The 57,671-nt window shown below is 72.9% G+C and carries 41 protein-coding genes, 2 tRNA genes and 4 pseudogenes (1 of these 47 running past the window's edge); 12 read left to right on the forward strand and 35 right to left on the reverse strand.

Annotated features, from left to right (window positions below; genetic code table 11):
- Together C3486_RS19940 and C3486_RS19945 are read left to right on the forward strand one after the other, a co-directional pair.
- The coding region (locus C3486_RS19940) for an ATP-binding protein (RefSeq protein WP_146075019.1) at nucleotides 1–2,481 on the forward strand (2,481 nt) is incomplete at its 5' end.
- Between the two features lie 26 nt (nucleotides 2,482–2,507).
- Nucleotides 2,508–3,095: a two-component system response regulator gene (locus C3486_RS19945; protein WP_103834100.1), complete on the forward strand. Its 588-nt coding sequence runs from the start codon at nucleotides 2,508–2,510 to the stop codon at nucleotides 3,093–3,095.
- Nucleotides 3,096–3,159: 64 nt separating this feature from the next.
- On the opposite strand, the gene C3486_RS19950 is transcribed toward C3486_RS19945, so the two are convergent.
- Nucleotides 3,160–5,049: a long-chain fatty acid--CoA ligase gene (locus C3486_RS19950; RefSeq protein WP_103834131.1), complete on the reverse strand. Its 1,890-nt coding sequence runs from the start codon at nucleotides 5,047–5,049 to the stop codon at nucleotides 3,160–3,162.
- Nucleotides 5,050–5,470: 421 nt separating this feature from the next.
- Nucleotides 5,471–7,339: a translation elongation factor 4 gene (lepA, locus tag C3486_RS19955; protein ID WP_103834132.1), complete on the reverse strand. Its 1,869-nt coding sequence runs from the start codon at nucleotides 7,337–7,339 to the stop codon at nucleotides 5,471–5,473.
- 470 nt (nucleotides 7,340–7,809) lie between these two features.
- Here lepA and rpsT point away from each other — a divergent pair, with 470 nt between their 5' ends.
- Together rpsT and C3486_RS19965 are read left to right on the forward strand one after the other, a co-directional pair.
- Nucleotides 7,810–8,076: a 30S ribosomal protein S20 gene (gene rpsT / locus C3486_RS19960; RefSeq protein ID WP_103834101.1), complete on the forward strand. Its 267-nt coding sequence runs from the start codon at nucleotides 7,810–7,812 to the stop codon at nucleotides 8,074–8,076.
- 438 nt (nucleotides 8,077–8,514) lie between these two features.
- On the forward strand, nucleotides 8,515–9,459 hold the full coding sequence (locus C3486_RS19965; RefSeq protein ID WP_103834102.1) for a hypothetical protein: 945 nt from the start codon (nucleotides 8,515–8,517) through the stop codon (nucleotides 9,457–9,459).
- A gap of 405 nt (nucleotides 9,460–9,864) precedes the next feature.
- Here C3486_RS19965 and holA read toward each other — a convergent pair whose 3' ends face one another.
- Nucleotides 9,865–10,851, reverse strand: coding sequence for a DNA polymerase III subunit delta (gene holA / locus C3486_RS19970; RefSeq protein ID WP_103834103.1), 987 nt, complete (start codon nucleotides 10,849–10,851; stop codon nucleotides 9,865–9,867).
- A gap of 93 nt (nucleotides 10,852–10,944) precedes the next feature.
- Between holA and C3486_RS19975 the strand changes: the two genes are divergently transcribed.
- The gene (locus tag C3486_RS19975) at nucleotides 10,945–11,196 is read left to right on the forward strand and encodes a hypothetical protein (protein WP_103834104.1); all 252 of its coding nucleotides are present in this window, start codon (nucleotides 10,945–10,947) and stop codon (nucleotides 11,194–11,196) included.
- A 198-nt stretch (nucleotides 11,197–11,394) separates the two neighbouring features.
- Here C3486_RS19975 and C3486_RS19980 read toward each other — a convergent pair whose 3' ends face one another.
- Both C3486_RS19980 and C3486_RS19985 read right to left on the reverse strand, forming a co-directional pair.
- On the reverse strand, nucleotides 11,395–12,186 hold the full coding sequence (locus C3486_RS19980; RefSeq protein ID WP_181138616.1) for an arylamine N-acetyltransferase: 792 nt from the start codon (nucleotides 12,184–12,186) through the stop codon (nucleotides 11,395–11,397).
- 137 nt (nucleotides 12,187–12,323) lie between these two features.
- On the reverse strand, nucleotides 12,324–12,809 hold the full coding sequence (locus C3486_RS19985; protein WP_103834106.1) for an Rrf2 family transcriptional regulator: 486 nt from the start codon (nucleotides 12,807–12,809) through the stop codon (nucleotides 12,324–12,326).
- 299 nt (nucleotides 12,810–13,108) lie between these two features.
- On the opposite strand from C3486_RS19985, the gene C3486_RS19990 reads away from it, so the two are divergent.
- Nucleotides 13,109–14,626: a PstS family phosphate ABC transporter substrate-binding protein gene (locus C3486_RS19990; protein ID WP_103834107.1), complete on the forward strand. Its 1,518-nt coding sequence runs from the start codon at nucleotides 13,109–13,111 to the stop codon at nucleotides 14,624–14,626.
- Here the strand turns inward: C3486_RS19990 and C3486_RS19995 are convergent.
- From C3486_RS19995 to C3486_RS20025, 7 genes and pseudogenes are all read right to left on the reverse strand, one after another.
- Nucleotides 14,556–17,100, reverse strand: a pseudogene (locus tag C3486_RS19995) (ComEC/Rec2 family competence protein). The gene C3486_RS19990 and the pseudogene C3486_RS19995 sit on opposite strands and share 71 nt — an antisense overlap.
- Nucleotides 17,101–17,630: 530 nt before the next feature.
- On the reverse strand, nucleotides 17,631–17,954 hold the full coding sequence (locus C3486_RS38085) for a helix-hairpin-helix domain-containing protein (RefSeq protein WP_258052881.1): 324 nt from the start codon (nucleotides 17,952–17,954) through the stop codon (nucleotides 17,631–17,633).
- 103 nt (nucleotides 17,955–18,057) lie between these two features.
- Nucleotides 18,058–18,561, reverse strand: a pseudogene (locus C3486_RS38575) (SLBB domain-containing protein); the annotation flags it as partial.
- Nucleotides 18,562–18,780: 219 nt separating this feature from the next.
- A complete protein-coding gene (locus C3486_RS20010) occupies nucleotides 18,781–19,626 on the reverse strand; it encodes a DegV family protein (RefSeq protein ID WP_103834110.1) in 846 nt (281 codons plus the stop codon).
- 110 nt (nucleotides 19,627–19,736) lie between these two features.
- A complete protein-coding gene (locus C3486_RS20015) occupies nucleotides 19,737–20,522 on the reverse strand; it encodes a hypothetical protein (protein ID WP_103834111.1) in 786 nt (261 codons plus the stop codon).
- Between the two features lie 152 nt (nucleotides 20,523–20,674).
- Nucleotides 20,675–23,554, reverse strand: a complete 2,880-nt coding sequence (gene leuS / locus C3486_RS20020) for a leucine--tRNA ligase (RefSeq protein WP_103834112.1) — start codon at nucleotides 23,552–23,554, stop codon at nucleotides 20,675–20,677.
- Nucleotides 23,555–23,856: 302 nt separating this feature from the next.
- On the reverse strand, nucleotides 23,857–25,809 hold the full coding sequence (locus C3486_RS20025) for a protease pro-enzyme activation domain-containing protein (protein WP_103834113.1): 1,953 nt from the start codon (nucleotides 25,807–25,809) through the stop codon (nucleotides 23,857–23,859).
- 458 nt (nucleotides 25,810–26,267) lie between these two features.
- Here C3486_RS20025 and C3486_RS37340 point away from each other — a divergent pair, with 458 nt between their 5' ends.
- Both C3486_RS37340 and C3486_RS20035 read left to right on the forward strand, forming a co-directional pair.
- Nucleotides 26,268–27,419 (forward strand): hypothetical protein, encoded by a 1,152-nt coding sequence (locus tag C3486_RS37340; RefSeq protein ID WP_181138612.1) that lies wholly within the window; start codon nucleotides 26,268–26,270, stop codon nucleotides 27,417–27,419.
- Nucleotides 27,416–28,987: an NADH-ubiquinone oxidoreductase-F iron-sulfur binding region domain-containing protein gene (locus tag C3486_RS20035; protein WP_258052882.1), complete on the forward strand. Its 1,572-nt coding sequence runs from the start codon at nucleotides 27,416–27,418 to the stop codon at nucleotides 28,985–28,987. The genes C3486_RS37340 and C3486_RS20035 overlap by 4 nt, the downstream gene beginning before the upstream one ends.
- 135 nt (nucleotides 28,988–29,122) lie before the next feature.
- Here the strand turns inward: C3486_RS20035 and C3486_RS20040 are convergent.
- A tRNA-Ala gene (locus C3486_RS20040) sits at nucleotides 29,123–29,195 on the reverse strand.
- Nucleotides 29,196–29,416: 221 nt separating this feature from the next.
- On the opposite strand from C3486_RS20040, the gene C3486_RS20045 reads away from it, so the two are divergent.
- Nucleotides 29,417–30,871, forward strand: a complete 1,455-nt coding sequence (locus C3486_RS20045) for a glycosyltransferase 87 family protein (RefSeq protein ID WP_374936899.1) — start codon at nucleotides 29,417–29,419, stop codon at nucleotides 30,869–30,871.
- Here C3486_RS20045 and phsA read toward each other — a convergent pair.
- The 10 genes and pseudogenes from phsA to C3486_RS37350 form a co-directional block, all read right to left on the reverse strand.
- Nucleotides 30,837–32,570 (reverse strand): annotated as a pseudogene (gene phsA / locus C3486_RS20050) (O-aminophenol oxidase PhsA); the annotation flags it as partial. The gene C3486_RS20045 and the pseudogene phsA overlap by 35 nt on opposite strands.
- Nucleotides 32,571–32,954: 384 nt before the next feature.
- The gene (locus tag C3486_RS20055) at nucleotides 32,955–33,188 is read right to left on the reverse strand and encodes a hypothetical protein (protein WP_103834115.1); all 234 of its coding nucleotides are present in this window, start codon (nucleotides 33,186–33,188) and stop codon (nucleotides 32,955–32,957) included.
- 3 nt (nucleotides 33,189–33,191) lie between these two features.
- The gene (locus tag C3486_RS20060) at nucleotides 33,192–33,350 is read right to left on the reverse strand and encodes a hypothetical protein (protein ID WP_103834116.1); all 159 of its coding nucleotides are present in this window, start codon (nucleotides 33,348–33,350) and stop codon (nucleotides 33,192–33,194) included.
- Between the two features lie 257 nt (nucleotides 33,351–33,607).
- A tRNA-Ala gene (locus C3486_RS20065) sits at nucleotides 33,608–33,680 on the reverse strand.
- Between the two features lie 146 nt (nucleotides 33,681–33,826).
- Entirely contained in the window at nucleotides 33,827–34,480 is a 654-nt protein-coding gene (locus tag C3486_RS20070; RefSeq protein WP_103834134.1) for a histidine phosphatase family protein, read from the reverse strand.
- A complete protein-coding gene (rsfS, locus tag C3486_RS20075; protein WP_103834117.1) occupies nucleotides 34,477–34,911 on the reverse strand; it encodes a ribosome silencing factor in 435 nt (144 codons plus the stop codon). The genes C3486_RS20070 and rsfS overlap by 4 nt, the downstream gene beginning before the upstream one ends.
- Nucleotides 34,912–35,135: 224 nt before the next feature.
- On the reverse strand, nucleotides 35,136–36,959 hold the full coding sequence (locus C3486_RS20080; protein WP_103834118.1) for an LCP family protein: 1,824 nt from the start codon (nucleotides 36,957–36,959) through the stop codon (nucleotides 35,136–35,138).
- A gap of 38 nt (nucleotides 36,960–36,997) precedes the next feature.
- A complete protein-coding gene (gene nadD, locus C3486_RS20085; protein WP_103834119.1) occupies nucleotides 36,998–37,636 on the reverse strand; it encodes a nicotinate-nucleotide adenylyltransferase in 639 nt (212 codons plus the stop codon).
- A gap of 50 nt (nucleotides 37,637–37,686) precedes the next feature.
- Complete coding sequence (locus C3486_RS37345; protein WP_181138613.1) at nucleotides 37,687–37,851, reverse strand: hypothetical protein; 165 nt, start codon at nucleotides 37,849–37,851, stop codon at nucleotides 37,687–37,689.
- Between the two features lie 267 nt (nucleotides 37,852–38,118).
- Nucleotides 38,119–38,268 (reverse strand): hypothetical protein, encoded by a 150-nt coding sequence (locus tag C3486_RS37350; RefSeq protein WP_181138614.1) that lies wholly within the window; start codon nucleotides 38,266–38,268, stop codon nucleotides 38,119–38,121.
- Nucleotides 38,269–38,526: 258 nt separating this feature from the next.
- On the opposite strand from C3486_RS37350, the gene C3486_RS20090 reads away from it, so the two are divergent.
- Complete coding sequence (locus C3486_RS20090; RefSeq protein WP_103834120.1) at nucleotides 38,527–39,609, forward strand: M48 family metallopeptidase; 1,083 nt, start codon at nucleotides 38,527–38,529, stop codon at nucleotides 39,607–39,609.
- A 37-nt stretch (nucleotides 39,610–39,646) separates the two neighbouring features.
- Here C3486_RS20090 and C3486_RS20095 read toward each other — a convergent pair whose 3' ends face one another.
- The 5 genes from C3486_RS20095 to proB form a co-directional block, all read right to left on the reverse strand.
- The gene (locus C3486_RS20095; protein ID WP_103834121.1) at nucleotides 39,647–40,834 is read right to left on the reverse strand and encodes a hypothetical protein; all 1,188 of its coding nucleotides are present in this window, start codon (nucleotides 40,832–40,834) and stop codon (nucleotides 39,647–39,649) included.
- A gap of 107 nt (nucleotides 40,835–40,941) precedes the next feature.
- On the reverse strand, nucleotides 40,942–41,619 hold the full coding sequence (locus C3486_RS20100; protein WP_103834122.1) for a hypothetical protein: 678 nt from the start codon (nucleotides 41,617–41,619) through the stop codon (nucleotides 40,942–40,944).
- 187 nt (nucleotides 41,620–41,806) lie between these two features.
- On the reverse strand, nucleotides 41,807–43,084 hold the full coding sequence (locus C3486_RS20105; RefSeq protein WP_103834123.1) for a glutamate-5-semialdehyde dehydrogenase: 1,278 nt from the start codon (nucleotides 43,082–43,084) through the stop codon (nucleotides 41,807–41,809).
- Between the two features lie 201 nt (nucleotides 43,085–43,285).
- Nucleotides 43,286–43,795 (reverse strand): hypothetical protein, encoded by a 510-nt coding sequence (locus C3486_RS20110; RefSeq protein ID WP_103834124.1) that lies wholly within the window; start codon nucleotides 43,793–43,795, stop codon nucleotides 43,286–43,288.
- A 244-nt stretch (nucleotides 43,796–44,039) separates the two neighbouring features.
- A complete protein-coding gene (proB, locus tag C3486_RS20115) occupies nucleotides 44,040–45,137 on the reverse strand; it encodes a glutamate 5-kinase (protein ID WP_103834125.1) in 1,098 nt (365 codons plus the stop codon).
- A 451-nt stretch (nucleotides 45,138–45,588) separates the two neighbouring features.
- On the opposite strand from proB, the gene C3486_RS20120 reads away from it, so the two are divergent.
- Nucleotides 45,589–47,778 carry a hypothetical protein gene (locus C3486_RS20120; protein WP_258052883.1) on the forward strand — a complete coding sequence of 730 codons (2,190 nt, stop codon included), beginning with the start codon at nucleotides 45,589–45,591 and terminating at the stop codon, nucleotides 47,776–47,778.
- Between the two features lie 70 nt (nucleotides 47,779–47,848).
- On the opposite strand, the gene C3486_RS20125 is transcribed toward C3486_RS20120, so the two are convergent.
- The 3 genes from C3486_RS20125 to C3486_RS20135 form a co-directional block, all read right to left on the reverse strand.
- A complete protein-coding gene (locus C3486_RS20125; protein WP_103834126.1) occupies nucleotides 47,849–52,138 on the reverse strand; it encodes a trypsin-like peptidase domain-containing protein in 4,290 nt (1,429 codons plus the stop codon).
- Between the two features lie 64 nt (nucleotides 52,139–52,202).
- The gene (locus C3486_RS20130) at nucleotides 52,203–52,463 is read right to left on the reverse strand and encodes a DUF397 domain-containing protein (RefSeq protein WP_103834127.1); all 261 of its coding nucleotides are present in this window, start codon (nucleotides 52,461–52,463) and stop codon (nucleotides 52,203–52,205) included.
- Nucleotides 52,423–53,271 (reverse strand): helix-turn-helix transcriptional regulator, encoded by an 849-nt coding sequence (locus C3486_RS20135; RefSeq protein ID WP_103834128.1) that lies wholly within the window; start codon nucleotides 53,269–53,271, stop codon nucleotides 52,423–52,425. Before C3486_RS20135 ends, C3486_RS20130 begins: the two co-directional genes overlap by 41 nt.
- Nucleotides 53,272–53,360: 89 nt before the next feature.
- Between C3486_RS20135 and C3486_RS20140 the strand changes: the two genes are divergently transcribed.
- Complete coding sequence (locus C3486_RS20140; RefSeq protein ID WP_258052884.1) at nucleotides 53,361–53,813, forward strand: ATP-binding protein; 453 nt, start codon at nucleotides 53,361–53,363, stop codon at nucleotides 53,811–53,813.
- A gap of 29 nt (nucleotides 53,814–53,842) precedes the next feature.
- Here the strand turns inward: C3486_RS20140 and obgE are convergent, their stop codons facing one another.
- The 4 genes and pseudogenes from obgE to C3486_RS20160 all read right to left on the reverse strand — a co-directional run.
- A complete protein-coding gene (gene obgE, locus C3486_RS20145; RefSeq protein ID WP_103834129.1) occupies nucleotides 53,843–55,282 on the reverse strand; it encodes a GTPase ObgE in 1,440 nt (479 codons plus the stop codon).
- A 211-nt stretch (nucleotides 55,283–55,493) separates the two neighbouring features.
- A complete protein-coding gene (gene rpmA, locus C3486_RS20150; RefSeq protein ID WP_052866878.1) occupies nucleotides 55,494–55,748 on the reverse strand; it encodes a 50S ribosomal protein L27 in 255 nt (84 codons plus the stop codon).
- Nucleotides 55,749–55,762: 14 nt separating this feature from the next.
- Nucleotides 55,763–56,083, reverse strand: coding sequence for a 50S ribosomal protein L21 (rplU, locus tag C3486_RS20155; protein ID WP_030249628.1), 321 nt, complete (start codon nucleotides 56,081–56,083; stop codon nucleotides 55,763–55,765).
- A gap of 258 nt (nucleotides 56,084–56,341) precedes the next feature.
- Nucleotides 56,342–57,671, reverse strand: a pseudogene (locus C3486_RS20160) (ribonuclease E/G); its annotated part runs 1,700 nt beyond the window's last position; the annotation flags it as partial.

A 57,671-nucleotide genomic window follows, 5' to 3' on the forward strand; every position in this document is an offset into this window, starting at 1 on the left:
TTCATGGCGTCGAACCTGACCACGCAGGTGCGCAACATCGCCCTCGTGGCGACCGCCGTCGCGCAGGGCGACCTGTCGCAGAAGATCGACGTGGACGCGCGCGGCGAGATCCTGGAGCTGAAGACCACGCTCAACACCATGGTCGACACGCTGTCCTCGTTCGCCTCCGAGGTGACCCGGGTGGCCCGCGAGGTCGGCAGCGAGGGCCAGCTGGGCGGCCAGGCCCGGGTCGAGGGCGTCTACGGCACCTGGAAGTCCCTGACGACCAGCGTGAACGAGCTGGCGTCCAACCTCACCACGCAGGTCCGCGCGATCGCCGAGGTGACCAGCGCGGTGGCCTCCGGCGACATGACGCGCAACGTCACGGTCGAGGCCAGGGGCGAGGTCGCCAAGCTGAAGAACAACATCAACATGATGGTCTCCAACCTCCGCGAGACCACCCGCGCCAAGGACTGGCTGGACGCCAACCTCGCCCGGCTGGCGGGCCTGATGCAGGGCCACCGCGACCTGGTGGAGGTCGCCGACCTGATCCTGCGCGAGCTGACGCCGCTGGTGAACGCGCAGTACGGCGCGTTCTTCCTGGCCAGCGCCGAGACCGACGAGCTGCGCCTGGACTTCATCGCGGGGTACGGCTCAGCGCACGACGCCAGCATCGACACCCCCGGCTCGCACGGCCACGGGCTGGTGCGCCAGGCGGCCATCGAGAAGAAGCGCATCCTGGTGGAGGACGTGCCGTCCGACTACATCAAGGTCGACTCGGGGCTCGGCGAGGCAGCGCCGACCACCGTCGTGATCATCCCCGTGCTCTTCGAGGACCAGACCCTCGGCGTGATCGAGCTGGCGTCCTTCTCCCGCTTCTCCGACGTCCACCTCGCCTTCTTCGACCAGTTCGTGAACACCATCGGCGTCGCCATCAACACCATCGTCGCCAACTCCCGTACCGAGTCGCTGCTGAGCGAGTCCCAGCGGCTGGCCCGCCAGCTCCAGGAGCGCACCGGCGAGCTGCAGCGCCGCCAGGCCGAGCTGCAGCGCTCCAACGCCGCGCTGGAGGAGAAGGCCGCGCTGCTGGCCAGCTCCTCGCGGTACAAGACGGAGTTCCTGGCGAACATGTCGCACGAGCTGCGCAATCCGCTGAACTCCCTGCTGATCCTCGCCCAGATGCTGATCGACAACGAGCACGGCCACCTCAGCCGGCACGAGGTGGAGAGCGCGGCGATGATCCACCGCTCCGGCTCCGAACTGCTCCAGTTGATCAACGACATCCTCGACCTGTCCAAGATCGAAGCCGGCCGGATGGACGTCTTTCCGTCCCGGGTCCCGATCAACAAGCTGCTCAGCTACGTCCATGACACCTTCCGCCCGCTCACCCTCGACCGCGGCCTGGCCTTCGAGGTGTCGGTGACCGACGCGGTGCCCAAGGAGCTGTACAGCGACGAGAAGCGGATCAAGCAGGTACTGCGGAACCTCCTCTCCAACGCCCTGAAGTTCACCTCCAAGGGCAAGATCGACCTGTCGGTGGACCAGGCGGGCGACGAGACCGTCACCTTCACCGTCACCGACACCGGCATCGGCATCGCGCCGGAGAAGCTGCCGGTCATCTTCGAGGCGTTCCAGCAGGCGGACGGCACGACCAACCGGAAGTACGGCGGTACCGGCCTCGGCCTCTCCATCAGCAGGGAGATCGCGGGCCTGCTGGGCGGCGCGCTCACGGCGGAGAGCGAGCCCGGTGTCGGCTCCACCTTCGTCTTCCGCATCCCCGTCAGGTGCCGCGGCACCGCGGACGCGCTGGACCAGCCGTCCGCCGCGCCTGCGGTGCCCGGGGTGCCCGCCGGCGGGCCCGAGGGAGCGGCCGCCGGTACGCCGCCGGAGCCGCCCCGGCCGCTGGTGCCCGTGCCGGCCGGGGCCTCGGACGACGTGTCCTGGCCCGCCGTGTCCAACGTGGAGCAGTGGGCCAAGGGCGCCACGGGCGAGCTGCTCTCCGGTGCCCAGGCGCTGGTCGTCGACGACGACATCCGCAACGCCTTCGCGCTGACGAACGTCCTCAGCCGGGTCGGCATGCGGGTGGTCTACGCCGAACACGGCCGCGAGGCCATCGAGATGCTCGGCAAGAACCCCGGCATCGACTTCGTCCTGATGGACATCATGATGCCGGAGATGGACGGGTACGAGACGATCCGCGCCATCCGGCGCACCCCGCGGTACGCCGATCTCCCGGTCGTCGTCCTCACGGCCAAGGCCATGCCGGGCGACCGCGAGAAGTCCCTGGAGACAGGCGCCAACGACTATCTCCCCAAGCCCCTGGACGTGGACCGGCTGCTGAACGTCGCGGTCGACCTGCTGTCCAAGTACCGCTCGTCCGCGCCGGCCCCGGAGGGCGCTGCCGTGCCGTCCCCGGACGGTGACGCACCGGCCGCCGAGGGCGGCGGGGCGGGACCGGCGGAGGCGGCCGACGCCGACGGGGGCGAAGACCGCAGTCCGTAGGAGTACACCAGTTACGAAGGCCAGTCATGACCCACGTCACCAGCATCCACAGCGACGATCGGGCGGGGATCCTCCTCGTCGATGACATGGAAGAGAACCTCGCCGCTCTGGAAGCCGTGCTGCGCTCACTCGGTGAACCGCTCGTCCGCGCGCGGTCCGGCGAGGAGGCGATGAAAGCGCTGCTCCGGCAGGAGTTCGCGGTGGTCCTGCTGGACATCCTGATGCCCGGGATGGACGGCTTCGAGACCGCGAGCAACATCAAGCGGCTCGACCAGGCCCGGCACATCCCGATCATCTTCCTGACCGGGACGGACTCCGACTCGGGCTACGCCTTCCGCGGCTACTCCACAGGGGCCGCGGACTACCTCACGAAGCCCTTCGACCCCTGGGTACTGCGTGCCAAGGTGAAGGTCTTCCTGGAGCTGCACCAGAAGAACCGGCAGCTGCGCCGGCTCCGCCAGCGGGACCGGGACCGCATCGAAGAGCTGGCGGACCGGATCGCGGCCATGGAGGAGACCCTGGCGGGCAGCGATCACCTCGAAGCGGGCGAGCTGCGCGCGCGGATGGCCGAGCTGGAGGAGACGATGCGGGCGTTGCGCCACGGCCATCCGTGACGGAACGCCCGCCTCGGCGTGCCGGGACGCCGCACTCGCCGCGGCGGTCCCGGCACGACCGGTGTCAGGACTCGCGGGTCCCCGCGTACATGTCGTCCAGCAGGTCCTTGAAGGTCCGCTCGACGACCGGGCGCTTGACCTTGAGGCTGGGCGTGACCTCGCCGTGCTCGATGTCCAGGTCACGCGGCAGGATGCGGAACTTGCGGATCTGCTGCCAGCGCTGCAGCCCCTCGTTGACCCGCTCGACGTAGCCGTCGATCAGCTCGCGGACCTGCTCGGTGGCGACCACGGCGGCGTAGTCCTTGCCCGCCAGGCCGTGCTCCTTGGCCCAGTTCAGGATGGTCGGCTCGTCCAGGGCGATCAGCGCGGTGCAGAAGTTCCGGTTGGCGCCGTGCACGAGGACGTTGGAGACGAACGGACAGACCGCCTTGAACTGGCCCTCGACCTCGGCGGGCGCGATGTACTTGCCGCCGGAGGTCTTGATCAGGTCCTTCTTGCGGTCGGTGATCCGCAGGTAGCCGTCGGCGGACAGCTCGCCGATGTCACCGGTGTGGAACCAGCCGTCCGACTCCAGCACCTCGGCCGTCTTCTCCGGCAGCCCGTGGTAGCCCTGCATGATGCCGGGGCCGCGCAGCAGGATCTCGCCGTCCTCGGCGATGCGTACCTCGGTGCCGGGCAGCGGCTTGCCGACCGTGCCGGTGCGGTAGGCCTCGCCGGGGTTCACGAAGCTGGCCGCGCTGGACTCGGTCAGGCCGTAGCCCTCCAGAATGTGGATGCCGGCGCCGGCGAAGAAGTAGCCGATCTCGGGGGCGAGCGCCGCCGAGCCGGAGACCGCGGCGCGCAGCCGTCCGCCGAACGCCTCGCGCAGCTTGGCGTACACCAGCTTGTCGGCGATCTGGTGCTTGGCGGCGAGCGCGAAGGGCACCGAGGCCTTGCCGGTCCGGCGGAAGTTGTCCTGCGAGACCTTGGCGTACTCGCGGGCGACCTCGGCCGCCCACTGGAAGATCTTGTACTTCGCCGCGCCGCCCTCGCGGGCCTTGGCGGCGACGCCGTTGTAGACCTTCTCGAAGATCCGCGGCACGGCCGCCATGTACGTCGGCCGCACGACCGGCAGATTCTCGATGATCTTGTCGACCCGGCCGTCCACCGCGATGACGTGGCCCTGGGCGATCTGGCCCGCGGTGAGCACCTTGCCGAACACGTGCGCCAGCGGCAGCCACAGGTACTGCACGTCGTCCTCGTTCACCAGGCCGGTCGCCTGGATCGCGCGGGCCATGTACGCCCAGCAGTCGTGCGGCAGCCGTACGCCCTTGGGGCGCCCTGTGGTGCCGGAGGTGTAGATCAGCGTGGCGAGCTGGTCGGCGCGGAGTGCCGCGACCCGCTCCTTCACACAGCTGGGGTTCTTCTCCAGGTGGGCGGCGCCGCGCTTCTCCAGCTCGGCGAGCGAGAGCACCCAGCCGTCGGGGTCGCCCTCGGCCGGTACGGCGTCCGCCTCCTGGATGACGATGACGTGCGCGAGGTCCGGCAGGTCGGCGCGGCGCTCACGGGCCTTGGCCAGCTGCGCGGCGTCCTCGGCGATCAGCACCCGGCTGCCGGAGTCGGCGAGGATGTACGCCGTCTCGTCCGCGTTGGTGCTGGGGTACACGGTCGTGGTGGCCGCGCCCGAGCACAGCACGCCGAGGTCGGTGAGGATCCACTCCACGCGGGTGCTGGAGGCCAGCGCCACCCGCTCCTCGGGGGCCACGCCCAGCTCGATGAGGCCGGCGGCGGTGGCGTACACGCGCTGCGCGGCCTCCGCCCAGGTGAGCGACTTCCAGTCGTCCGGCCCCTGGCCCGAGGCCGGGGGTACGGGATACCGGTATGCCTCGCCCTCGGGGGTTGCCGCGACCCGCTCAAGGAAGAGCGTCGCCACGGAAGGTGGCCGGTTTTCGATCAACGACTGGCTGTCCGTCACGTCTTCCTCCGGGGCCCGCTTCATTGCTGGTGACTCGCGAGTAACCTTCGAGCAGGGTTCAGACTAGAGCGCGTGGCGTCCCCATGTAAGGGCCTGCCGCACACTCATTCACCTTGTGACCGATCGGTGTGCGCGGGGCTGCGCAGGGTGTCCGGACGATGTCCGCGCGAGGTCCTCCAGAGCCGTCTTCCCCCGCTCCCCGGCGCCCGAACCGGCCACCCGCCATCCGAGGGTGAGCGGTTGGCCACAGTCGGTGTGCGGCACGGCTCGCACTCCCACCCGAAACGGACGAGCGTTCGACCGGTGCCGCATCGCAGGCCGGCGGCCGTACGCAAAGCGACGGGCGCCCGTCCCGGCGGGGAACGGACGCCCGGTATCGCTCAGCGGTGCGCCGCCTGCGGGCGGCGATCACCGTGCGGTGTCACTTCTTGCCCTTGGAGTCACCGTCGGAGTCCGAGGACAGGACCGCGATGAAGGCCTCTTGCGGAACCTCCACACTTCCCACCATCTTCATCCGCTTCTTGCCTTCCTTCTGCTTCTCCAGCAGCTTCCGCTTACGCGAGATGTCACCGCCGTAGCACTTGGCGAGGACGTCCTTGCGGATGGCGCGGATGGTCTCGCGGGCGATGACCCGGCTGCCGATGGCGGCCTGCACCGGCACCTCGAACGCCTGCCGCGGGATCAGCTCGCGCAGCTTGGACACCAGCCGGACGCCGTACGCGTACGCCTTGTCCTTGTGGCAGATCGCGGAGAAGGCGTCGACCTGGTCGCCGTGGAGCAGAATGTCGACCTTGACGAGGTTGGCCACCTGCTCGCCGGTGGGCTCGTAGTCCAGCGACGCGTAACCGCGGGTCTTGGACTTGAGCTGGTCGAAGAAGTCGAAGACGACCTCGGCGAGCGGCAGGGTGTAGCGGATCTCCACCCGGTCCTCGGAGAGGTAGTCCATGCCGAGGAGGTTGCCGCGGCGGTTCTGGCACAGCTCCATGACCGCGCCGATGAACTCGCTCGGGGTCAGGATCGTGGCCCGCACGACCGGCTCCCGCACCTCGGCGATCTTGCCCTCGGGGAACTCCGAGGGGTTGGTCACCTCGTGCTCGGTGCCGTCCTCCATCGTCACGCCGTAGATCACGTTCGGCGCGGTCGCGATCAGGTCCAGCCCGAACTCGCGCTCCAGCCGCTCCCGGATGACCTCCAGGTGCAGCAGGCCGAGGAAGCCGACGCGGAAACCGAAGCCCAGCGCGGCCGAGGTCTCCGGCTCGTACACCAGCGCCGCGTCGTTCAGCTGCAGCTTGTCCAGCGCCTCGCGGAGCTCCGGGTAGTCCGAGCCGTCCAGCGGGTACAGGCCCGAGAAGACCATCGGCTTGGGGTCCTTGTAGCCGCCGAGCGGCTCCGTGGCCCCCTTGCTGAGCTGGGTGATCGTGTCACCCACCTTGGACTGCCGGACGTCCTTCACACCCGTGATCAGGTAGCCGACCTCGCCGACGGACAGGCCGTCGGCGGCCTGCATCTCCGGCGAGTTCGTCCCGATCTCCAGCAGCTCGTGCGCGGCGCCGGTGGACATCATCTTGATGCGCTCGCGCTTGCTGAGCGTGCCGTCGACGACCTTCACGTACGTGACGACACCGCGGTACGCGTCGTACACCGAGTCGAAGATCATCGCGCGGGCCGGCGCGTCCTTCACGCCCACCGGCGCGGGCACGTCCCGCACGACCTTGTCTAGCAGTTCGTCCACGCCCACGCCGGTCTTCGCGGAGACCTTGAGGACGTCCTCGGGCTCGCAGCCGACCAGGTTCGCGAGCTCCGCCGCGAACTTCTCCGGCTGCGCGGCCGGCAGGTCGATCTTGTTCAGCACCGGGATGATCTGGAGGTCGTGCTCCATCGCCAGGTACAGGTTGGCGAGCGTCTGCGCCTCGATGCCCTGGGCGGCGTCGACCAGGAGGATGCACCCCTCGCACGCGGCGAGCGAGCGCGAGACCTCGTACGTGAAGTCGACGTGCCCCGGGGTGTCGATCATGTTGAGGATGTGGGTCTGCCCGTTCTCCTCATCGGTACGGGCCCAGGGCAGCCGGACCGCCTGGGACTTGATCGTGATGCCCCGCTCACGCTCGATGTCCATGCGGTCGAGGTACTGCGCACGCATCTGCCTCTGCTCCACGACTCCCGTCAGCTGGAGCATCCGGTCGGCAAGCGTCGACTTGCCGTGGTCGATGTGCGCGATGATGCAAAAGTTACGGATGAGAGCCGGGTCGGTACGGCTCGGCTCCGGCACGTTCGTAGGGGTCGCGGGCACGCAGAGGTCCATTCAGAGAACGCGGGTCGGACGGATCGGATCAGGGAACAGGGCGTAACAGGCGGTGCGGGTCTCGGGGCCGCGGCCGCGGTCACCGTCGCGGTGACCGCCGGGGTGGGCGGCTCTCGGGCATTTCGTCCTCCCTATCGTCCCATGAGCCGCGTCCCCAAACTCTTCGGGAGGCGCGGGAGCACGGGGGCGTGGCCCCGGGCCACCGGGGCGGAGGGCTCGGGGCGCCGGGGCGCTGGGGCCGGAGCGGCGTCGGCGGCTTCCCGGCGGGGGCTCCTGGCGGAGGCTCCCGGCCGGGGCTCCCGACGGGGCCTCCGGCCGGTTTGGGCGGCCGTTACCCCTGCTGGTAGCCTGGTCCATCGTGTTTCGTGCCCTCTCATGTACGCGACACGCAGAAAGCCCGGACCGGGCGGGGTGATGCCCGTCCTCCCGGAATCCAACGAACCTGAAAAGGCTCTTTCGTGGCGAACATCAAGTCCCAGATGAAGCGGATCAAGACCAACGAGAAGGCTCGTCAGCGCAACAAGGCTGTCAAGTCGACTCTGAAGACCGCGATCCGTCGCACCCGTGAGGCCGTGGAGGCCGGTGACCTGCAGAAGGCCACCGTCGCCCAGGCCGAGGCCGCCAAGAAGCTCGACAAGGCCGTCAGCAAGGGCGTCATCCACAAGAACGCCGCCGCCAACAAGAAGTCGGCGCTGGCGAAGAAGGTCGCGACCCTCAAGGGCTGACCTTCCAGTGCTTCACGGGACCTCCCAGGAGGTCTTCCGGCCACCGTTCCGGGCTTCGGCCCGTACGGCAGCCACGCTTCACCGCCGGTGAGGGCCCAGCGGCCCCTCTCTCCGCTCCTCCCCGGCCCCCGCGCCGCACGCGGCCTGCGTTCGCCACGCGGGTGCGGCGCACCAGCTCGAAACCGGGAACCCCGTTTCCGCCCTTCCCCAGGGCGGGAGCGGGGTTCTTGGCGTTGGTGCGGGGCGAGGTGGGGTGGGGTGGGGTGCGGCTTGGCGGTGAGCGCCTGGGGGCGGGCCTCGGTGCTGTCGGGTTTGGCGTCGGCGGACTTGGCGTGGGGTGCTTGGCGTGGGCGGGGTGATGCCGGGGCCGATGGGGCGAAAGGTCGGGGCCATGGCCGGGGCAGCGGTGGCTGATTCGGGTCGGATACCCTGCCGCTCATGTCCAACTCGGGGGAACAGCCCAATCCGTATGCCCAGCAGCCGCCCCAGCCTCCTCAGGGAGCGGCGCCGCAGGGGCCACCGCCACCGCCCCAGATGCCGCAGCAGAACCAGGGGCCGCAGCCGCCGAGCCCCTACGGCCAGGTGCCGCAGCAGAACCCGTACGCCCAGCAGCCGGCCGGCTATGGCTACCCGGCGGCGCACGGCGTACCGACCATGCCGGGCGGCGTCCCCGCCGGCGCACCCGGGGGCTACGGCGGCGGCCCGGCCCCGACCGGCGGCGGCAAGGGCCTGCCCGCCTGGCTGTGGGCCGTCGGCGGCGCCGTGGTCGCCTCGGCCGTCTGGGCCGGCGTGCTCTTCGCGACCGGCGGCTCCAGCGACGCGGCAAGCCCTGACCTGGGCGGTTACCGCTACCAGGCGGACCTCTGCGGGTCGACGTCCTGGACGCCGTTCGAGGACGCACGCTACAAGATGGAGGACAGCAGCACCTCCGCCAGCGCCGGCGAGAACCCCGCGAGCAGCGGCCACCAAGACCCCGCGCTGGACTCGATGTGGTGCAACGCGGACCTGGTCCCGGACGACGCGGGCGACGACGACTACTCCTCCACGTTCGTCTACACCAAGGCGTTCCTGCACAAGAAGACCGACCCGGCCCCCGAGTTCGCGGCGCAGTACCGGTCGTACGAGGAGCAGGAGTCGTCCACCAAGTACAAGGTCACGCCCGTCCAGGGCATCGGCGACGAGGCGTACCTGGTGACCCGCGAGGAGTCCGCCGACAGCAAGAGCCGGTACGTGGTGCTCGGCGTGCGGGACGGCTGGATGACGTACGAGACCTCCTGGTCCAGCTTCTCCAGCAGCGACAACTCCGGCGCCCCCAGCTCCGACGAGGTGGCCGACATGCTCCGCACGAGCGCAACCCAGACCCTCAAGAAACTGCAGGGCTGAGGGGACGGGTCGGGCCGAACGGGCCCGCCGCACAGCGGGGGGCCGCCGCACAGCGGGGGCCCGCCGCAGCGGGGGCGCGGCGGCGCGGGCGGACCGGGCTGTGCGGCGGCGCGGGCGGTGCGGGCAGCGCGGTGGCGCGGGCAGCGCGGTGGCACGGGCGGCCCGGCGGCGCGGGCAGCGCGGTGGCACGGGCGGCCCGGCGGCCCGGGGCAGCGCGGCAGCACAGGCGGCCCGGGCAGCGCGGTGGCGCGGGCGGACCGGCCGCGCGGCGGCACGGGTGACGCGGCAGCGTGTGGTGGCGCGGGCGGCGCGGACTGACCGCCCGGCAGCCGGCAGGGCCGAGGCCCGTCGCAGGCCGGCCGGAGCTGCGGCCGTACTCGGAGAACCGGCCCGTCAGGGCCAGGGTCAGCGGCGGGAGCGGGCCGCTCGGGCGATCGTGACGACGGCCTTCTCCAGGGCGTACTCCGGATCGTCACCGCCGCCCTTGACGCCCGCGTCGGCCTCGGCGACGGCTCGCAGCGCGGTGGCCACCCCGTCCGCCGACCAGCCCCGCATCTGCTGCCGCACCCGGTCGATCTTCCACGGCGGCATGCCCAGCTCCCGGGCGAGGTCCCCGGGCCGGGCGCCGCGCGGCGCCGAGGCCAGCTTTCCGATCGCGCGCACGCCCTGCGCCAGCGCGCTGGTGATCATGACGGGCGCGACGCCGGTCGAGACCGCCCACCGCAGCGCCTCCAGCGCCTCGGCCGCGCGCCCCTCGACCGCCCGGTCGGCCACCGTGAAGCTGGACGCCTCGGCCCGGCCGGTGTAGTACCGCGCGACCACCGCGTCGTCGATCGTGCCCTCGACGTCCGCCGCCAGCTGCGAACAGGCCGAGGCCAGCTCCCGCAGGTCACTGCCGATCGCGTCCACCAGCGCCTGGCACGCCTCCGGCGTCGCCGACCGCCCCGCCGTACGGAACTCCCCCCGCACGAACGCCAGCCGGTCAGCGGGCTTGGTCATCTTCGGGCACGCGACCTCGCGCGCCCCGGCCTTGCGTGCCGCGTCCAGCAGCCCCTTGCCCTTGGCGCCGCCCGCGTGCAGCAGCACCAGCGTGATCTCCTCGGCCGGCGTGCCGAGGTACGCCTTGACGTCCTTGACCGTGTCCGCCGACAGGTCCTGCGCCTGGCGCACGACCACGACCTTGCGCTCGGCGAAGAGCGACGGGCTGGTCAGCTCGGCCAGCGTGCCGGGCTGCAACTGGTCGGGGGTGAGGTCACGGACGTCGGTGTCCGCGTCGGCGGCCCGCGCCGCCGCCACCACCTGCTGCACCGCACGGTCGAGCAGCAGCTCTTCCTGCCCCACGGCGATCGTGACGGGGGCGAGCGGGTCGTCGTTTGCTGTCTTCCTGGCCATCGCGGTCCAGCATCCCACGCGCCACCGACACTGCGGCCCGGACCGTACCCACCACCCCGGCCGGCGCGCTCCTCGCTGTCGGAGAATGGTGGGGTGAGCGATGTGCGACATGTACTGGTGCTGCCCGACCGGGACGCCGCGGAGGAAGTGGCCGAGGTACTGACCGAGGAGTACGGCGTGGCCCAGGAGCCGCAGCTCGTACGGGACGCCCTGGCCGGCGAGGACGACGCGGAAGACGCGCAGTGGCTGGTCGTCCTGGAGGACCCCGACTCCACCTGCGACCCGACCGCCCTGGACACCCTGGCCGCCGCATACGAAGGCTGGCTGGAACCCGAGCGCCCCTGACGCCCCGGCGTCGCCCATCGGGCCGCCCGACACCGGTCGGGCTGCTCGAAGCCAGTCGGGACGCCCGGCGGCGGTCCGGACGCCCGACGCCTACCGGAAGGCTCGCCGGTGACGGGGGCGGCGCCGCTGGCTACGAGGCCCCTGCCCTCCGGGGCGCCGCCAGCCCGCGCCCATCCTGCGGTCAGCCCGCGTCGGCGGTCAGCCCCGCGTCGGCGGCGTCGGCGCAAGCGGGGCTTGGGTGAGGGGCATGCCGAAGTGGGTGCGGTAAGCGGTGAGCAGCTCGGCCTCGGGGATTTCGCGTTCCGTGCGGTCGCCGTCGGGCGCGGTGGTCACCAGCGTGCGGCCCGAGAGTGTGATCCGGCCGCCGTCGTCGGTCAGCCGTGAGCAGACCAGTGACTGCGTGAAGTGCGACTTCGGCGAGGTCCGCTGCCACCAGCAGCCGGCCTCGAAGTCGGCGAGCGCCCGCGGCCGCGTTTCCAGGCGGTACTGCGGCGCCCCGTCCCGCAGTACGTCGAGATCCCCCTCGCCCGTCGTCACCACACGGAACACCCCGCCCGGATCGGCCTGCTCCGCATCCGTGTCCAGCCGCAGCGGAAAGTGGCTGTGCCGCCCGAACCCGACGTCGGCCAGCAGCGGCCCCTCGGCCGTACGGACCCGCACCGCCGCGTGGTCGTACGGGATGCCCAGCCGCCCGTCCTCGCCGTACACCCGCCCGGACAGCAGCTCCGCCTCGTACCCCAGCGCGGTCAGCAGCATCGCGAACGCGCCGTTCAGTTCGTAGCAGAAGCCGCCGCGGCGGTCCCGTACGAGCTTGTCCAGCAGGGCCTGCTCGGTCAGGACGATCTCCTCGCCGAGGTGGATGGAGAGGTTCTCGAACGGGACCGTGCGCAGGTGCTGAACGTGCAGCCGCCGCAGGGCCTCGGCATCGGCCGCGCCGGGCCGCTCCGCCCCGATCCGCCGCAGGTAGGCGTCGACGGCCGCGCCGTCCAGCCCGCCCCGGGCGTTCTCCCGGCCCGTCACGTCGTCCCGAGCCGGCACGCCCTCCCGGCCCGTCACGTCGTCCCGGCCCGGCACAGCATCCCTGGCCGGCACGGCGTCCCGGCCCGTCCCGTCCGCTCCCGTCTCCATCAGCTCCCCGTCCTTTCCGTCGCGAACCAGCGGCGCGTGCGGTCCGCCGCCGTGGCCGGGGCCGCCGCGAGGATGTCGGCGAGGGTCTGTGCGGCCAGCTCACGGCGCCAGGCGAGCTCCGCGCGGCGCATGGCCGTGGCGATCCCGCACGGCCGCCGCAGGTCGCGCCCCGACAGCTCAGCGCCCGCGCCCTGCTGCCGGATCTCCATGCACCGGAACGCCTCTTCCGGCCCCTCGATCGCCGTCACCACGTCCATGAGCGTGATCGCCTCCGGCGGCCGGGCCAGCCGGAAGCCGCCCCGCGCCCCCGGCGTCGAGCTGAGGATTCCGGCCCGTACGAGCGCCTGCAGGCGCTTGTTCAGATACGCGGCCGGCAGGTCGAAGGAAGCGGCCAGCTTCGCCGTGGACACGGGCCGGTCCTCGCCGAGCCAGGCCAGCGTCACACAGCAGTGCAGCCCCCACTCGACGCCCTCACTCATCCTCATATCTGGAGTTTACAGGTCCGGGTTCCAGGAGGTCCGGGCTCGGCCCCGACAGCCCTGATGGCCCCGGCGGCGGCCCGACGGCTCGGGCTGCCCGACGGCTCCGGCGGCCCGGTAGCTCGGTGGCTCGGTGGCTCGGTGGCTCGGGGCCCGACGGCCTCGGCGGCCCCGGCGGCCCCGGGCTGAACCTCTGGTGAAGGCTTGCCAAAGCGTGCTCTGCCGCCGCGGCGCCTCCCTACATTGCGGGCATCACACCAGACGCCCCTCTTCTCCCCCTTCTCCCCTGCGAGGTCGCCGTGGCCATGCCGGACACCGAGACCATCCTGGCCGTGGCCGGACTCGTGGCCACCGCCCTGGTCTGGGCCGTGGAACGCTTCCTGCCCGGACGCAAGCGCATCGGCTACCGCGTCCAGATGGACACCCCGATCGGGATGAACCCGCAGGACGCCCACAGCCTGGTACAGCTCAGACTCCTGAGACAGGACCAGGAGATCACCGACGCCACGCTGGCGCTGCTGCGGATCGAGAACGACGGCAGCAAGGACATCGTGCGGCAGGACTACCAGGAGCCGCTGACGGTGGAGTTCACCGGCCGCACCGTCATCGGCGTCGAGGTACCGGACGCCAACCCGCCCGACCTGATCGGCATGCTGACCCGGCCCCGCGCCGGCCTCCGGTTCAGCGGCAACCGGCTGCACATACCCAACGTCCCGCTCAACACCCGCAACCACTTCAAGCTGCTGGTGCTGCTCTCCGGGACGGGCGAGGACACCACGGACGGCGGCCGGCGCCGGGCCGGCGGCGAGGTGACCGTCGGCGGCTTCCTCAGCGGCGGCCGGATCCGCCGCAACACCCAGCGCTGGGGCCCGCGCAAGCCGAGCCTCGCCCTCGGCGGCCTCTTCATCGTGCTGGTCGGCCTGTTGGGCGGGCTGCTGCTCAGCACTCCGGCGGTGCCCGCGCGCGCCGAGTGCGCCACCGGGCGGCTCACCGTCGACGGCTCCACCGCGTTCGCTCCCCCGATGCAGGAGATCGCCCGCCAGTACCAGGCGCGCTGCCCCGGCGCCCGGATCGAGGTCGCCAGGAGCGGCAGCCTCTCCGGCCTGGCCAACCTGAACCGCGCGGGGCGCGCGGCCCGCTCCGACAGCCCCTCCTTCCTCGCCATGTCCGACGTGCCGGCGCCCTCGATCTACGGGCGGCTGCAGGGCGAACGGGTGGGCGTCATCCTGCTGAGCCTGGTCGTCAACGAGCGCACCGGCGTCGACAACCTCACCCTCGACCAGGTGCGGAAGATCTACGACGGCACCTACACCAACTGGAAGGACGTGGGCGGCAACGACCTCGCCATCCATGTCGTCGGCCGCGACGCGAGCTCCGGCACCCGGCGGGCCTTCGAGACGACCGTGCTGCACCGCTCCGAGCCGGGCGTGGTGTCGTCGTACGACTGCACCGACAAGGACCGTGACGAGCGGGCCCGCGTGACGCGCTGCGAGGTGAACAGCACGACGGCACTGCTCGACACGGTGGACCGGGTGGCGGGCGCGATCGGTTACGCGGAGACGTACGCGGCGGCCAAGCGACCGCACGTCGTCGCCATCCGGCTGGACGGGCACGAGCCCGACATCGAGTGGGGACAGCAGCATGAATACCCCTTCTGGACCGTGGAGTTCCTCTACACCTACGGGCATCCGGCGGACGGCTCGCTCGCGGCGAAGTTCCTGACGTACCTGAACTCCGACACCGCGAAGAACGTCATGCGGATGTACAAGCACGTGCCCTGCGCCGACGACCGGAGCCTGTCGGCCTCCGTATGCCGTCCCTGACGCCCGACCGCCTGCGCGCCGGTCGCCGGTAAGCCGGACGTCGGGGAGTCGGCCGTCGGGAGGTCGCACGCCGGGAAGTCGACCGTCGGGAAGTCGACCGTCGGGAAGTCGGTCGTCGGGGCGCCGGTCGGCGGCGTCTGCCGTTGCTGGTCACGGCCGCGAGGCCGGTGCCCGTGCCGCCCGTCACGGCGATCGCGCCGTCAGTGTCCGTACGCAGCACCCTCGCCCCTTGTGTGCGCAGCGCGGCAATCGTGCTGGGGGCCGGGTGACCGTACAGGTTGTGCGCGCCCACGCTGATCACGGCGAGCCGGGGCGCCAACGCGGCCATGAGCGCCGGGTCCTGGTAGGCGGAGCCGTGGTGCGCCACCTTCAGCACATCGATCGCGTGCAGCTCCGGGTGCGCGGCCAGCAGCTCCTGCTGGGCGGGTGGTTCGAGGTCCCCGAGGAGCAGGATGGTCAGCCCGGCGGTGCGTACGAGGAGGGTGACGCTGGCGTTGTTGGGTCCTTCGGGCATGTAGCCGGTGGCCGGCAGCCCGGACGGCCCGGCAGGGCGCTGGGCGGCAGAGTCGTTCGGAGCAGCGGCATTCGGAGCAGCGGCTTTCGGAGCTGGGGCCGAGGTCGGAGCCGGGACCGGGACCGGAGAGGGAGCAGGGGGCGGGGGCCAGAGGACCTGCCAGGAGACGTCTCCCGTCCGGCGTCGCTCCCCCGGTACCGCCCGGACCACCGGCACGCCGTACGCGGCCGCCGCCTTCCGTACGAACGCCGCCCGGTCCGGCGGGTCCTCGCGAGTGGTGGTCTCCAGCGCGCCGACGCTGCGGCCGCGGAGCGCACCGGTCAGGCCGTCCACATGATCGGCGTGGAAGTGGGTGAGGACGAGGAGCGGGATCCGGCGTACGTCCAGCTCCTGCAGGCAGCGGTCCATGGCGCGCGGGTCGGGCCCGGTGTCCACGACCAGCGCACTGCCCGGGCCGGTGGCGAGTACGAGGCCGTCCCCCTGGCCCACGTCGCACACGGCCAGCCGCCACCCGGGCGGCGGCCAGCCGGTGACGATGCGGGTCAGCGGCACGGGGCGGACGACGAGCACGACGAGCAGCAAGGCACAGGCGATGCACAGCGACCGGCGCCGCAGCAGGGCCGGCGCGACGGGCACCAGGGCGGCGATGACCGCGGCCAGCAGGAGGCCCCCGGTCCAGCCGCCGGGCCAGTCGAACTCGGCACCCGGCAGCGCGGCTCCCGTGCGGGCGATGAGCGCCACCCACTCTGCGGGCCAGCCCGCGCACCAGGCGAGCGCGGTGGCGAGGGGCGGGAGGAGCGGGGCGGTGGCCAGTGCGGCGAAGCCGAGGACGGTCGCGGGGGCGACGGCCGGTTCGGCGAGCAGGTTGCAGGGCACCGCGATCAGCCCGACACGGGCCGCGAGCACCGCGACGACCGGCGCGCACACGGCCTGCGCCGCGGTGGCCGCGGCGATCACCTCGGCGAGCCGGGGCGGGACGCGGCGGCGCTGCAGCGCGGTGCTCCAGCGCGGCGCGAGGGTGAGCAGCGCGCCGGTGGCCAGTACGGAGAGCAGGAAGCCGTAACTGCGGGCCAGCCACGGGTCGTAGAGGACGAGCAGCAGGACGGCGGCGGCGAGCGCGGGGAGCAGCGTGCGACGGCGGCCGGAACCGATGGCCAGCAGGGTGATCAGGCCGCACGCGGCGGCGCGCAGCACGCTCGGGTCAGGGCGGCACACCACCACGAAGGCCAGCGCGACCGCTCCGCCGATCACCGCCGTGGTCCGCAGCGACAGGCCGAGCCGGGGCGCGATGCCGCGGCGTTCGGCGCGTACGGCGAGGTGGGGCGGGCCGATGAGCAGGGCCAGCACGATGGTGAGGTTGCTGCCGGACACGGCGAGCAGGTGCGTCAGGTCGGTGGCCCGGAAGGCGTCGTCCAGCTCCGGCGTCACCCGGGAGGTGTCGCCCACGACGAGCCCGGGGAGCAGGGCGCGGGCATCGGGCCGCAGGTCAGCGGACGCCTCGCGCAGCCCCGCCCGGAGCGAGCCCGCGAGCCGCTGGAGGGGCGTGGGACCGCCGATACGCAGGGGCGGTGGCGCATCGGCCGCGACGCGCAGCACGGCGGCCGTGCGGTCGCTGGGCGGCAGCGGCGGCGCGAACCGTGCTTCAACCCGGGATGCGCGTCGAGGGGAGGAGGGAGCGCCAGGGACCACCGGCCGCGCTGCCCCGCTGCGCCGACCGCCCCTGCTGGTCCGGCCCGCCCTGCTGGTCGCGTCGGCCGCGCTGCGGGACGACGACCAGTACCGGGGTGCGGGTGGCGGTCACCGCCCCGTCCGGAGTGGTGACGCGTCGTACCTCGGCGGCGAACACCACGGGTGCCGGCATTCGTTGGGCGTCGCTCGCGCGCTGCCGGGCGGGGTGCGGGTCCTCGGTCACCTCCAGCTCGACGGTGGCGTGCGCGTACTGCTGGGCGAGCCGGGGCACCGGGCCGCGCCGCAGATCGGCTCCCTGGAGTGCCGCCGAGGCCGCGCCGGCCACCGCGCACAGCAGCACCGCGACCAGGGCGACCAGTGCCCCCGCGCGACGGCGTACGGCTCGGAGGAGCACGAGTCCGGCCACGGCCAGGGCGACGGCGCTCAACACGACGAGGGTGCGGACGGAGGCGTCGAGGCTCAGCGCGGCGGCTCCCCAGGCGGCGAGCGCGGGCGCGACCAGCCGCAGATCGGCAGGGCCTACGGACTCTTCGCCGGGCGTAGCCGCCCCCGGCGTCACCGGCTGCGGGGCAGGCCGCTCCGCCGCTCGTCGGCCGGTCCCTCCCGGCTCCATGTCGGTCGCGCCCGGCAAAGCACCCTCGCCCGGCCAGGCACCCTCGGCCTGGCAAACACCCTCATCCGGCCAGACCCTCCCGTCCGGCCGGGCGCTTCCCCCCGGCCACGCGTAGCCGTCGGGCCGGGTGCCCTCGTCCGGTGGTGGGTCCGCAGGGCCGTACGTGGAGGCCGGACCGCTCGGCGTGGTCATGGCTGCACCAGGGGGCGCAGGTCGGCGAAGCGGCGGTCGCCGATGCCGTTGACCTCCTGCAGCTGGTCGACGGAGGTGAAGCCGCCGTGCTGGGTGCGGAAGTCGATGATGTGCTGCGCGAGTACGGGGCCGACGCCGGGCAGGGTGTCGAGCTGTGCGGCCGTCGCGGAGTTCAGGCTGATCGGACCGGCCGCTGCGGCACCGGCCCCGGACGAGGCGCCCGCCGCCCCCGAAGCACCCGCGGCGACGGCTGATCCCGCGGCCCCCCGATGCCCCCGCAGCGCCCGCGGCCGCCGCAGCACCCGTACCGGCCCCGGCACCGGCCTGACCGTCCGCTCCCGCCAGTGCGGCGGCCGGACCTCCGACGACGATCTGCTCGCCGTCCACCAGGAGCCGGGCACGGTTCAGCGTGCGGGTGTCCGCCCCGGAGAGCACCCCGCCCGCGGCACGCAGGGCGTCGGCGACACGGGCGCCTTGGGGCAGGCGGTGGACGCCGGGACGGCGCACCTTGCCCACGATGTCCACCACGACGCGGCGGGCCGGTGCGGCGGACGGGGCGCCCGCCATGCTCATCGTGCCGCTCGGAACGGGCGCCGTGGCGTGCCGGGCGACCGGTGCCCGTACGGCCTGGGGTCGGGCGCTCCAGAAGTGGTGGACGGCGAAGGCCACGGCGATCAGGAGGACGACGGCGAGCGCACCGAGCGCCTTCGGGTCCGTACCGCAGCGGAGCTGGAGCCACAGCGGGAGGCGTTCCTGCAGAGCGATCCGCCAGCGCGACGGCACGGGCACCGCGCGCTCCGGCGCCGCCGGAGGGAAACGACCGGACGACGGCGGTGGATCGGGCGGCCGGCCCGGCGGACGGTCCGGCCAGTCGGAGTCGGGGAAGGAGGCGGAAACACGGGCGGAGGTGCGAGGACTCGACGTCATGCCGATGACGCTAGAGAGATTTCACGCACCGCGTCGATCATGGTCAATATCCGTGGACAACCCGGGTGTTGTGGATAACTCGGCCACCCCGATGAGCGACATCGCCCCAACGCTCCCCGGCTCCCCGGCTCTTCGGCGCCCCCTCTCCCCTGCTCCTCGGCGCCCCCGCTCCCCGCCCCCTTCGGCTACCCGCCTCGTCCGGCGCCCCGCCGCGCGCCCTCACCGCGGCGACAGCACAACCCCCAGCAACCCCGGCCCCGTGTGCGCGCCGATCACTCCGCCCACCTCGCTGACGTGCAGGTCGGCCAGGCCCGGTACGCGGTCGCGGAGGCGGTCGGCGAGGGCGTCGGCGCGCTCCGTAGCCGCGAGATGGTGAACCGCGACATCGACCGGATCCGTACCCGCCCGGTCGGCCACGATCTCCTCCAGGCGCGCGATGGCCCGGGAGGCGGTACGTACCTTCTCCAGCAGTTCGATGCGCCCGTCGGCGAGTTGCAGCAGGGGCTTGACCGCGAGCGCGGAGCCCAGCAGGGCCTGGGCGGCGCCGATGCGGCCGCCGCGGCGCAGGTACTCCAGGGTGTCGACGTAGAAGTACGCGGAGGTGCCCTCGGCGCGCTTCTCGGCCGCGGCGACCGCCTCGTCGACGTCCCCGCCGGCCTGCGCGACCTCCGCTGCCGCGAGGGCGCAGAAGCCCAGTGCCATGGCGACCATGCCGGTGTCCACGACGCGCACCGGGACCGGCGCTTCCCTGGCCGCCAGGACCGCCGCGTCGTACGTGCCGGAGAACTCCGAGGAGAGGTGGAGCGAGACGATGCCGCTCGCGCCTGAGGCGGCGGCCCGGCGGTAGGTCTCGGCGAACGTCTCGGGGGTCGGCCGGGAGGTGGTGACGTACTTGCGCTTCTGGAGTGCCTGGGCGACCGACCTGGCCGAGATCTCCGTTCCCTCTTCCAGGGCCTCGTCGCCGAGGACGACGGTCAGCGGCACCGCGGTGATGCCGTGGCGCTCCAGCGCTGCCCGCGGGAGGTAGGCCGTTGAATCGGTGACGATCGCGACATGGCGGGACATGAGTGGGAGGTTATCCGGGGATCCCGGTGCCCGACAGTGCGGGCCCTCTTCCAAGATCCTCTCCGATTCCGGAGCGATGTGCCACAGCCAATCTTGGCGGCGGTGGCGGGTCAGCCGGAGTTCTCCGGACGGGCGGTCTTCTGCCAGGAGTACGAGGGCTGGGTGCGCGGGTCCCGGGCGTCGAGGGCACGCGGGCCCTCCTCGTGCCGGTCCGTGTGCGTGCCGGGCGCCTCCGGCTCGGGCCACGCGGCGAGCGGGTCCGGCACCGTACCCGGTCCGGGCGCGGTCTCCCGCCCGTCCCGCGCCGCAGATCCGTCCCGCGCCGCAGATCCGTCCCGAGTCCCGTCCGCCGCGGGGGCCCAGTGCCGCAGTGCGCCGGCCTCCATGTCGATCTGGCCTGCGAGCACCGACAGGTCCTCGTCGGCGAACCTGCGGGCGCGGTCCTGGGCCGCCCAGCGCAGCGAGTCGGCGGCGTGCGTGCACCGCTCGACGCGTTCGCGCAGCTCAGGGAGGCATTCAGTGATCCGCGCGCGGTCCGGCTCGCGCTCCAGGCGCTTCAGCTCGGCGTCCAGCTCGTGGCCGTGGGCGCTGAGCCGGCCGAAGAGGTCCAGCGCTTCGCCGAGCGCCCGGTCCTCGGCGGAGGCCGCGCGCAGCGCCTCCTGGGTGGCACGCATCGACGTACGCAGGGAGTGCCGCAGCTCGGCGAGCTGTCCGGCCGGGCCGGACTGGGTGTACCGGCGGGCGCGCAGGGTGGTGTCCTCGACCGCGCGGCGGGCCTGGCTGACCGTGCGGTCGACGCCGCGCGCGGCCGCGGAGACGACCTTGACCGTCACGAAGACGCCTGCCGCGACGAACAGCACGAAGAGCAGGGCGAGGATCAGGAGCGCGGTGGTCATGGGCTTCCCTCACGTGGGCTCGGCCGGCGGACGGCTTCCTTCTCCCACGGTAAACGGGCCCGGCAGGTCAACGGTTCCCCAAAAACCCCGAACCTGCCCCTAGTGGTCTTCCCCGGTGCGCGCCCGCCGGGCGGGCGCGCACCGGGACCGGATCAGGCCGGAACGATGTTGACCAGCTTCGGCGCCCGGACGATGACCTTGCGGATGCCGGCCCCGCCCAGTGCCGTCACGACCGCCGGCTCGGCCAGCGCGGCCGCCTCCAGGTCCGCGTCCGAGATGGACGGCGAGACCTCCAGGCGGGCCTTGACCTTGCCCTTGATCTGCACGACGCAGGTCACGGTCTCGTCGACGACGTACGCCGGGTCGGCCTCCGGGAAGTCCTCGTGGACCACGGAGCCGGTGTGGCCCAGCTTGTGCCACAGCTCCTCACCGATGTGCGGCGCCAGCGGCGCGACCAGCAGGACCAGCCGCTCGGCGACGGAGCGCGGGACGCTGCCGCCGGCCTTGGTCAGGTGGTTGTTCAGCTCCGTGATCTTGGCGATCGCGGTGTTGAAGCGCAGCCCGGCCATGTCCTGGCGGACGCCGTCGATGGCCTTGTGCAGGGCACGCAGGGTGTCCTCGTCCGGCTCGGCGTCCACGACGGTGACCTCGCCGGTGGCCTCGTCCACGATGTTGCGCCACAGGCGCTGCAGCAGGCGGTACTGGCCGACGACGGCGCGGGTGTCCCAGGGGCGCGAGACGTCCAGCGGGCCCATCGCCATCTCGTACAGCCGCAGCGTGTCCGCGCCGTACTCCTGGCAGATCTCGTCGGGCGTGACGGCGTTCTTCAGGGACTTGCCCATCTTGCCCAGGACGCGGCTGACCTTCTCGCCGTGGTAGTAGTACCCGCCGTCGCGCTCCTCGACCTCGGCAGCCGGGACGGCGATGCCGCGCTTGTCCCGGTAGACGAAGGCCTGGATCATGCCCTGGTTGTACAGCTTGTGGAACGGCTCGGCCGAGGAGATGTGCCCCAGGTCGTGCAGCACCTTGGACCAGAAGCGCGCGTACAGCAGGTGCAGCACGGCGTGCTCGGCGCCGCCCACGTACAGGTCGACGCCGCCGTGCGGCTGCCCCTCACGCGGGCCCATCCAGTACTGCTCGATCTCCGGGTCGACCAGCCGCTGGACGTTGTCCGGGTCCAGGTAGCGCAGCTCGTACCAGCAGGAACCGGCCCAGTTCGGCATGGTGTTGGTCTCGCGGCGGAAGCGCCGCACGCCCTTGCCGTCACCCAGGTCCAGCTCGACGTTGACCCAGTCCTCGTTCCGGGACAGCGGGGTCTCCGGGGAGGTGTCGGCGTCGTCCGGGTCGAAGGTGCGCGGGGAGTAGTCCTCGACCTCGGGCAGCTCCAGCGGCAGCATCGACTCGGGCAGCGCGTGCGCCACGCCGTCCTCGTCGTACACGATCGGGAAGGGCTCGCCCCAGTAGCGCTGCCGGCTGAACAGCCAGTCGCGCAGCCGGAAGTTCACGGTGCCCTCGCCGATGCCCTGCGCGGCCAGCCACTCGGTGATCTTCGCCTTGGCGTCGGTGACCGACAGGCCGTCCAGCGAGACGGCCTCGGACGACGAGTTGACGATCTTCGCGTCGTACGAGGAGAACGCGTCGTCCCAGGTCGACGGGTCGGTGCCGCGGTCGTCCGAGGGCTCGACCACGCAGCGCATGGGCAGCTCGAAGGCGCGCGCGAAGGCGAAGTCGCGGCTGTCGTGCGCCGGGACCGCCATGATCGCGCCGGTGCCGTAGCCCATCAGGACGTAGTCGGCGATGAAGACCGGGACCCGCTCGCCGCTGACCGGGTTGGTCGCGTACGCGCCGGTGAAGACGCCGGTCTTGTCCTTGGCCTCGGCCTGGCGCTCGACGTCGGACTTGGCCGCTGCCTGCTTGCGATAGGCGGCGACGGCCTCGGCCGGGGTCGCGTAACCGCCGGTCCACACGTCGTGCGTGCCCTCGGGCCAGGCGTCCGGGACGATCGAGTCCGGCCCGGAGACCAGCTCGTGCTCGGGGGCCAGCACCATGTAGGTCGCGCCGAACAGGGTGTCCTGGCGGGTGGTGAAGACGGTGATGCGCTGGTCCCCTACGGGGAAGTCGACGCGCGCGCCCTCGGAGCGGCCGATCCAGTTGCGCTGCTGCAGCTTGATCGCCTCGGGCCAGTCCAGCCCGTCCAGGTCCTCCAGCAGGCGGTCGGCGTAGGCCGTGATGCGCATGTTCCACTGGCGCAGCTTGGCCTTGAAGACGGGGAAGTTCCCGCGCTCGGAGCGGCCCTCGGCGGTGACCTCCTCGTTGGCCAGCACGGTGCCCAGGCCGGGGCACCAGTTGACCGGCGCGTCCGAGGCGTACGCCAGGCGGTACTCGCCCAGGACGTTGGCGCGCTCCAGGGCGCTCAGGTCGGCCCACGCGCGGCCGTCGGGCGTCTCACGCTCCCCGGACTCGAACTGGGCCACCAGCTCGTCGATCGGGCGGGCCTTGCGAGCCTCGGTGTCGTACCAGGAGTTGAAGATCTGCAGGAAGATCCACTGGGTCCACTTGTAGTACGCCGGGTCGATCGTCTCGATCGAGCGGCGCTGGTCGTGGCCCAGGCCCAGGCGGCGCAGCTGCGCCTTCATGTTGACGATGTTGGCCTCGGTGGAGACCCGCGGGTGGGTGCCCGTCTGGACCGCGTACTGCTCGGCGGGCAGGCCGAAGGCGTCGAAGCCCAGGGTGTGCAGGACGTTGTGGCCCGTCATGCGCTGGAAGCGGGCGTAGACGTCCGTGGCGATGTAGCCCAGGGGGTGGCCGACGTGCAGGCCCGCACCCGAGGGGTACGGGAACATGTCCATGATGAACTTCTTCGGCCGCTCCGCCAGTTTCGGGTCGCCGGCCAGGTCACCGCTGGGGTTCGGCGCCTCGTAGGTGCCGTGCTCGTCCCAGAAGTCCTGCCAGCGTGCCTCGATGTCCGCGGCCAGCGCGGCCGTATAGCGGTGCGGGGCCGCCGCCTCGGCGGCCGTGGTCGTCTCGCTCATCGTCCTCAAAGCTCCATCGATCGTCTCTGCCTGCGGAAACGCACCCCTTGCGGGCACCTCCTTGCCGGCCGGCGCCGGAAACAAAAAGGCCCCTCGCACAGGAGGGGACGCCGCGCCGATTCCGACCCGGACCTCGCAGTCTCCGGTCCGGTCGGTACTGATCAGCGCGGCCCGCTAAGCAGAAGGCGTACGGCACGCATGGCGTCAGGGTACCGCAGCGCACCAGGGGCCCGCGCCGAGGATTCCCCCGGGCGGGCCCCGTCCCACATGCCGGACCGGACAGCGGCCCGGCACACGGGGGCCTAGCGCCGGTAGGAGCTCACGTAGCCCGTGCCCGGCGTGCCCACGCCCGTGACGTCGTCGTAGCCGACGACGGCGTGCAGCGAGCTGTCCTTGCCGAGGCTGCGCAGCGAGGTGGTCGTCCCCCCACTGGCGTCCATGCCGTTCACGTAGTCCACCCGGACCACCGCGAGGTCCCGGCCCGCGCCCAGCGGGCGGTCGGTGACGTCGTGGTACGCGGAGGTGCCGTACCGCTGGTAGATCGCGGGGTTGGCGAAGCCGATGGCGATGCCGTGCCGCGCCTCCTGGGCCAGCGCCTGGACGCCCGCGATCACGGGTGCCGCCAGCGAGGTGCCGCCGATGCGGTACTCGTCGTACGTGAGCGAGCCGTCGGGGAGCGACTGGGTCTGGCCCACGAGGAAGCCGGTGTTCGGGTCGGCGACGGCAGCGATGTCCGGGACGGCGCGCATCGGGGCGCCGCCGTTCGCCTTCGAAATCTTGTTCGGCACGACGCCGCGCTGATAGAAGGGCTGCGCGACGGTCCTGCTGGTGCCGCCGCCGGCTCCGGAGGTGAAGGCGCCGGGGAAGTCCTGCCAGCTGCCGCCGTCGGCCGCCAGATCGGCCTTCAGAGTGCCCCAGCCGGTCTCCCAGAGGTACTTGTCGCCCTTGCCGACGGCCAGCGCGGTGCCGCCCACGGCGGTCACCCACGCGGAGTTCGCCGGGGTGTCGACCTGCTTGGTGCCGGTGTGGGCGACCTCGTCGCCGTTGTCGCCGGAGGAGAAGTAGAAGCCGATGCCCTCGACGGCGCCCAGCTGGAAGATCTGGTCGTACGCGGCGGCCACGTCGGGCGTCTCGTTGGCCTCGATGTCGCCCCAGCTGTTCGAGACGATGTCGGCGAGCCGGCCGTCGACGATCTTCCCCAGGGAGTCCAGGAGGTCGTCGTCCATGCAGGACGCGCCGCCCACGTAGACGATGTCGGACTCCGGCGCGACCGCGTGCACGGCCTCGACGTCGAGGGTCTCCTCCCCGTACCAGCCGGCCGCGTCGCACTCCTTGATGTGCGAGTACTTCTTGGGCAGCACCTGGGAGAGCCGGCCCTTCGTGTAGCCCGCGTCGCCGTTCCGGTCGGCGTACTTGCGCGCGTCGGCGGCGATGGTCGGCGAGGCGTACGCGTCGGTGATCGCCACCGTGACGCCCTTGCCGGTGCGCGCGCCCGCCCCGTAGGCGGCGCGCAGCTGCTTGCCCGTGTAGCCCTTCACGGCGTACGGCTGCTTCGCCCCGTAGGCAGAGGGCAGGCTCTTGTCCGTCCTGGAGCCGTAGTAGCTGGAGAACGGACCGGAGTTGCGGAATATCTGGCTGGGCGGCGGCAGCTGCGCGTGGTGCCGCGCCATGTGCGGCGCGTTGTCCAGGCCGGTGACCGTGAGGACCGCGCCGTGCAGCGACTCGGGGGCCGAGGCGGTGCGGGAGGGGGCGTGGTAGGTGTGCCCGCCCTTGCGGTAGTTGTGCAGGTCCGTGGCGAAGGCCCGTTCGGCCGCCGCGGCGGTGCCGGTCACGGATATGGAGCGGCGGTCGGTCCCGGTGACCTTCAGGCCGGCGCCCGTCAGCCAGTGGGTGACGGCCGACACCTGCTCGTGGGTGGCGCCGAAACGTGCCTGCGCGCGGTCGGCGCTGAGGTACTTCCCGTACGAGGCCGAGGACGGGTCCGAGACGGCCCTGGCGTAGGCCGCGAGGCCCTCGGCGTCCCGGCCGGCCAGGAAGACCCGGGCGGTGACCCGGTCGGTCCGCGCGGTGCTGCCGCGGTCGGCCTGCTGTGTGGCCCACTGCGGCTTCGTGCCGCGCAGCGCGTCCCGGCCGTCGTGCCCGGCGGCGCCGGCGGCGGGTGTGCCCAGCGCCAGGGCGCCGGCGGCCAGCGGCAGCGTCACGGCCACGGCCAGCCCGGCACGTCTCCGGCGCGCTCTGGAGCGGCTTGCTCTCATGAAACCCCCTGCGATGCGACGCGTCGCGTGCGGTGCACGCGGTCTCCGCGATGGCGTGCGGTGCTCGCGGTGGCGGCCACACGCACGCGCTGCGTCACTCTTTCGATGATCTGTTCACGTCAGGGACATGGAATGCCCAAGAAGCATCCAAGGACGGGCAAGAAATGACCACGAAATGACCATCAACTGGCCTGCTCAAGCACGGGCGTTCAGTCGGAGCAGGGAGCGGCCGAGTGGGTGTGCGGGGCGCGAACGGACCGACGTTAGCAGCGGGTCGCGCCGTGCGGGCGGGATACGCCAAGCCGCCCGCCCGTACGTGCGACGGCCCCTAGCTTGCGGGCATGCCACTCTTACCGGGCCCGACGGCGCGCCGGGCGGCCCGCGCCCGCCGTCCCCGCCTCCCCCACCCCCCGCGCCTCCCCCAGCGCCTGCGGAGGCCCCGTCCCGCGCTCACGAGCGTGTCCGGCGCCCTGCTGATCCTCCTGTTCCTCGCCGCCGCTCCCGCCTTCCGCACGTTCTTCGACTTCACCGCAGGCGTGCTCACCCTCGTCTCCCTCACGGCCGCCGTGGTCTGGGGCCTGCTCTCGACCGGCCGTACCGTCCTGGAACCGCGTACGAGGCTCCTCGCACAGGGTGTCCACCGGGCGCTCGCCACCGCCTCGCTCGGCTTCCTGGTGCTGCACATCACCGTCAAGGTGGCCGAGGCGCACGCCCTCTTCCTGGACGCCCTCGTGCCCTTCGCCTCCGTGGTGCTCACCGGGCCGGTCGCGCCCGGCACCGCCCCGCTCATCGGGTTCGGGACGCTCGCCGGACTGCTGATGGTGCTGGCGGCCGCGACGGGCGCGCTGCGCAGCGCCTTCGCCGGGCGCGGGCGGGTCTCCGGGCGCTGGCGGGCCCTGCACACCAGCGCGTACGCCGCGTGGTGCCTGGCCCTCGTGCACGGCCTCAAGTCCGGCCGCGCGCCCGCCGGCTGGGTCACCGCGGGGTACGCGCTGTGCCTCGCCGCGGTCATGGGCGCCCTGTTGACCCGCTTCCTCTTCACCCCGTGCGCCCGGTTCCCGTACCTCACGCTGCGGCGGGACCTGCCCTTCTCCCTGCCGCTGCCGCTGCGCGCACGGAAGCCGGGCCGGCGGCGGACCGGACGCAGGGCGGCGGCGCGTACGAGTACGGGTACGCGCGCCGCCCCCGAGGCGCGCACCGACGCCCCTCCCTGGGAGACCACGACCGGTCCCCCCATGAACGCCGCGCAGGACGCTCCCTCCTTGGACGCCGCGCAGGTCGTCCCCTCTGGGGGCGCCGCACACGACGCTCCTTCGTGGGACCTGGCCGACGCGCCCACCCAGACGCTGCCGTACGTCACCGCTCCGTACGCCGCGCCCGGCGACGCCTTCATGGCGGGCGACGGCGCGGCCCCCGAAGGCGGCTTCGCGCCGGACGGGGCACCCACGGAGCACCTGTCCCACGCGGGACTCGGGGCCGCGCCGCACGCGTCCGAGTCGCCGCACGCGTCCGAGTGGGCCGGCCCGCCCACCCTCGTGCAGCCGACGGTCCCCGGGGGCCGCCCCGAAGGCGCGCCGCTTCCCCCTGTGCCGAACGGCTGGGCCCCGTGACCGTCGCCGTGCCGGACCCGTATGCGGGCGGGGGGCCGCTGCCCGATGTGCCCGGCGTCCGGGTGCTCGGGCTGCCCCGGCTGTGCGCTGGGTTCGACGAGGCGGAGCGGCTGGACCGCAAGCGCCACCTGCTCCTGCACGGCTCGCTGCCCGCGCTCACCGGGGACCAGCTGGCCGCCGTGGCCGACGCCGTGGCGCTGCGCGGCAAGGGCGGCGCGGGGTTCCCGTTCGCGCGCAAGCTCACCGCGGTCGCCGAGGCGGCGGCCCGCCGCGGGGTCCGCCCGGTCGTCGTGGTCAACGGCTGCGAGGGCGAGCCCGCCTGCCGCAAGGACACCGTGCTGCTGTGCCGCGCGCCGCACCTCGTGCTGGACGGCGCGCTGCTGGCCGCCTCCGCGCTCGGCGCCCGTCTGGTGGTCGTCGGCGTGACGAAGGCCACGGCCGACAACTCCGTACGGGAGGCGCTCGCGGAGCGCGGCCTGGGAGGCAGGCGGCGCGGGCGGGCGCTGCGCGCGCAGGTCGTGCGCTCCCCCGAGCGGCTGGTGTCCGGCGAGGCGTCCGCGTTGATCAGGGCCGCCGAGGGCGGGCCGCCGGTGCCGCCCGGACGGCGGGCGCGGGCGGCCGAGTCCGGGCTCGGCGGCGCCCCGACACTGCTGTCCAACGCCGAGACCTTCGCCCAACTCGCCGTCGCGGCCCGCCTCGGTCCCGGCCGCTACGCCGACACCGGCCTCCCCGGCGAGCCGGGCACGATCCTGCTGACGGTCTCCGGCGCGGTCCCCGCCGCGACGGTCGTCGAGGCCCCGAGCGGCGTGCCGCTGCCCTACGTCCTGCAGTCCTGCGGCGCCGACCCGGCACCGCCCGGCGTACTGATCGGCGGGTACCACGGCGCCTGGCTGGACCCCGCCACGGCGTACGGGACGCCGCTCTCGCGTGAGGCGCTGGCGGCCCGCGGCGGGGCGCTGGGCGCGGGGGCCGTGCTGCCGCTGTCCGCGCGGACGTGCCCGCTCGGCGAGGCACTGCGGATCGCGCGCTGGCTGGCCGCGGAGTCGGCGGGGCAGTGCGGGCCGTGCCGGCTGGGCCTGCCGTCGCTGGCCGGGGTGCTCGCGGACGCGCTGGGCGGGGGCGGGCAGCCGGCCCTGGAGGCGGTCCGGGAGGCGGCGCGCGGCGTGCGGGGGCGGGGCGCCTGCAAACACCCCGACGGCTCGGCGCGGTTCGTGCTGTCGGCGCTCGCCGCCTTCCCCGACGACCTGGCAGCGCACGTCCTCGGTGACGGCTGCGGGCGGCCCACCGCCGAGCTGCTGCCGCTGCCGCCCGAGGACGCCCCGCAGACGGCCGACGGCGGGACGGCGGAGCCCGGGGCCGTGGAGATCCCAGCGGAGCGGCTGGCGGTGGACTGGACGCTGTGCGAGGGGCACGGGCTGTGCGCGGGGCTGCTGCCCGAGGCCGTGGGGCTGGACCGGGACGGCTATCCCGTGCTTTCGGACGACGTACTCCCAGGAGCGCTGCGGGCCCGCGCCCAGCGCGCCGTGCGCCGCTGCCCGGCCCTCGCGCTCCGGCTGGAGAAACCCTGAGCCGGTCCCGGCCGGGGCTCCGGCCCTGGCGTCGTCACGGTGGTCCGCCGCCGTGGTCCACCGACGGCCGGCGGCACATCCGGGCACACACGACAGAGCGGGCCGTCCTTCTCGGACGGCCCGCTCTGATCACTGTGGAGCTAAGGAGAATTGAACTCCTGACCTCCTGCATGCCATGCAGGCGCTCTACCAACTGAGCTATAGCCCCGTGTTCTGTTGTGGTCTTCGCGGGGTTTCCCTCGCGGCGACATCGACTACATTACACGGCTGCCCCGGGCCTTTGCCAAATCGCTTTCCCGAACCCCTCGCCGGCGGCTCCCCGGCGCACCCCGAACGGGACGAAGCGGACGCCCGCGCTCCCTCCGGCACGGGGACCGGCAGGGGTACTGTCGACAATCCGTGCTCGAAAGAAAACCGGGGGCCTGGAACGTGACCGCGCCGAAGCTCGACCAGTCCGTCGGACGCCGCGGCCCGTCCCTCCTGCGGGGCAGCCACCGCCGCGTCCTGGCGGCCGCCCTGGCCTGTGCGGTGTCCTTCACGGCCTTCTGGACGGCGCAGCGGCTGGCCGGCGTGACCATGCTGGACCTGATGGTCTACCGCGCCGAGGGCTGGACGGCCCGCACCGGCGGCGACCTCTACGAGATGCTCGCCACGTCCGCGCGGCTGCCCAACACCTACCCGCCCTTCGCCTCCCTGCTCTTCGTGCCGCTGACCTTCCCCGGCATCCCGGAACTGCGCACCCTCGCCACCCTCGGCAACCTCCTGCTGCTGGTCGCCGTGGTGCACCTCACCCTCCGCCTGACCGGCCTGCCCGCCACGTCTCCCGGCTCACGCGCCCCGCGGGCACGGCAGGCCGCCGCCACGCTCGGGCTCTCCGCGCTGCTGGTGTGGTGCGAGCCCGTGTGGACCACGCTGCGCTACGGGCAGATCAACCTCCTCCTCGCCGTACTCGTGCTCTGGGACCTCACTCGCCGCGACACCAACCGCTGGGCCGGCATCGGCATCGGCATCGCGGCCGGGATCAAACTCACGCCCGCCCTCTTCGCCGTATGGCTCGCGCTGGCCGGGCTGCTGCGCGCCCGTCAGCTGCGTCGGCCCGGCCAGGGCCTGCGCGGCACCTGGAACCCCTGGCTGCGCCAGGCCGGCGTCGCCGTCCTGTCCTTCCTCGGTACCGTCCTCCTCGCCGCACTCGTCCTGCCCCGCGACTCGGCCCGCTTCTGGACCGAGATCGTCTTCGCCTCCGACCGGCCGGGCGATGTGGAGATCACCGCCAACCAGTCGCTGCGCGGCGTCCTCGCCCGGCTGCTGCACGCCCCCGACACCGGCCTGTGGTGGCCGGCCGCAGCGGCCGTGGCGGCGGTCGCCGGGCTGACGCTCGCCACCACCGCCCTGCTGCGCGGCCGGCGCGCCTGGGCGGCCGTGGCCTGCGCCACCACCGCCCTGCTGGTCAGCCCGGTCTCCTGGTCGCACCACTGGGTGTGGGCCGTACCGGCGCTGATCCTGCTCGGCACCGAGGCCGTAAGCCGCGGCGGCCGGGCCACCCGGGCGGGCCGCCGGCTCTGGGCGGCGACCGGGGTGCTCTGGCTGCTCTTCGCCTCCTTTGCCCTGTGGTGGGTGCCGCACCGCCCGCACAGCCACGCGGAACTGCACCAGAACGGCGGCCAGATGCTGCTCTCGGCCGTCTATCCGATCGCCGGTGCCGTGCTCCTGCTGCTGACCGCCGTCCTGCTGCGCCGGGCCGCCGCGCCCGGGGTCAGTGCTCCCCGTGACCATGGTCGTCGCCCGGGTGGTGGTGATGGAACGCCAGCACCTCCGGAGGCATCACCACGAACGGGCGCATCATCCCCATGTCTTCGTGTTCCAGCAGATGGCAGTGGTACATGAAGCGGCCCTTGGCGCCGTGGAACCGGCCGATCACGTTCACCATCTGGCCCGGCGGCACCTGTATGACGTCCTTCCAGCCCTGATCGCCCGGGGCTATCGGCACGTCCCCGCCGTACTGCAGCGGGCTGCGGGTGCCCCCTACGGTGTTGTCGTACGGGCTGTCCGGCACCGCCGGGTACCGGTCTCGGCTGAGCACCTGGAAGTCGATCAGGTGGATGTGCATCGGATGCGTGCCGGCACCGCCGAGGTTGAGGAAGCTCCACTGCTCCCAGTCGTCGTGCCGGACCATGAAGCCGAGGGTGTCGTCGAAGGTGCGAGCGCCGCGCCGGTACGTACGCATCGTGCCCTTGGGCCCCGTGATCTGGATGATCCCCTCGGACGGGAACGTGATGCCGTCCGGGTCGGTCTCGTGCAGCTCCCACATCTCTGGATGGCCGTTGCCGACCGGGCCCGGCGGGGTGAGCGCTATCAGACGGTGCTCGTGCTTCGGCGCGGTGTCGTGGGTGATCCGCTCGAAGGTCGGTGAGATCACGGCCGGCAGCACGAAGGAATCGGTCACCTTCTTGGCGCCGACCCGGAACTGCATGACCTGCGGATGTGCCACGCCCGGTGCGGCGTTGACCAGCCGCAGCCGCCGACCGCGCAGCCGGCCGAAGTCCACCAGCAGGTCCATCCGCTCGGCAGCGGCCACCGACAGGGGGCCGTCCACCGGCAGCGGGCGCGGCAGCAGGCCGCCGTCCGAGCCGATCTGGTGCACCGCGCCCGTGACCGGGTGGCCCGTCTCCTCGTCGATCAGCTGGAGGGCGTACGTCCGGGCATTGGAGGCGTTGAGCAGGCGGAAGCGGTACCACCGCGCGTCGACGTCCAGGTGGGGCCAGATCGTGCCGTTCACGAGGGTGTAGGGGCCGGAGAACGGGATGGTGACGTTCTTGCCGTCGTTGTCCCTGCCGACGATCAGGGTCTTGTGCAGCAGCCGGCCGGTCAGCCGGCCGTCGGCGTCCGTGTCGAGGTTGCGGTCCTGGATGATGAGCGGGATCTCGCGCTCGCCCGAGGGGAGGCGCAGCGCGTCCTCCTCGTCGTCCCGCAGCAGGTACATCCCGGCGAGGCCCGAGAAGACGTTCCACCGGGTGATGTCCATGGCGTGGTCGTGGTACCACCACGTCGTCGCCCGGTGGTCGTTCGGATACTCGGCGAGCTGGGCGTCGCCCGGCGATACGGCGTTCTCCGTCCAGCCGTCGTTGCCCCCGCCGGTCAGTGCGCCGTGCAGGTGGGTGACGACCCAGGGCGGCAGCGCGGCCACGCCCGCCAGCGGCTCGGCCCCGCCGCGGCCCGGCTGGTCGAGCGGCGCGGGCACCTCCGGCGTCGCCGCCACCTCCACGGCGGTCACCGGGAAGTCGCCCGTGAGGCGGTTCGTCCACAGCACCCGGAGGCGCCGGCCGCGGCGGGCCTCGATGGTCGGGCCCGGGTAATGCCCCTCGTACGCCCACACCTTGGTGGGCGGGAGCTGGGAGTGCAGCCGCACCCAGCTGGTCTTCTGCTCGATGGTGATGCCGCGCAGGGCTTCCGCGCGGCCCGGCTTGATGACGGGCGGCACCCGCAACGCGTCGATGAACGGCGTGAGTCCGGCTTCCGTCGCCTGCCCGTCCCGCCCCGCGGTGGTCTCCGTCCGCGGTGCGTCCCCCACAAATGTGTCTGTCACGTGCGACCCCCGTCGCTTCCCCCTGTGCCGCCGGCCGTTGCGCGGCGGCAGCTCTGTGTCTGACAACGCCTCACGGTACGACCGGAGTTCCCCCCTCAACGGGGATTCTTCCGGCCAATCGTCCGCAGCCCGTACATAGCTGAGTGGACCGGTCCGGTCCGGGGCGTCAGAGCTGAAAGTAGCTCAGGGCGTGTGTTGTGCGCCGAAGTTGTGGAGAAACGGTCATGCAGGGTCGGCGACAGATTCCCGAGCGCGGTTGTGCGCCGCCGGGGACGCCCGGTGACGGGCTCTCAGGGACCGCGCGGGCGGCGCCGGGTGGGCGGTGGCGCCCCGTCGCGGCGCGCGGGCCGTACCCCTCAGGACGCGGCGCTCAAGCCGTGCCGCTCAGGCCGTGGCGAAGGAGTAGAAACGCTTCAGCGTGCAGTGTTCGTCGAGCAGGCGGCCGTAGATGGGCTCGCCGTCCAGCTCGCGGTAGGTCTCGATGGGGTCGCCTTTTATGATCAGCGCCCGGGCACATTCCTCGCACCAGTACTGGAAGTCGGGGTTCGGCGGCTCCATGTCGCGCACGATCGGCGTTCCGCTGCCGCACCAGTCGCACTTCCGGCTGTGTGCCCCCATCAGTCAGCTCCAGCTGTGGCCGCAGGCCGTACAGACGAACGAGATACCACCGTTGTCGCCCAGCATCTGCGCCACGTGCGGTGAGCCGCAGGAAGGGCATTGCAGCGCGGAGGTGGCAACGCCGAGCAGGTCGCGGACCTCCTCGATGATGCTCGTGGGCATCGCGTTCTCTCCTCCCCTGCCGGCGCCGTCCGATTCTGCCACGGACCGCCGACCTGGTCAGGCCCGCAGCCGCAGCAGCGCGGACCGGCTGCCCGGTCTCGCCGCGCAGAGGCGTACGGGACGTTGCGCGGGCGCTCGCCCCGGCGCACACAGCGCGGAACGCGCCCTCCAAGGCCCGGAAACAACAGTGATCCCGCCTCCTGGCGAGGCGGAGAATCGCTCTCCGTCTCCGCCAGAGGGCGGGATCATCCGGGTTGTGGAGCTAAGGAGAATTGAACTCCTGACCTCCTGCATGCCATGCAGGCGCTCTACCAACTGAGCTATAGCCCCGGGTCTTGTTCCGCTCCTCCGGGGTTTTCCCCGGCGGCGCCGCGAACAAGAAGAACTTTAGCCTGCGACCTGCCCAGATGTGAAATCCGGGTCCGGCCGGCCGCCGGACGGCCCCCGGAGAGCCGCCGTCGGCCGGGTCCCGGAGGTCAGTCGTCGTCGCCCAGCACCGGCTCGGGAAGGGTACCGGCGTTGTGCTCCATCAGGCGCCAGCCGCGGGCGCCCTCGCCCAGGACGGACCAGCAGCAGTTCGACAGGCCGCCCAGGCCCTCCCAGTGGTGCGGCTCCAGGCCCAGCAGCCGCCCGATGGTCGTACGGATCGTGCCGCCGTGGCTCACCACGACCAGGGTGCCGCCGTCGGGCAGCTTGTCGGCCGCCAGCCGGACGACCGGCGCCGCGCGGTCCGCGACCTCCGTCTCCAGCTCGCCGCCGCCCCGGCGCACCGGCTCGCCGCGCTTCCAGGCGGCGTACTGCTCGCCGTAGCGCTCGACGATCTCCTCGTGCGTCAGGCCCTGCCAGGCGCCCGCGTACGTCTCGCGCAGCGCCTCGTCGTACGTCACGTCCAGATGCGTGACCGCCGCCAGCTCACCGGCCGTGCGCACCGCCCGCTTGAGGTCGGAGGCGATGATCGCGTCCGGCTTCAGCGCGGCGAGCAGCCGTGCGGCGCGGCGTGCCTGCTCGATGCCCGCCTCGGTGAGGTCGATGTCCGTGGAGCCCTGGAAGCGGCGCTCCAGGTTCCACGCCGTCTGGCCGTGCCGCCACAGGACGATCTTGCGGCCACGGCCCCCCTTCGTGCCGTTCAGCGCAGCTCTCCGTCCTGCTCGGCGGCGGTTTCCTCGGCATGCGCCGCGGCCTTGCCGCGGGTCGCCTTGGCGTCCTCGGGCAGCTCCAGCTCCGGGCAGTCCTTCCACAGGCGCTCCAGGGCGTAGAACACCCGCTCCTCGCTGTGCTGCACGTGGACGACGATGTCGACGTAGTCCAGGAGCACCCAGCGGGCCTCGCGGTCGCCCTCGCGGCGCACCGGCTTGGCGCCCAGGTCCTTGTTCAGCTTCTCTTCGATCTCGTCGACGATCGACTTGACCTGGCGGTCGTTGGGCGCCGACGCGAGCAGGAAGGCGTCGGTGATCGAAAGGACGTCGCTGACGTCGTACGCGATGATGTCGTGCGCGAGCTTGTCGGCGGCCGCCTGCGCGGCGGCGTTGATGAGCTCGATGGAGCGGTCCGTGGCGGTCACAAGCCAAACTTCCGGGTCGATGGCGGTGCTGCCCGGCCCCGTCCGCGGGAAGCCCCGCCGACCGCGGCCGAGTCAGCGGTCAAGTACCCCTCAAGGGTCTCACGGACCGCTGACACCCCGGCGGGCTTGTGGACAGCCGGGTATCGGCCCTGGTCAGAGCGTTGAACGGACGAGCAGCCGCGGGGGCGGGGCCACGGCCGGAGCCGGGCCCCGCCCCGCGGGCCTCACCCCTTGTAGTCGCTCCCCAGGAGCACCGTGATGTCGGCGTTCGAGGCGGTCTCGCCCTTCTTCACCGCGCTCGCCGGCAGGCCCAGGGTCTTCGCGACCTCCTCGGCCTGCGGCTTGTGCGCCGCGTCGCCGTACGTCACGCGGGACGCCGAGAGGGAGCCCGCTGCGGTGCCGCCGTTCACGAACGAGTAGCCGCCGTTGACCAGCGCGGCCTGCGCCTGCCCGACCGCCTTCTGGCTGCCCGAGGCGTTCCGGACGCTGACCCGGGCGGTCGCGCTCGGGTCGGTCTTCTTGACCTTGCCGCCCAGGACGTCCTTGACCACGTCGGAGGCGGTACGCGCGCTCAGCGTGCCGTCCTGCTGCACGGGCAGCAGGGTCGTGCGGTACGCGCCGGTCTTGGCCAGCTCGGCGCGCTGCGCCAGGGAGCTGCCCAGCTGGCCCACGGTGAGCGGCGGGTCCAGGACCTGCATCAGGGACTTCACGGTGGCGGTGGCGCCGTCAGCGTCGCTGGACATCCGCTTCAGGGTGGCCTGCATGACCTGGCCGAAGCGTTCCAGCTGCTTGGTCTGCAGCTCGCCGGGGCCCCGGTAGGTGGCGTACGCGACGGCCGCCTGGCCGTTGAGCACGCGTCCCCTGCCCGCCTTGACCAGCGGGTCGTCGCCCTTCTTGGCGCCGGGCACGGTGGTGTCGGCGTCCACGGTGATGCCGCCGACGGTCTCGACGAGGTTCTCCAGGTACGGCGTGTCCAGCCGCCAGCTCGCCTTGATGTCGGCGCCGAGGAGCGTGTTGAGCGAGTCCCGCGTCGGCTCCGTGCCGGCGTCCTTCACGGATTTGCCGAGGGTCGTGGCCTGGCCGTCGTCCCCGGTGATCGCGAGGTTGTTCGGGAGGAGGACGGTGGTGCCCTTGTGGGTGGTCTCGTTCTCCACGAGCAGCGCCGTCGAGCTCTCGTCGCTGCCGGTCTGCCGGAGGTGGACCACCAGCACGTCGCGCTTCTGGCCGGCGGCGGTGGCCGCGCTCCCGGTGGCGGCCCCGCCCAGGCCCGGCAGCTTGCCGGCCCACCACAGGTAGCCGACGCCGCCCGCGACCAGCAGGGCGAGGACGACGGACAGCGCGATGACGCGGCTGCGGCCGCGGCGCTTGGCCTCCTCGCGCCGCTCGGTGCGGCTCTCGGTGAACTTCAGCCAGTCGATGACGTCTTCGGAGTCCTCGTCCTGCTCCTCGATGAACGAGAACTGCTCGGTGCGGTACTCGCCCCCGGAGGCGCGGTCCGCGCCGTCGGTGCGGCCGCCGGCACCGGCGGGCCGGGGCTGCGCCGCGCCCGAAGGCGCCCCGTCCTGCGTGGACCGGCCCTCGGAGGGGGCCTGCGGCTCGTAAGAGGGCTGCGGCTGCGCGTACGGGGACTGCGGCTCGTACGAAGGCCGCGCTTCGTAGGGCTGCGGCTGGAGGTACTCCTGCTGCCCGTACTGCGGCTGCTGCGGGACCCAGCTCTGCTGCTGCGTCTGCTGGGCCTGCTGCGCGGGCTGCTGGTAGCCGCCGTACGGGTCGTAACCCTGGCCGTGGCCCTGCTCGTACCCGCTCTGCTCGTAACCGCCCTGGCCGTACCCCTGCGCGTGCGCCTGGCCGCCGTAGCCGCCCTGGCCGTAGTCCTGGGCGTACGGCGTGCCGTACGGGTCGTACTGCCGGCCCGGCGCCTCCTGGTACACCGGCTGCCCGTAGGCGTCGTAGGCGTACCCCTGCCCGTCCTGCTGCCCCTGCGCCCCCTCGTAGGGCTCCTGGGCATACGGGTCCCGCGGCGCGTACGGATCCTGTCGGTCGTTCACCGGTGCCCTCTTTCCGTCGGCCCCGTCGGCGGTCGTCGTCAGCGGTCGTCGTCGTGGTCGTGGCGGTGGCGCTCGTCCCGGTAGAGACGGCGCTTGTCGATGTAGCGCACCACGCCGTCCGGCACCAGGTACCAGACCGGCTCCCCCTGGGCGACGCGCGACCGGCAGTCGGTCGACGAGATGGCCAGGGCCGGCACCTCGATCAGGGAGACCCCGCCCTCGGGGAGGCCCGGGTCGGCGAGGACGTGGCCGGGCCTGGTCACCCCGATGAAGTGGGCCAGCGAGAAGAGCTCCTCGGCGTCCCGCCAGGTGAGGATCTGGGCGAGCGCGTCGGCGCCGGTGATGAAGAAGAGATCCGCGTCCGAGTGCTCGGCGCGCAGATCCCGGAGGGTGTCGATGGTGTACGTCTTGCCGCCGCGGTCGATGTCGATGCGGCTGACGGAGAACTGCGGGTTGGACGCGGTCGCGATGACCGTCATCAGATACCGGTCCTCGGCCGGGGACACCGCCTTGTGGCTCTTCTGCCACGGCTGTCCCGTCGGTACGAAGATGACCTCATCGAGGTGGAACTGGCTCGCCACCTCGCTGGCGGCGACCAGGTGACCATTGTGGATCGGGTCGAACGTCCCGCCCATCACTCCGAGCCGCCGCTTCACGGGCCCTGTCTGCTCTCCCATGCGTGCAGACCCTACTGGGCGCCGCTCATCGAGGGATACGGGTCCCCGTTTCAGCGGTCGCGGTTGAAGCGGGTGGTGATCCACAGCAGGAGCAGCAGCACGACAAGGGCGCCGCCGCCGGTGACGGCGGGGTTGAGGCTGTTGTGGTTGCCGCCGTGCTCGCCGCCCTCGGCGAGGGCGACCAGGACGGAGTGTGCGGTGGTGGGCAGGCTCATCGTCGGCAGAACCAATCCGGGCTGAGGCGGGCAGGGACTTCGTCCACATCGTAAGCGCGGGCCCTTCCGGACCTCACGCCGACTCCGCCGGAACGGCCCACGAGGGGACCTTTCCGGTGGTTCCCGCCGCCATCGGGGGACCGGGGCGCGGGCCCTGAGGGCAGGACCGCGGCACACGAGGACCCGCCGCCGTCGGCCCTGAAGGCCCGTACCGCGCACGCCCTGAAGGCCCGTACCGCGCGGTGCCCGAAGGGCCGCGGGCGCGCCTCAGTCCTGGTCGCCGCCGTAGCCGCGCAGCAGGAACCAGGCCATGAAGATCGCGCCGAGCACGCCGACGATGATCACGGCACGCAGGATCCAGCCCGGTCCGTCGGCGTTGGAGGTCTGTGCGGCGAGCAGCACGCTCGAATCCACCATGAGAGGTCGCGCTCCTTTGTGGGGGGTCTGTGCGGGCCCGTCACGCATCTCGCGCCACGGGCCACGGGAACGGCCGCGCCGGCCGCCCGCCGCCGCGGGGGTGCCACGGGGCCGTCCCCTGCCGTCCGCGTGCCGGGGCCGCCCCTTGCGGGCATCTGCGGCGATTCGTTCCTCGGCCAGCGTACGCCGGGCATCCAAAGCGCTGTCAGCGGCGTCCTCTACTCTGAATCCACGCAGTCGAATCAGGGGGAGGCCCCAATGACGGATGGCCCGAACGGCAGCGAGCGCGTACCGAGCAGGGACCGCAGGCGGTTCCCGGGAATCTCCTCCCGGGCGTACGAGCACCCCGCGGACCGGTCCGCTCTGGTGGCCCTGCGCAAGCTGAGCGGGTTCGACACCGTCTTCAAGGCACTGAGCGGCCTGCTGCCCGAGCGCAGCCTGCGGCTGATGTACCTCTCGGATTCGGTGCGGGTCAGCGACCAGCAGTTCGCGCACCTCAACGACATGCTGCGGGACGCCTGTTACATCCTGGACCTGGAGAAGGTCCCGCCGATGTACGTCAATCAGGACCCGCAGCCCAACGCCATGTGCATCGGCCTGGACGAGCCGGTGATCGTGCTGACGACGGGCCTGGTAGAGCTGCTCGACGAGGAGGAGATGCGCGCGGTCGTCGGCCACGAGGTCGGGCACGCGCTGTCCGGGCACGCGGTGTACCGGACGATACTGCTCTTCCTGACGAACCTCGCCCTGAAGGTCGCGTGGATCCCGCTGGGCAATGTGGCGATCATGGCGATAGTGACCGGGCTGCGCGAGTGGTTCCGCAAGTCCGAGCTGTCGGCGGACCGGGCGGGGCTGCTGGTCGGCCAGGACCTCCAGGCGTCGATGCGCGGCCTGATGAAGCTCGCCGGCGGCAATCACCTCCACGAGATGAACGTCGACTCCTTCCTGGCCCAGGCCGAGGAGTACGAGCGCGGCGGCGACCTGCGCGACTCCGTGCTGAAGATCCTGAACGTGCTGCCGCGCAGCCACCCGTTCACCACCGTGCGCGCCGCCGAGCTGAAGAAGTGGGCCGCCTCCCGCGACCACCAGCGGATCATGGAGGGGCACTACCCGCGCCGCGAGGAGGACAAGGACACCTCGGTGTCCGACTCCTTCAAGGAGTCCGCTTCGCACTACGCCGACTCGGTGCGCAACAGCAAGGACCCGCTGATGGGCCTGGTGCGGGACATCGCGGGCGGCGCCGGGGACCTGGGCGGCAAGCTGCGGGACACGGTGTTCGGCAGCGGCCGGGCCCGGCCCGCGCAGGAGGGCCCGGAGGGCCCGTCCGGCTCCGGCGAGTAGGCCGGCCGGGCGAGCGCGCCCCGAAAGGCCGGCCGGATCAGTCCAGGGGGCTCGGTTCCGCCGACGGCGCCAGCACGCCGCAGAGCGAGGCGTTGGTGCTGCCGTGGGCGTACGGATCGGTGCCCTCGGGGCGGCCGTTGCCGGCCCGCTCGCCCGCGAGCAGCGGCCGCAGCGCGCTCTCCGGGCCGGAGTTGCAGGACATCGGCCCCGCCTGGAGGTAGCTCGACTGGACCTCCAGGCGGCGGTCGCGCAGATCGTCCCGGTCGAAGCGGAAGTGCAGCTCACGGCGGACGGTGAAGAGTGAGGCCCCGTCGTCCCGTCGGTCGGCGGCGTGCGCCGTGCCGCCCTGTGCCGTGTCCTTCGAGGCGGCGGGGGCCGCGTTCCCCGTACTGGCCGGTGCCGTGTTCCCCGCGCCGCCGGCGGAGGTGCGGTCGTCCGGCGGCCTGACCGCGTAGACGAAGGTGTAGTCCGCGGTGACCTCCAGGGCGTTGCCGCCCGCCGCCGGCTCCACCCCGAGGGTGCCGTCGACCCGTACCCGCGGGTCCGCGAGCCGGACCTGCGACGGGTCGAAGCGGACCAGCCAGCCGGTCGCGGCGTGCCGCCCGTCGTCGGACGGCCGCTCCAGGCTCCGGTCGAACTGCACGAGCTGCGTGGTGTCCAGCAGCAGCCGCACGCCCCGCGCGGGCCCGCCGGCCAGCGTGTCCGGGTCCAGCGAGGACCGCACGACGTACTCCTTCGCCGTGGTCAGCGCGTTCATCACCTGGCTCTCGGAGAACTCCCCCGTACGCCGCACGACGGGGAGGTTGACGCCCGCAGCGCCGATCCGGAAGCCGGCCGCAGGGCTGCGCTCGAAGAGGTCAGCCGGCCGCCCGCCGGGCACCGTGCCCACGGGCGCGAGCGGGATGACCGTGCTGCGCAGCGGCGGAGCGGGAGTGGGGTCGGGGGCCCGGTACGGATGGCGGACGCCCATGTAGATCGCGGTACCGAAGGCCAGCGCGATGAGCAGTACGAGGATCAGCGCCTGCCGGGAGCCGCCGAACCGCGACCAGGCGTGCCGGCTGCGCACTGCGGGTGCGTGGTCCCCCATCCGCTCCTGGGCGGAGAACTCCTGCAATCGCGCAGCGCGCACGAAGGACTCGTCGAACACGACGGATCGGTACTCGTCCTCCCCTCCGCCCGGGGCGCCCTCTGGGGTCCCTTCGGGAGGGTCACCTGGCCCGGTCATACAACAAGGGTAGGTCGGGGACGGCCGAGGTAAACGCCCAGGTGCGCGCCAACTTCCCGATGCAGGTCAGGCACGGCGCGCGAACGGCGTGAAACGGCGCGGACCGCTCACGGCTCGCGCGGCACCGCGGGTGCCGACGGCGGGCCGGAGTCGGCGGAGGCGGACGGCAGTACGACGGGCGGCGCCGGGCCGCCGCGCTCGGCACTGGATGCGGGCGCCCCGCCGGTGCTCACGGTGGGCGGTCTGCCGTCGACGCCGGTGGTGGCGGGCGGCGGCGCCGGGGTCTGGGTGCGGCCCGCCGCGCCACGGTAGACGGCCGTGAACGCGAGCACGACCATGCCGATGCCCATCAGGACGGCCAGCACCCAGGCGATGGGGCGGTGCCAGCGGGCGGTGCCGCGGTAAGGGCGCAGAGAGCCGCCGTACGGGCCGTACGGACTGTAGGGGAGGAATTCCCCGGCCTTGTGCGGCTCCGGCGCTCCTGCGGGCGCTGCGGGGCCCTCCCGGCCGCCCTGGCCGCTGCCCGGGTCACCGGCCGGCAGCGGACCGCTGCGCCCGGCGTCGGCCTCGGCGCGGGCCTGCGCGGCGGCGACCATGCGCTCGACGGCGGTCGGCTCGTGGATGAGGGCCGACCGGACGAATTCCTCGTCGAAGACCACGGCGGCGAACTCGTCACCCCCGTCCCCGTGGGACGGGCGCGCGTCCGCCTCTCCGTGGTTCCCGTGATGGTGCTCGTCGGGCTCGCCGCCGTCCGGGAACGGCCCGGCCCCCACGTCGTCCGGCACCCGACCAGATTAGCCGCGGCCGGTCAATTCGGACAGGGAGAAAGGGAATTCGCCTCGTACGGAATCGCGCGGCGGGTGCGGCGGAATCCGCCCGCGGCATTGCGCGCCGCGGGCGCCCCACCGTTCCGCGCCGCGGGCGCCCCCACCGTTCCGCGCCGCGGGCGCTCCCGCCGTTCCCGAGGGTGCGTCAGCCCCGTACGTGGCCGTCGCCGGTGACGATGTACTTCGTCGAGGTCAGCTCCGGCAGGCCCATCGGGCCGCGGGCGTGCAGCTTCTGGGTGGAGATGCCGATCTCGGCGCCGAAGCCGAACTGGCTGCCGTCGGTGAACCGGGTCGAGGCGTTGACCGCGACCGTCGTCGAGTCCACCAGCTGGGTGAAGCGGCGCGCCGCGGCCTGCGAGGTGGTGACGATGGCCTCGGTGTGGCCGGAGGACCAGCGCCTGATGTGCGCGACGGCGGCGTCCAGGTCGGGCACCACGGCGGCGGCGATGTCGTACGAGAGGTACTCCGTGGCCCAGTCCTCGTCCGTGGCGGGCGCGACCATGCCGGGCCCCGCCTGCTGCCAGGCTTCGTCGCCGTGCACCATCACGCCGGCCTCCGTGAGCGCTGCCAGCGCGCGCGGCAGGAAGGCGTCCGCGATGCCGGCGTGCACGAGGAGGGTCTCGGCGGCGTTGCAGACGCTCGGGCGCTGCGCCTTGCTGTTGATCAGGATCTTGAGCGCCGTCTCGATGTCGGCGTCCTTGTCGACGTACACGTGGCAGTTGCCGGTGCCGGTCTCGATGACCGGGACGGTGGACTCCTCCACGACCGTACGGATGAGCGAGGCGCCGCCGCGCGGGATCAGCACGTCGACCAGGCCGCGTGCGCGCATCAGCTCCTTCACCGAGTCCCGGCTCTCGCCCGGCACCAGCTGGACGGCGTCGGCGGGCAGCCCGGCCCCGGCGACGGCGTCGCGCAGGACGGCGACCAGGGCGGTGTTCGAGGCGTACGCGGAGGACGAGCCGCGGAGCAGGACGGCGTTGCCGGACTTCAGGCAGAGCGCGGCGGCGTCGACGGTGACGTTCGGGCGGGCCTCGTAGATGATGCCGACGACGCCGAGCGGGACGCGGACCTGGCGCAGGTCCAGGCCGTTCGGGAGGGTCGAGCCGCGGACGACCTCGCCGACCGGGTCGGGCAGCGCGACGACGTGCCGCACGTCGGCGGCGATGGCGGCGATCCGCTCCGGGGTGAGGGTGAGCCGGTCCACGATGGAGTCGCTGGTGCCGGCCGCGCGGGCCTTGGCGACGTCCTCGGCGTTGGCGGCGACGATCTCCTCGGTCCTGGCCACCAGCGCGTCGGCGACGGCCAGCAGCGCGCCGTCCCGCGCCGTGCGCGGCAGCGGGGCGAGCACGGCGGCCGCCTCCTTGGCGCGGCGGGCGGTGTCGAGGACGGGCGAGGTCTGGGCGGCGTCGGATGCGCTGGTCATGGGGCGCAGCCTATCCGGGGCGCGGGCCCCGGCCGGCCCGTATTTCACACTGCGGGACGCCCCGGCCGGGACCCGGGACGCCCCCGCGGGCGCCGCGCCCGTGAGCGCGGCCGCACCGCCTCCGTAGGCGCGCCTGCACCGCCTCCGTAGGCAGCGCCTGCACTGCCTCCATAAGCGTGGCCCGCGCCGCCTCCGTAAAGGTCAGTACGGATGCACGCCCACCGGCGACGCCGGTGGCGGGCCGTAACCCTCGGCGATGCGCTGGTGATAGGTCTCGCGGTCGATGACCTCCAGCCCGACGATCTCCCAGGGCGGCAGCTTCGCCGAGGAGCGGTGCTCGCCCCACAGCCGCAGGGCCACCGCCGCGGCATCGTGCAGGTCCCGCGCCTCTTCCCAGTAGCGGATCTCCGCGTGGTCGTTGGCGTACCTGCTGGTCAGCAGAAAGGGATGGTCGTGGGCCAGCTGCTCCAGAGCGCGCCGGACCTCCTTCAGCGGTGCCTCCTCACCGGAGACGCTGAGGGTGACGTGCCAGAGCCGGGAGACCTCCCGCTCCCGTGGGAGCGGTGCCTCCTTCAGCCGTCCGCCCGGCTGCGCACGTTCGTCGCGCTCCGTCCCGATGGTCTCGTCACCGGTCCGGATGCTGTTCCCCACGCTGGTCAGCGTCCGCTCCGCCGTCCCTCGGGGCAGCGCCCCTGGGCGCCCTCGTCTCACCGGCGGCCTCCTGTTATGCGTATCGCTCCGCTCGCGCGTGCGGAGCCGATCGGTGCTGTCTCACATCGGCGTAGCGCGCTCGTACTGCGCCGGAAGCGCCGCTCCCCTTCGGCGTCCCCGCATCAAAGTTGACCAGCCCGCGGCCCGTCGCGGGGGCGTTTTCGAGAAGGTCTCCGTTGAAAGGCTGGTCTTTCGGCCGCTCGGGCGGCTCCTTCTCCGTGTTGTTTTCCCCTCGTGACGGCCGTCAGTGGTGCAGTACGACCAAGTCGTCACGGTGCACGACCTCGCGCTCGTACGCCGGGCCCAGCTCCCGTGCGAGGTCGCGGGTGGACCTGCCGATCAGACGGGGGATCTCGCGTGCGTCGAAATTGACGAGTCCGCGTGCGACGGCCTCCCCCGCGGTGTTCCGCAGCTCGACCGGCTCGCCCGCGCTGAAGCTCCCCTCGACCGCCGCGATGCCGGCCGGGAGCAGCGAGGAGTGCCGCTCCACGATGGCCGCCACGGCCCCGTCGTCCAGGGTCAGCGCGCCGCGCGGGGTGGAGGCGTGGGCGAGCCAGAGCAGCCGGTCGGCGGAGCGGCGTCCGGTGCGCAGGAAGTGGGTGCCGGTCGGTCCTCCGGCCAGCGCCTCGGAGGCGTGCACGGCGGAGGTGAGGACGACGGGCACGCCGGCCGCGGCCGCGATCCGGGCGGCCTCGACCTTGGTGACCATGCCGCCCGTGCCGACGCCGGCCTTGCCGGCGCTCCCGATGGAGATGCCCTCCAGGTCCTCCGGGCCCCTGACCTGCTCTATCCGCCGGGTACCGGGGGTCGAGGGGTCGCCGTCGTAGAGGCCGTCGACGTCGGAGAGCAGGACGAGCAGGTCGGCACGGACCAGGTGGGCGACGAGGGCCGCCAGCCGGTCGTTGTCGCCGAAGCGGATCTCGTCGGTGGCGACGGTGTCGTTCTCGTTGACGATCGGCACGGCGCCCATGGCCAGCAGCTGGTCCAGGGTGCGGTAGGCGTTGCGGTAGTGGGTGCGGCGGCTGGTGTCGTCGGAGGTCAGCAGGACCTGGCCGACGCGGCGGCCGTAGCGCGCGAAGGAGGCGGTGTACCGGGCGACCAGCAGGCCCTGGCCGACGCTGGCGGCGGCCTGCTGGCGGGCCAGGTCGCGGGGCCGCTTCTCCAGGCCGAGCGGGGCGAGGCCGGCCGCGATGGCGCCGGAGGAGACCAGCACTATCTCCTTGTCCTGGTGCTTGGCCAGCACGTCGACGAGCGCGTCGACCCGGTCGGCGTCCAGCCCCCCGGCCGCGGTCGTCAGCGAGGACGAGCCGACCTTCACCACGATCCGCCGGGCCTCCGTCACGTCCTGCCGTGCGCCTGCCGCCTGCCCTGCGCCTGTCACCATTACCCCTGTCTCGCTGTCCGTCGGTGCCCGCATCCGGGTGCGGTCCCTTACGGCATATGGATGCCGTACGACGTACGGACATGAACGCCCGTACGGGCGAAATCTACGGCAGACGGCCCATCGCCCGCCTGTCCATATCGTCTGCCGGACGCCCCGCGGGCACGCCGCCGGGTATCGTGATCATGCGCGCGGGCAACCTACGCAAGACGGAAAAGGGCCCCACTTGGTTCCGAGCGAATCGTCCTGATTCGCGGTGATGCGAGCCACAGCAGATTGTCACCGGGGCACGCAAAGTCATACGGTCGGTTGTCGACCTGTCCCGTCCGCCGCCCCCACGGCGCCCCATCGCCGGGACTCGGCCGCCCCACCGGCCCCCCACCTGACCGACTTGCCGCCAGGAGCCCCGCCCGTGCCTTCCGCCGGATTCGCCAACCGACGAGCTACCAAGCTCGTGGCCCTGTTCGCGATGCTCATCGCGTTCGTGGCCCAGCTCGTCGGCGCCCTGCTGCCCGTCGTGCCGCTGTTCATCGCCGCCTCCGTGGTGAACCTCGGCCTCGACCTCTATCTGCAGCACAAGCAGCCCGGGCTGCTCTCCCTGCTGGGAAAGATCCGGCTGGACATCACCGTCCGCCAGCTCATCCGCGACATGCTGATCCTGGTCGGACTGCTGCACATCCCGGGCATCAACCCGCTCAAGGAGCAGGCTCCCCTCACCATCGGCCTGCTGGTCTTCTACCTGGCCCACTTCGCGTGCCAGGCGGCCGCCGTCATGGTCCGCCGCACCCGTACGCTGCCGTTCCTCACCCGTAACATCGACGCCTCCGCTCTGCACCTGGTCAAGGCCCCGCCGCGGCTCCTGGCCCGCCAGACCGGCCGCCGGCTGCTGCGCTTCTCCGTGCCGACCACGCTCGGCATGATGGCCACCGCGATCACCCGCGACGCCCTGTGGGGCGGCATCGGCCTGGCCGTCGCCCTGGTCCTCGCCATCGGCGGCACCGTCTACCTCGCGACCTGGCTGCTCCCGAAGAAGCGCGCCGTGAACGAGCAGCGCGCGCTGGAGTGGCTGGACAACTGGCTCGCCGAGTACCAGCCGACCGTCGGCATGTACTTCTCCGGCGGCACCACCTCCGCGTACCAGGCCAACATGTGGCTGAGCACGCTCGCCGCGCTGGACGGCAAGCCGATCATCGTGCTCCGCGAGCGCTTCATGGTGCAGAAGATCGACGCCACCGACATCCCGATCGTCTGCATCCCCAAGGTCGCCAACCTCATGCGGCTGGAGCACTCGGCCCTGAAGGTGCTGCTGCACCCCGCGAACTCCGGCAAGACCTCGCAGATCCTGCGCATCCCCTCCATCAAGCACGCCTTCATCAACCACGGCGAGAGCGACAAGCTCTCCTCCTGCAACCCCTACGCCAAGGCGTACGACGAGGTGTGGGTGGCAGGCCCCGCCGCGCGCGACCGCTACCAGCTCGCCGACATCGGCGTGGAGGACAAGGACGTCGTCGAGGTCGGCCGCCCGCAGCTGGCGCCCATCAGGGCGTACGAGGGCGCGCCCAAGGGCGAGTACACCACCGTGCTGTACGCCCCCACCTGGGAGGGCTGGGACGGCAACCCCGGCAACACCTCGGTGATCCTGGCCGGCGAGAACATCGTCCGCGAGCTGCTCGCCGACCCGAAGGTGCGGCTGCTGTACAAGCCGCACCCGATGACCGGTTCGGTCGACCCGCGGGCCGGCGCCGCCAACGCCCGCATCCAGGCGATGATCGCCGAGGCCAACGCGCAGCGCTCCGGCCCCCGCCCCGGCCCGGAGGCCGCCGCGGAGCTGGAGGCCCGCGCCGCCGACCTGGCCGCGCTGACCACCTCCGGCTTCCGCCGCAGCGCGGACGAGCTGGAGCGGATGCTCGTGCAGAGCGCCCCCGAGGAGGGCCGCGCCGCCGCCGTCGCGGCCGCGACCGCCGCCTGGGAGGAGGCCTACTGGGCGTCCTTCCCGGAGTGGGAGCACCTGATCATCACCACCTCGCGCCCGGCGATCTTCGCCTGCTTCAACCAGGCCGACGTCCTCATCAGCGACGTCTCCAGCGTGGTCTCCGACTACCTGAGCAGCGAGAAGCCGTACGCGGTCGCCAACACCTCCGGCATGACCGAGGACGAGTTCCGCACGAACTTCCCCACGGTCCGCGCGGCGACGATCCTCACGCCCGAGGCGGACGGCGTGGCCGGCCTGCTGGAGACCGTGCGCAACCCGGAGCGGGACACCCTGGTGCAGGCCCGCAGGGAGCTCAAGGAGCACCTGCTCGGCCCGTCCGACCCGCCGTCCCTGGTCCGCTTCAACGCCGCCGCGCTCGCCCTGCGTGCCGCCGCCGAGGAGCGCCAGGTCCGGATGGAGGCCCGGCTCGCCGGCGTCCCCGGCCAGCGCGAGGAGGGCACCGAGGCCCACGAGGCCGCGGAGGCCGCCGAGGAGATGGAGCTGGACCCGGCGGAGGCCACCGACCCGGTCCGTCCGGCCACCGAGCCCGCGGAGGCCGCCGAGGCGGCGGACGCGGCGGAGACCGGCGAGCCGCCGGTCGCGGCCGACGGCTCGCGCGCCAGGGTCTGACGGCGCGCCGTACGCACGACGGGGAAGGCCCCGCGAGGTGACAAGCCTCGCGGGGCCTTTCCCGTCCGCGCTAACCGCCGCAGACCTGCGGCGGCGGGCCGCCCGTCATGCCGTCCCGCTCCGCCGCCGTGAAGGTGCGCTGTCCCAGTACGCGGCACAGCTCCCGGCGCCACTCCTCCGGGTCGAGCCGTACCAGGTCGACGCCGTCGGACGAGTCGTCCTGCCGGAGCAGCGCCTTGCCGTCGTCGGTCGCCGTCAGGAAGTACTGCTGCTTCCCGAAGTCAAAGGTTTCCTCGTACGCGCCGTCCGCCGTGTAGACGCGCGCCGAGGAGCCCTCCGCGAGGAACAGCCGCGGGCTGTCGCCGACGAAGAACGCGTCGAAGCCGCCGGCGCCCTGCTCGCTCACCGGGCCGACCGGGCCCATGATCCGCTTCGGATGGCCGCCGGACAGGGACCACAGCTCGATGAGCGATCCCTGGGTGAGGACGCCGGCGCGCGTACCGCCGGCGTCCAGGAAGACGGCGTTGGCGTCCCTGCCCAGACCGATCTTCTTCTCCGCCCGCCCGCGGCGCAGGTCGACCACGTGGAAGGCGCCCTCGTCGGCGATCTTGACCAGCACCCGGCCGGCCTCCGGCGGGTAGCGGCCGATGTCGAAGCCCGCGCTGGGCGGCGAGCTGTGCCGGTCGAAGGGCGGCGGGCCGTCCTTGGCCAGCTTCAGGTCGCGCAGGTCCAGCCGCGACAGCCGCCGCCCGGTCCTGGCGTCCCAGCGCATCACCACCGTGTCGGTGCGGGTCACCAGCTCGTCAGCGCCGAGGAAGAAGACCTGCGGCATCTCCCGCTCGCCCCAGTCGTTGGGACGCGACAGCGGCAGCTTGATCCGGGCCACCGGGCGCAGCGACGGCAGCGCGTGCACCAGCACGGTGTCGTACGCCGCCACGTCCGCGACCAGGGTCTCGCCGCCGTTGACCGACGGTGCCAGGAGGTATCTGCTGTCATCGGCGGCCAGTGGCCCGGCGACCCCGCGTTTCTTGTACGGCGGACTCTGCGCGAGGACCTTCCGGCTGTCCACCGTCCCCAGGACCCGGAGCCGGCGCTCGGCGCCCTTCCCCGACCTGATGATCATGCGGGTGCCGTCCCCGAGGAGCCGCGGGTCCTCGGCGCGCTCCTGCCGCCGGGTGTTCAGCACCGTCGCGGTGATGCTCCTGCCGTCCGCCAAGGCGACGACCGGCGCGTCGGCGCCGCCGAGCAGCCGCCGGCCGACCAGCGCCCCGTACTGCCCGCCCGAGGTCATTCCGAGCATCTTGCGGCGCGCCCGGTCGTACACGGTCCACTCGCCCGTCGCGGCCGTGGCCAGCCGGCCGCCGGTCCGGTCCACGGCGAAGTCGTCACACCCATAGGCGCTGTGAGGGACGTAACGGCCCAGCTCCCGGCCGTCGGCGACGCGCACGAACCGGTACCGGACCTTGGTGACGTTCGTGCCCTCCGAGCAGACCACGGCGGTTCCGCCGTCGCCCGAGACGGTGGCGTCGGCCACGTCCTCCGCGAGCTTCCGGGACGTGCCCGTACGGGTGTCCACGGCCACCAGCCGCAGGTCGGAGTCGAGCCCCAGCCCCTGCTCCTTCCCGGCGGTGGCCACGACCGTGCGGTCGTCGGAGCCGAACCACACATGGCTCAGGTCGTCCGGGGCCGCGGCGGGCAGCCGCCGGCGCTGACCGGTCGTCAGGTCCCACAGCGTCACGCGGCCGTATGCCACGGTCACGGCGCGGCGCCCGTCCGGCGAGAGGTCGCCGATGCCCTTCGGATTCGTCGCCGTGCCCTTGACGTCCGGGTCGTCCTCGTCGCCGCGCAGCGTGTGGGCCGGGCCGATCAGACCGTCGGTGTGCGGCCGTACGTCGTGCCAGACCAGTGAGCCGCCGCGGATCAGGTAGGCGATGCGCTTCCCGTCCGCGCTGACCATCGGGTAGACGATGTTCCTGGTGACCGGGAGGTGGACGCGGCGGGTCCGTTCGCCGCCGCCCCGGAGGAAGAGCGTCGCCCGCCCCAGCTCGGTGGTCACCAGGACCACCCCGCCGTCCGCGCTGAGCGCCAGCGCGTCGATGCTCCCCTGCGTGCCGGACAGCTGCCAGGTGATGCCGTGCATCTCGTCGTACCGGCGCATCAGCTCGTTGCGGGCCTCGCGCGTCGGCGACGTCCGGTACGCGGCCATCGCCACCATGGCGGCCAGCCCCGGGTCCTGTTCGCGCAGCTCCACCGAGAGGCCCGCCAGCTCCCGGGACCGGGACTGCCGGTCCGCCTCGGCCTTCAGCTCCGACTGCACGACGAGGAACGTGCCCAGCGTCACGATCAGCGCGAGCACCAGTCCCCCGGCGACCCAGGCGGTACGTCTTCGGAGCCTGCGGGCGCGCCGGTGGCGCAGCCCGCGCTCCAGGTAGTCCAGCTCCGCCGCGCTCAGCTCGGCGCGGCGGTCCGTCAGCCACGGCTGCGCCGCCCGCAGTTCGTCCGCGCCCGGCAGCCGGCCGGCCGGCTCCCCCGCCGCCTGCCAGCGCTCCAGGTCCCGGCGGAGCCCCGTACGCCAGAGCAGGAACGCGCCGTCCGCCCGTACCCGCTCCGCCAGCCGCGGCCAGGCACCGATCAGCGCCTCGTGCGCGAGTTCGACGGTCTCCCGGCGTTCGCTGTCGGTGCCGAGGACGAGCAGCCGCCGCGCCGCGAGCGCGCGGGCGATCCGCCACCGCTCCTCGCCCGCCTCCGCCCGCGTCAGGACGTTGCGCAGCGGGCCGCCCTCGCCGCCGGGCCGGACCCGCACCAGCCCGGTCAGCAGCCGGAGCGCCACGTCCTCGTCCGCCTCCGGCACGCACTCCCGCCAGATGCCCTCGGCCTGCTGCCCCAGCGCGCCCTGTACGCCGCCCAGCGCGCGGTACGCGTCGAAGCGCAGCTGCCCGCGTTCCTGCGCGCGCCAGAGCCGGTCCAGGACGAAGCCCAGCAGCGGGAGCGCGCCCGGCTCGCCGCCCGCGTCGTCCAGCATCGTGTCGACGAGCCCCGGATCGTAGGCCACCCCAGCGACGGTCTCGACCGGCCGCACGATCACCGCGCGGAGCTGCTCACGGGTCATCGGCGCGAGCGCGTGCACCGTACGGCTCAGCGCGGGCCCGGTACCCGGATGGGCGAGCGCCGCCTCCAGGTAGTCGGCCCGCAGGGTGACCAGGACGCGTAACTCCTCCGGAGGACCGGCGGGGAAGAGGACGGGGGCCGCGGTGTCCGCCTCCCGGCCCCCGGCGCCCGCGAACAGCTCCTCGCCCTGGTCCACCACGATCAGCAGCCGCCGCGCGCCGGTCTCCGCCAGCACCAGCCGGACGGTCTCCGGCAGCCCGCCGTCGGCCAGCAGCGGCGCGAGCGCGCGGGCCTGCGCGACCCGTTCGGCACCGCGCAGCTCCGGCCGCAGCAGGGCGGCCAGCTCCGAGGCGAGCGTGGTGAGCAGGGACCGCCCGGCGGCCGGCCGTACCACCACGACCGCGAAGCCCTCCGCACGCAGCCGCGGTACGACACCGGCCAGCGCGAGCGAGGACTTGCCGCAGCCGGACGGCCCCACCATGGTCACGTACGGGCGGGTCCTGACCAGCTCCGCGACCCGATCCGCCTCCTCGTCGCGCCCGAAGAACACCTCAGCGTCCGCCTCCTGGAAGGCCGCGAGCCCCCGGAACGGTGACGCGGGCCGCAGCACGGGCCCCAGCGCGGGAACGGCGTCGATGAGGGCCCGGGTGGGCAGCAGGAAGCTCTGCCGCGGCCCGGAGAGCTGCGAGCGCGCCACCATGCCCACGACGGCGCCCAGCTCCTCGTCCCATACGGGCGCGCCGCTGAAGCCGCGCTCGATCGGGGTGCCGTGCGCGTCCCCCTGCGAGAACTGCACCCACCCCTCGGCCGTACCGGCCCGCAGCCGCCCCACGTGCCAGACGCCGCCGGGCGAGGTCGCGGGGAAACCGGCGACGCGTACGCCGTGCCCCCACACGCTCGCGGCCTCCGCCATCCGCAGCGGCCGGGCGCCTCGGACGGGGGCCCGCAGCCGCAGTACGGCGACGTCGCCCGTGCCGTCGTCCCCGTACGGCAGCCAGTGCTCGACGTCCGCCTCTGCGCTGCCGCCGCCGTTCAGCGGCAGGTCGACGAGGACGCGCGCGTCCTCGGGCAGCGGCTCCCTGTGCGGGGTCCGCAGCGCGTCCGACACGACGTGTGCGCAGGTCACGGCCAGATCGGGCGCGACGAGGAACCCCGCCCCCGCGATGTCCCCGTCCGGCCCCGGCGCCCTGACGCGCAGCAGCGCGGCCCCCAGCACGTCCTCCGCACTCCGCAGCCCCGCCAACCCCACCACCCCCGTGAGTCAACCCCGGGGGAAGTATGGCCAGTTGGCCGCGGAATCGGTATCCCTTACGACGTCACCGAACGTACGCGACGAAATCGGCGAACGCCCCGGCCGACACGGCGACCACGGCCCCGTGGGGGTCCTTGGAGTCCCGGATGGCGACGAGTGAGTCGGACGCCTGGGCGACCTCCACGCAGTCACCGCCGGTGTCACCGCTGTAGCTGGACTTGCGCCACTGGAGGCGGCCCAGCGCCGCGCACTCCACGCATTCGGCGTCGGCACTGTAGCTGGACTTACGCCACTGGACGCCGGTCGGGATCAGGATGGTGCTCATAGCGCTCCTCCATGACTCGGGCGATCAGTTCCGCGGAGTCCGCAGGGGACAGAGCGGAAGCCCGCAAGAGATCGTAACGGAGCGAACGCCCCCTGATCTCTTGCGGGTTGATCGTCGCCCAGTCGTCCTCGTACCCCTCCGAGTAGGCCACATCCGGGTGGTTGGCGAAGGAGAAGATGGTGAACGAGCCCGGCAGTCCCGTGTGTGCCCCCACGGAGAAGGGGAGCACTTGGACCTGAACGTGGTCCGCCTCGCGGAAATCGAGCAGGTGCTCCAGTTGTCGGCCCATGGTGGCACGACCGCCGATTTCCCGGTACAGCACGGACTCGTCGAGCACGGCCCAGAGGAGCACTCGCTCGTCCCGCGCCAGGATCTTCTGCCGGTCCAGCCGCGCCTCCACCATGGCGGTGAGGTCGTCTTGGCGCATGACGCTGAGCACCGCACGGGCGTACTCCTCGGTCTGGAGCAGCCCGTGCACCAACAGCGCCTGGTAGGTACGGATCTCGGTCGCCGTCGCTTCCAGGTGCGCAATCCGCCGGAACCACGCGGGCAACCGGTGACGCTTGACCATCTCCCATAACCGGACCAGCGCACCGTCCGCGCCCAGCGCCGTGTCGATACGGGGAATGTGCTCATCCTTGGGCACCTTCGCCGCCGTTTCGATCTGGCCGATCATCGAACCCGTCAGGTAGACGATCTCCCCCAGCTGCGCCAGCGTCAGGCCGGCCCGCTCCCGGAGCCGTCTCACCTCCGCGCCGAAGAAGTGCAGCGGGGAGGCCCCTGGGTCGAGGCACTTCACGTTGGCCATGGGAGCTCCCTCGCTCGACCTGCGCCACCCGATGGAGAGTTGCGTTCAATCCGTAGCAGAGCGTAATCGACCCTGCGCACGCTTGTCCCGTGAACGAGAACGACACTTCGGACACCGACATCATCGACACCTCCGCGTTCCCGACGCGGGCGTACCGGGTCCATCTGGCCGTCGGCGACCACAGCCCCCGGCACGTGCGGCGGATCGTGCGGGGGCTCCTGGAAGCCTGGGGGCTGGCGGGGCTCGGGGACGACGCCGCGCTGGTCGTGACCGAGCTGCTGGTCAACGTGTACCGGCACGTGCCGGACCGGCGGTGCACCATGACCGTGCGGCGGTACGAGGGCGGCGGGGCGGGAATCGTGATCGGGGTGCACGACACGTACCCCGTACTGCCCCGCGTTCGGGGCGCCGCCCCGGGCGCGGCGGGCGGCCGGGGGCTCGCCCTCGTCGCCGCGGTCGCCGGCAAGTGGGGCGTGGCACCGGACGACGAAGGCCCGCAGCGCACCGGCGGGAAGACCGTGTGGTGCGAGCTGCGGGCCTGACGTGCAGGGGCCGCGAAGCGGCCGGCGGCTCAGGCGAGCGGGTCGAAGCCCTCGTACTCCGAGTCGGCCTCGTCGCGCTCCGCCTGCCGGTCGCGGCGGCGCTGGGCGGCCGGGCGCGGGGCCTCGAGACGGTGGTCCTCGCCGCGGCGGCCCAGCATCTCCGCACCGGCCATCATCGTCGGCTCCCAGTCGAAGACGACCGCATTGTCCTCGGGGCCGATCGCCACGCCGTCACCGGCGCGCGCACCGGCCTTGAGCAGCTCCTCCTCGACGCCGAGGCGGTTGAGGCGGTCGGCGAGGTAGCCCACGGCCTCGTCGTTGTTGAAGTCCGTCTGACGGACCCAGCGCTCCGGCTTCTCGCCGCGTACGCGGAACAGGCCCTCGCCCTCGGGCGTGACCGTGAAGCCGGCGTCGTTGACGGCCTTGGGGCGGATGACGACGCGGGTCGCCTCCTGCACCGGCTTGGCGGCGCGGGCCTTGGCCACGATGTCGGCGAGCGCGTAGCTCAGCTCCTTCAGGCCCGTGCGGGCGACGGCCGAGACCTCGAAGATGCGGTAGCCGCGGGCCTCCAGGTCGGGGCGGATCATGTCCGCCAGCTCCTGGCCGTCCGGGATGTCGATCTTGTTGAGGACGACCACGCGGGGCCGGTTCTCCAGGCCGCCGTACTGCCGCAGCTCCTCCTCGATGATGTCGAGGTCGGAGAGCGGGTCGCGGTCCGACTCCAGCGTCGCGGTGTCCAGGACGTGGACCAGCACCTCGCAGCGCTCGACGTGGCGCAGGAACTCCAGGCCGAGGCCCTTGCCCTGGCTGGCGCCGGGGATCAGGCCCGGTACGTCCGCGATGGTGTAGACCGTCGAACCGGCCGTCACCACGCCGAGGTTGGGCACCAGGGTGGTGAAGGGGTAGTCGGCGATCTTCGGGCGCGCCGCGGAGAGCACGGAGATCAGGGAGGACTTGCCGGCGCTCGGGTAGCCGACCAGCGCCACATCGGCGACGGTCTTGAGCTCCAGGACGATGTCCCGCTCCTCGCCGGGCTCGCCGAGCAGCGCGAAGCCGGGCGCCTTGCGGCGGGCCGAGGCCAGCGCCGCGTTGCCGAGGCCGCCGCGGCCGCCCTGGCCCGCGATGAAGGTGGTGCCCTGGCCGACCAGGTCGGCGAGGACGTTGCCCCGCTTGTCGAGGACGACCGTGCCGTCCGGGACCGGCAGGACCAGGTCCTGGCCGTTCTTGCCGGCCCGGTGGTCGCCCGCGCCGGGCTGGCCGTTGGTGGCCTTGCGGTGCGGGTGGTGGTGGTAGTCCAGGAGGGTGGTGACGTCCTGGTCGACGACCAGGATCACATCGCCGCCGCGGCCGCCGTTGCCGCCGTCGGGGCCGCCGAGCGGCTTGAACTTCTCCCGGAAGACGGAGGCACAGCCGTGGCCTCCGTTACCCGCGGCGACGTGCAGCTCGACGCGGTCCACGAAGGTGGTCATGGGGGGTGCCTCCAGTAACTACGGGTCGTACGCGCGGGCCCTGCGCGCGGGGGCGCGCCTGCTGCGTACGCAATTGTCTCTAGGTCTCTACGTTCTTCGGTAACGCGCGTTGCTTTCCACAACGCGCGAAGGGCGGACCCGCTTCCCGTGCGGGAAGTCGAGGTCCGCCCTCGCGGCAAACCGCTCTACGGTGCCGAAGCCCCTAGGGGATTCAGGCGACCGGAACGATGTTCACGACCTTGCGGCCACGGTGGGTGCCGAACTGCACGGCGCCCTCCTGCAGCGCGAACAGCGTGTCGTCGCCGCCACGGCCGACGCCGGTGCCCGGGTGGAAGTGGGTGCCGCGCTGGCGGACGATGATCTCACCGGCGAGGACGGCCTGACCGCCGAAGCGCTTCACGCCGAGCCGCTGAGCGTTGGAATCGCGACCGTTCCGAGTGGACGATGCGCCCTTCTTGTGTGCCATGTCTCCTCAGTCCCTTACTTCGCCGGAGCGTCGATGCCGGTGATCTTCAGCGCGGTGTGCAGCTGACGGTGGCCGATCCGCTTCTTGTAACCGGTCTTGTTCTTGTACTTCTGGATGCGGATCTTGTCGCCCTTGTGGTGGTCCACGACCTCGGCCTGGACCTTCACGCCGGCGAGCACCCACGGGTCGCTCGTGACGGACTCGCCGTCGACAACCAGCAGCGTGGAGAGCTCGACGGAGTCGCCGACCTTGCTGGTGGAAATGCGGTCAACCTCGATGACGTCGCCGACAGCAACCTTCTGCTGGCGGCCGCCGGTGCGCACGATCGCGTACACGCGGAACTCTCTCTCGCTAGAAACGGGACCACTGATGCCAGCCGCTCCGGGGCCCTGCGGGCCCGGCTATCCGACGCGCTGCACCCGCGAAGGGCGCGATCCGCACTGGACGAGCGGCCTCCCCCGATGGAACCGGGAGGTGTTTGCTCAGATGGTGTGGCGCCATACAGACGCCGACGGTCAAGGTTACGGGGCCTTGACCAGGGGGTCAAACCGGGCCCCGGGCCGTGACGCACGGCCCGGGGCGCCGGGTCCGGATCAGTCCTCCGCGGGGGCGGAGACCGAGGCCGGAGCGGACTGCTCGGCAGCCGCCGTCTTCTTGGCGGCGGTCTTCTTCGCCGTCGCCTTCTTGGCCGCCGTCTTCTTGGCCGTGGCCTTCTTCGCCGCGGTCTTCTTGGCGGGGGCCTTCTCCTCGGCCTTCTCCCCGTCCCCGGCGGTCTCCTCGGCCTTCGCCGCGGTCTTCTTCGCCGTCTTCTTGGCCGGGGTCTTCTTGGCGGCGGCCTTCTTGGTCGTCGCCTTCTTGGCCGTGGCCTTCTTCGCCGTCTTCTTGGCCGCGGTCTTCTTGGCCGGCGCCGCCTCCTCGGCGGCCTCCGTCCCGGACGTACCGGCCTCGGGCGCAGCGGCCTCGGTGGCGGCCTCGGGGGCCTCCGCCGGGGTGCCGGCCGCGGCGGGCGCTTCCGGCGCCGTGGCGGCGGGCTCGGCCGGTGCGGCCGCCTCGGAGCCGGCCGGGGCCGACACCGCGCGGGTCACCCGGCGGCGGGTGCGCGCCGGACGGGCCGCGGGCTGCGGCTCGGGCTCGGCGGCGGGCTGCTCCGCCGCGGGCTGCCCGGCCGTCTGCTCCTCGGCCTCGGCCGGGGCGGCCTCGGCGGCAGGAGCGGCCGGGGCCTGCTCCGTACGGGCCTGCTCAGCGCTCTCCGGAGCACTCCCGGCGGCTGCTTCGGCAGCCGTCTCGGCGGCCGGGACCACGATCGCGGCGCTCTCGTCGGCGGCCTTCGGGGAGCCCGCCGGCGCCGACACCTTCCGGCTCGCGCGGCGCCGGCCGCGGCCACGGCCCCGCTCCGCGGCCGCCTCGGCCTCGGCCGGGCTGGAGAACCACTCGTCGGAGTCGGCGACCGCGGGGGTCAGCTCCGCCTCCGTGACGGGCGCGGGCTCCAGGACCGCCGCCGGAGCGGCCGCCTCGACGGCCTTCTCCTGCTGGTGGTCGTGCTGGTGGTCGGCGTGCTTCTCGCCGTTGCCGCCCTTGCCCTTCTTCTTGCGCTTGCCGCCACCGCCGGAGCCGGTCGCCTGGTCCATGTGGACGATGACGCCGCGGCCGTTGCAGTGCACGCACGGCTCGGAGAAGGACTCCAGCAGGCCCTGGCCGACCCGCTTGCGGGTCATCTGGACCAGGCCCAGCGAGGTGACCTCGGCGACCTGGTGCTTCGTACGGTCCCGGCCCAGGCACTCCAGCATCCGCCGCAGCACCAGGTCCCGGTTGGACTCCAGCACCATGTCGATGAAGTCGATGACGACGATGCCGCCGAGGTCCCGCAGCCGCAGCTGGCGGACGATCTCCTCGGCCGCCTCCAGGTTGTTTCTGGTGACGGTC

This window comes from Streptomyces sp. Ru73 (genome assembly GCF_002920575.1).
Lineage (GTDB): Bacteria > Actinomycetota > Actinomycetes > Streptomycetales > Streptomycetaceae > Streptomyces.

Excerpts from the sequence above, each read along its gene's own strand:
- C3486_RS19945 (WP_103834100.1), top strand. The coding sequence starts at position 2,508 with ATGACCCACGTCACCAGCATCCACAGCGACGATCGGGCGGGGATCCTC.
- C3486_RS19965 (WP_103834102.1), top strand. The coding sequence starts at position 8,515 with ATGTCCAACTCGGGGGAACAGCCCAATCCGTATGCCCAGCAGCCGCCC.
- holA (WP_103834103.1), bottom strand. The coding sequence starts at position 10,851 with ATGGCCAGGAAGACAGCAAACGACGACCCGCTCGCCCCCGTCACGATC.
- C3486_RS19985 (WP_103834106.1), bottom strand. The coding sequence starts at position 12,809 with ATGAGGATGAGTGAGGGCGTCGAGTGGGGGCTGCACTGCTGTGTGACG.
- C3486_RS19990 (WP_103834107.1), top strand. The coding sequence starts at position 13,109 with ATGCCGGACACCGAGACCATCCTGGCCGTGGCCGGACTCGTGGCCACC.
- C3486_RS20010 (WP_103834110.1), bottom strand. The coding sequence starts at position 19,626 with ATGTCCCGCCATGTCGCGATCGTCACCGATTCAACGGCCTACCTCCCG.
- C3486_RS20015 (WP_103834111.1), bottom strand. The coding sequence starts at position 20,522 with ATGACCACCGCGCTCCTGATCCTCGCCCTGCTCTTCGTGCTGTTCGTC.
- leuS (WP_103834112.1), bottom strand. The coding sequence starts at position 23,554 with ATGAGCGAGACGACCACGGCCGCCGAGGCGGCGGCCCCGCACCGCTAT.
- C3486_RS20025 (WP_103834113.1), bottom strand. The coding sequence starts at position 25,809 with ATGAGAGCAAGCCGCTCCAGAGCGCGCCGGAGACGTGCCGGGCTGGCC.
- C3486_RS20055 (WP_103834115.1), bottom strand. The coding sequence starts at position 33,188 with ATGGGGGCACACAGCCGGAAGTGCGACTGGTGCGGCAGCGGAACGCCG.
- C3486_RS20060 (WP_103834116.1), bottom strand. The coding sequence starts at position 33,350 with ATGCCCACGAGCATCATCGAGGAGGTCCGCGACCTGCTCGGCGTTGCC.
- nadD (WP_103834119.1), bottom strand. The coding sequence starts at position 37,636 with ATGGGAGAGCAGACAGGGCCCGTGAAGCGGCGGCTCGGAGTGATGGGC.
- C3486_RS37345 (WP_181138613.1), bottom strand. The coding sequence starts at position 37,851 with ATGAGCCTGCCCACCACCGCACACTCCGTCCTGGTCGCCCTCGCCGAG.
- C3486_RS37350 (WP_181138614.1), bottom strand. The coding sequence starts at position 38,268 with ATGGTGGATTCGAGCGTGCTGCTCGCCGCACAGACCTCCAACGCCGAC.
- C3486_RS20090 (WP_103834120.1), top strand. The coding sequence starts at position 38,527 with ATGACGGATGGCCCGAACGGCAGCGAGCGCGTACCGAGCAGGGACCGC.
- C3486_RS20095 (WP_103834121.1), bottom strand. The coding sequence starts at position 40,834 with ATGACCGGGCCAGGTGACCCTCCCGAAGGGACCCCAGAGGGCGCCCCG.
- C3486_RS20105 (WP_103834123.1), bottom strand. The coding sequence starts at position 43,084 with ATGACCAGCGCATCCGACGCCGCCCAGACCTCGCCCGTCCTCGACACC.
- C3486_RS20130 (WP_103834127.1), bottom strand. The coding sequence starts at position 52,463 with ATGAGCACCATCCTGATCCCGACCGGCGTCCAGTGGCGTAAGTCCAGC.
- C3486_RS20135 (WP_103834128.1), bottom strand. The coding sequence starts at position 53,271 with ATGGCCAACGTGAAGTGCCTCGACCCAGGGGCCTCCCCGCTGCACTTC.
- obgE (WP_103834129.1), bottom strand. The coding sequence starts at position 55,282 with ATGACCACCTTCGTGGACCGCGTCGAGCTGCACGTCGCCGCGGGTAAC.
- rpmA (WP_052866878.1), bottom strand. The coding sequence starts at position 55,748 with ATGGCACACAAGAAGGGCGCATCGTCCACTCGGAACGGTCGCGATTCC.